Origin of the sequence: Methylocapsa sp. S129, assembly GCF_009765995.1 — a bacterium.
Classification (GTDB): Bacteria; Pseudomonadota; Alphaproteobacteria; order Rhizobiales; family Beijerinckiaceae; genus Roseiarcus.
The window spans coordinates 239,779-282,435 of record NZ_LMUI01000042.1 but is presented as its reverse complement, the minus strand read 5'-3'; the positions used below and the strand labels follow the sequence as shown (position 1 = coordinate 282,435).

Here is a 42,657-nt window from a genome sequence, read left to right as displayed (position 1 = left end):
TGCGGCTTGGCGTTCCCGCCACGATTTTCGTGCCGGCCGTCAGCTCTTCGGCCAAACTGGAGCGCATTCGCGGCTACGGCGCCAAACTCACTGTCGGCGGCGATCGTTACGCCGACGCGCTCGCCGCCAGCGAGCTGTTCGCCAGGGAAACCGGCGCGCTGACGATTCACGCCTTCGACCAAGTCGAAACGCTGGTCGGCCAGGGCACGCTCGGGCTTGAGATCGAAGCCGACCTCCCCGAAATCGATACGCTGTTCGTGGCGGTCGGCGGCGGCGGGCTGATCGGCGGCATCGCCGCCTGGTTCTCGGGCCGGATCAAGATCGTCGCGGTCGAGCCTGAAGCGGCTCCCACGCTCTATAAAGCCCTCGAGGCGGGCCATCCGGTCGATGCGGAAGCCGGCGGCGTCGCCGCCGATTCGCTGGCGCCCAAACGCGTCGGCGAACTGATGTTTCCGATCGCCCAATCCTTCGTCGACCGGTCCATCCTCGTCTCCGACGACGACATTAAAGCAGCGCAACGCGCGCTCTGGGAGAACGTTCAGATCGTTGCGGAACCGGGCGGCGCCGCCGCTTTCGCGGCTTTGCTGTCAGGCAAATATTCCCCCGCGCCCGATGAGCGAATCGCCGTCTTGATCTGCGGAGGCAATACCACGGCGGTCCGGTTCGATTGACCGATCGCGGGAAAAGCCGAGAGTGAAGCGGTATTCCCGATGTGGTCGGGAACATCGCGCCTGCCGTCGGCCGCTTAGCGTTCAGGCGCGGGCAAACCCCTCCTCGGCGAGCGCCTGTGCGACGGAGGGCACGCTCTTCATCCGCGCTGAATAGGCGCCGAGCCGCTCCGGCACGGCGATCCCCATCATGGCCGCCCACGCCAGCATGACGAACAGATAGGCGTCGGCAATCGTCATCTGCGCGCCGATCAGAAACGTCTTGTCGCCAAGCTGCTCGGCGATCGTGCCGAAGCGCATGACCAGCATCATGCCGGCCTTTTCCTTCTCCGCCTGGGTCGCGTCGGGAAAAAAGAAGGGCCTGAAGTTGCTGTGGATCTCGGTCGTCATGAAGGCCGTAGCTTCCAGCGCGCGCCAGTGATCAAGGCCATCCCTGGCCAGCAACTTGCCCGACTTGTCGGCGATGTAAGCGAGAATGACGAGGTTTTCGGTCAGGATCGTACCATCGTCAAGCTCCAGCGCAGGGGTGTAACCCTTGGGGTTGATTGTCTTGAAATCGCGTCCGTCATCAGTTTGCTTGTCCCGCCCTACTTTCACGAGTCGGTAGGACATCCCCGCCTCGATAAGAGCGATGTGGCAAGCTTGGCTGCAAGCGCCGGGAGCGTAGTACAGGATCATGATATTCTCCGTCATGGTGAGCGGGTAGTCGTCGTTCGCAACTGCGGACGATGTCGGAACAGCGTTCGGCGGCTCGCGGAAGAATGTTCAAGAATCGGCTGGCTTCCGCTCGGCTTTCTGCGTGATTGCAGAAATCAGGCGGCACCGGCGAGCGTCGTGACCAGACGGGCGCGATCGAATGCCGCGTCGATGACCGCCAAGATCGCGCGGCTTGCCGAGCCGCTCGTGTTCGGTGCTGGTATCGATATGAAACAGGTTCAAGGTCAGCTCGGTCTGGATTGTTGACCAGCACCAAATATGTGACTAAAGGCTGCGCGCCAAGAACGCATATTTTTAGGACCAGGTCATATGGATGTGCCCACGCCGCTCGACGCGCCCGCCGATTGCCGCAGCGTCAGCGAGGTCCTCAGCCGGGTCGGGGACAAATGGACGATGCAGGTGGTGGTGACGCTTCGCGACCAGCCGCGGCGCTTCAACGACATCAAGCGCCAAGTTGGCGGCATTTCGCAGCAGATGCTGACACGGACTCTCAAGACGCTCGAGCGCGACGGCATGGTCACGCGCACGGTCTGCGCCACCACGCCGCCACAGGTAGAATATGCGCTGACCGCGCTCGGACGATCGCTGTCCGAGCCCGTGCGGGAGCTGGCGCAATGGGCGCGCGCCCATCTCGCAACCATTCACGACAACCGTTCGCAATACGACGCCGACCGTTGAGGCCGGCCGAGCAAACGGGCGAGGCGTCCTTACGCAAACCACGGTATCAGCGTTGGCTTTGCGCGGGCGGAAGCAAGGTCTTGACTGTCCGATGAGGGGGCCGGGGGTTCGTTTAGTCCGCTTTCCCGGATTTCGCCTCCAAAAGCCGCCATTCTGCTCTTCGGCCAGCGCCGCAAATTCAAACCGACCCGCTGCCGAAAGGCCGTCGGTCTTGCCGGTTTTTTGCGGTGATCTCAGTCGATTCGATGCGTTGTACGCGCGCTATCTCCATCTTCGCCCAAGCAGCTCCAAGCGAACCCTGGGCGTCGATCGCCCGGCAGGCGTCCTCAATGACGAAGGTTTCGAAACCTCGGGAGCGCGCGTCGAGCGCCGACCAGGCGACGCAATAATCGGTGGCGAGGCCGCAGGCGAAGACGCGGCGGATGTTCTTTTCTCTCAGGAAGCCGGCAAGGCCGGTCGGCGTCTCGCCGTCGGCTTCGGCGAAGGCCGAATAGGAATCGATGGCGACATTGTAGCCTTTGCGCAGGATGAGGATCGCGTGGTCGATCGTCAGGCCCTTGTGAAGCGCGGCGCCGGGGCTGCCCAGCACGCAATGATCGGGCCAAAGCGTCTGGTCGCCATAGGCCACGCCAATTGTCTCGAACGGCCTGGCGCCTCCATGCGACGAAGCGAAGGAGATGTGGCCAGGCGGATGCCAGTCCTGGGTCAACACGACATTGGCGAAGTTTTGGGCGAGGCGATTGACGAGCGGGACGATCGAATCGCCGCCCGCGACCGCCAGCGCGCCGCCGGGCATAAAATCGTTCTGCATGTCGATGACGAGAAGGACGTCCCGCTCGTCAATGGCGATTGTCGCAGGCATGTCCTCTCACACTTTGGCGCGAATGATTTCGGTGATCCGCTGACGCTCGAACAGCACGACGACGACCAGCGCGAAGATCAACGGAATAATCAGATAGAGCAGCCGGAACACCAGCAGCGCCGCCACCAGATCGGCGCGCTGCGTATCCGGCATCGCCTTGACGAAGGCGAATTCGAGCACGCCGAGGCCGCCCGGCGCATGACTGATCAACGCGATCGAGAACGAGGCGAGAAATATGCCGAGCACGATGAAGAACCCTGGATTTCCCGCTGCCGGCAACGCGAAATAAATAATGCCCGCCGCGCCGAGCAGTTCAAGCGGCGCGGCGCAAAGCTGGCGCGCCGCGATCGGCGGGCGTGGATAAACGAGTTCAAACTTGCCGATCTTGAGGGGGCGAAAATGGAACATCGAGCCGGCCGCATAGAGCGCGACCGCGCCCAGCATGGCGAGGCCGATCAGCCTGCCGGCCCAATCGGGCAGATCGGCCCAACGCTCGATGATCTGCGGGTCCAATGTCAGCACAAAGCCGCCCAGCAACACCGAGCCGAGAAAGAAAGTGAACGAGCAGAACGCGACGAGAAGGCCGACTTCGGCCATACCGAGGCCCTTGGTGGAATAGGCGCGATAACGCACCACGGCGCCGGAGAAAACCGAGGCGCCGATATTATGCGACAGCGCATAAGTCGTGAACGAAGTGAGCGAAATGAACGGCCAGGACAGGCGGCGCCCCAGATGGGCGAGGCCGATCCGGTCATACCAGGCGAGCGCGCCATAGGCGACCAGAGTCGATAGAACAGCGAGCGCCCAATGATGAATAGGGATGGCAGCAAGGCTCGCGGCGACATCGTTAAAGGAAATGCCGCGCAATTCCTTGAACAGCAGCCAGGACGAGAACGCCACCGCGCCGAGCCCGATCGCCGGCCAAGCGAAATCCATCACACGCTTCATTGTTTCAGCCGGTTCTCGCGTTCTTTTCCCGCCTTCCCTGCACGAGCGGGCCGCCAAGAGCAAGCCCGGTCCGAATGGCCCGTCCTGAAACCGCCTTGCCGCGCGTCGCCAGCGCGGTCATTGTCGGCCGCGCAGCGGCTCAGGAATCCGAAAGGCCAAGGGAACGATGGAAGGCAAAGAGGAAAGCGGCGGGACGCAGGATTACGTCGGCGACCCGCGCAACGATACGGTCCTCATCAGCGTCAATGGCTTTCTGACGCCGCGTGAGGAGGCCAAGGTTTCGGTGTTCGATTCCGGCTTCGTGCTGGGTGACGGCGTCTGGGAGGGCCTGCGCCTGATCAACGGGCGGATCGCTTTTCTCGACCGGCATTTCGACCGCCTGTGGGATGGCGCGAAAATGCTGCGCATCGACATCGGTCTTTCGCGCGAAGCGCTCACCCAACGCCTTTATGACGTGATCGACGCCAATGACATGAAGGACGGCGTGCATATCCGGCTGATGGTCACGCGCGGCAAGAAACGCTCGCCCTATCAGGATCCGCGCCTGACGATAGGCGGCGCAACGATCGTCATCATCCCCGAATGGAAATTGCCGCGCCCCGAAATGCTCGCCAGGGGCTTAAGGCTGTTCACCGTCCATATCCGCCGCACCGGCCCGGCCGAGCAGGACCAGAAGCTCAATTCGCATAGCAAGCTCAATTGCATCCTCGCCTGCATCCAGGCGATGGAGGCGGGCGCCGATGAGGCGCTGATGCTCGATGATCGCGGCTTCGTCGCCACCTGCAATTCGACGCATTTCTTCATTGTCAGGAAGGGCGAGCTTTGGACGTCAGGCGGCGGCTATTGCCTGGCCGGCATCACGCGCGACGCTGTTCTGCGCGCGGCGCGGCGCGCCGGCATTCCCGCCCATGAGCGCGACTTCTCGCTATTCGACGTCTATGGCGCGGATGAGGTCTTCGTCACCGGCACGTTCGCCGGACTGACGCCGGTCGTCAGCGTCGATGGGCGCACGATCGGCGAAGCGACGGCGCGCGATCCCGTCGACGCCTCAGGGCCGATGACCCGGCGCCTGCGCGCGCTCTATAAGGCGCTGGAGGCCGAAGAAGCGCAGGGGCGCGCGCCGTGAACGCGCCCATCCGTATCGCCATGTGGTCCGGCCCGCGCAATATCTCGACCGCGATGATGCGCGCCTTCGGCAATCGCAAGGATTGCGCTGTGAGCGACGAGCCCTTCTACGGCGCCTATCTCCACGCCACCGGTCTCGACCACCCGATGCGCGAAGAGGTGATCGCCTCGCAGCCCAAAGACTGGCGCGCCGTGGTCACGCATCTGACGGGGCCGGCGCCGGCCGGACGGGCGGTCTGGTACCAGAAGCATATGACCCATCACATGATCGAGGGGTTCGGACGCGACTGGACCGACGGATTCGTCAACGCCTTCCTGATCCGCGCGCCCGAGGCGGTGCTCGCTTCTTATGCGCGCAAGCGCCAGGATTTCACGCTTGCAGAGATCGGCCTGCCCGCTCAGGTCGCGCTGTTCGAGCGCGCCGCGCAAAGGCTGGGGCATGCGCCGCCCGTCATCGAGGGCGCCGACGTGCTCGCCGACCCGCGCTCCGCCCTGACCGCTTTATGCGAAGCCTGCGGCGCGCCTTTCGACGAAGCGATGTTGTCCTGGCCGCCGGGCCCGCGCGCCAGCGACGGGGTATGGGCGCCGGCCTGGTATGAGGCGGTGGAGGAATCGACGGGCTTCGAGCCGCCGCGCCCCGAAGCGCGTTTGGCCGATCTACCCGATGGGCTCAAGCGGATCGCGGAAGCGGGACGGCCGCTTTATGAGCGGCTCGCGCGCTATCGGCTCAAGGCGAAGGCGGCCGAGACCGCGCCGTCGATGCGATCGCCCGCGCCATCATGAAAAGTGCATTGGGGCTAAAGTTGTGCGCCCGGACGCAAGCGTTGACCGCGCTTCGCGACCGGATAATCTCGTGACGAATCCGAGGCTAGATATGACGCCGTTTGAAACCTATGAATCGCGCCTTCCAAGCGCGCAGAACGCCGTCGACGCCATTGACGGATGGGTGGGCCGGTTTCCTCCCGAATACGCGCTCAAGGCTGGCGACGCCGCGCTATTCGACGATCCACGCGTGCGTTTCGCGCTTGATCGTTTTGGACCGGTCGCCGGTCGCGACGTTCTTGAAATCGGTCCGCTCGAAGCCGCCCATACCCGCACCCTCGCAGAAGCGGGCGCAATCGTCGACGCGATAGAGGCCAACAAAAAGGCCTATCTGCGCTGCCTTGTCGCCAAGGAAATCATGCGTTTTTCCGCCAATTTTTATCTGGGAGACGCGGTCAAATGGCTTGAGGAAACGCCTAAGCGTTATGATCTGATCTTCGCTTGCGGCGTGCTCTATCATATGCCCGATCCGCTTCGCCTGCTTGAGGCGATCGGCGCGCGGACCGACGCCGTTTGTCTATGGACGCATTTTGTCGACGTCGACTCGCTCCCTATCGGCGACGCGCGACGAAAGGACTGGAACGCGACATTGGAGACCCAGCGTTTCCGCGGCGCCGACATTCGCCTTTATCGGCGCAGCTACGTCCGCGCGAACGAGCACGCGACCTTTTGCGGCGGCATTTTTGACGAACATCGATGGATGGACAGGAACGGTCTTCTCAAGGCGCTCGCGGCGCTTGGAATGACCGAGATCGTCGTGGACGGCGAAAATCACACCGACAGCCCACACGGGCCGTTTCTATCCGTGTTTGCCAGAAGGCCGTAGCGGAGCGCCGGCTCTCCATCCCGGGCTGGACATTATTCCCTCACGGTTTCGGCGCGTCCTCGCGTTCGGCCGCCGCCGCGCGGCGGAAGGCGGCGGCAAAGGCGTCGAGTTCGGCGGGGGGCAAATCGGACACGGCCGCATAGAGCCGTCCGGCATCGTCCCATTCAATGAGGGAATAGCCGTCGCGCGTGGCCCGGCGCGGCTCGCTCGCAGCGCCCGCGCCGGGCATTTCGCTGAGGGCGATCTGATGCTCGCGCCGCTGATAGACGAGCGTCGGAACGGGGTTCTTGCCGACCACGTCGATGCGCCCGCCCACCAGTGGGAACCCGTCCGCCTTGAGATCGACGACCGTCGTCGCGCCGGCGATCTTGCCCGCGAGCCATGGCTTGACCGTGTGGCGGTCCGATGTCGCGACATCGACGGGCTGGCCCGACAGACGGCCCCTGACAAAGCCAGCGACGATGGCGCGCTGGACATCATCGTCGGCGGGCGGCGCGAGCAGCCCATAGACGCCCGCGCCGAGCACGATTCCCAGCGCCAGCGAGGCGGCGAGCGACGCATAGCGTGCATCGAACCGCCACGCGCGGCGGGGCGCGGCCGGCTTGGCGGGGCTCGGCGCCTGCGCCATCGCAATGACGCGCGCGCGTAGCGAATCGGGAGCGCTCGTCCGCGGAAGGCGCGCCCTGATGGCGTCGCGCAAGGCGGCGAGCCGCGCATATTCAGCCGCCAAAGCAGGATCAGCGGCGAGCCTTCGCTCAACCGCGATCATGCCGGCGGCGTCGAGTTCGCCGTCAAGCGCGGCGTGGAGAAGCAGCGTCGGATCGTCGGATGGCGACGTCATGCCCGGCTCCCAAGTTTGTCGACGAGCAGCGCGCGCCCCCGCGCAAGCCGCGACATCACGGTTCCCTGCGGCGCGCCGATCGCCGCGGCGACTTCGCGATAGCTGAGGCCCTGGATGTCGCGCATGACGATCACTTCCCTGAACAGATGCGGCAGCCCCTGGATCGCCGATTCCAGTGCGGCCTCGTCGGCGGCGGCGATCAGGCTTTCCTCCGCATTGGGCGTCGCGGCGCCGGGCTCTTTGGCGGCCGCCGACTCAAGGAGCTGCGCATCGTCGGTTAGCACAAGGGTTTTGGGCCGGTTCTTAGCAAGCCATGTGAACGCGGTGTTGCGAACGATCATCAGCACCCATGCGCGAGGGCGTTCGACGATCGCCGCGTCGAGCGAAGCCAGCGCCCGCATGCAGGCATCCTGCACGACATCCTCGGCGTCGGCCCGGTTGCCGGTAAGCCAGCGCGCCAGGCCATAGGCGTCGTCGAGATGGGGCAGCACCATCTCGTTGAAACGCCTGCGCGCCAATTCGCTCGTCACGGCTCCCCCGGCGCTCATGGCGCGACGATGATCTTGCCTTTCATATGCGGATGCAGGCCGCAGAAATAGGCATATTCGCCGGGCTTGTCGAAGGCGATGCTGAATTTGTCGTTGGTGTCGAGCGCCTTCGAGCGATATTTGCCGTCCACTGCGACGACAAGATGGGGAATATCGTCGTGGTTTTCGAAAGTGACGGTCGCGCCCGGCTTGACCGTCAGCACCGCCGGCGCGAAGGCGAAATTGTCGATACTGATATTAGCGTCGTCAGCCTGAGCAAGCAGCATCTGGCAGAAAAATAGCGCAAGCGCCGCGCCTATGGCGAGCGCGCCCATCCGCGCCCGGCGCCAGCGCTTGTCGAAACTCCTGATCATGGCGATCCCTTTCATGGTGCGAGAGAAATGTCGGTGACGGCGAGGTCTTTGACCCCTTGCTGGAAGGTGACGCTCCTGACGCCGAGCAGTCCGCGCAGATCGCCTGCCGGAACGAGCATCGGCCCGGGCGCGGGCGCCGTGCCCGGGGCGGGCTGCGGAAAGGCGGTCGAGCGCGCGGTGTGGAAGGTCACATTGCCCTCCACCTTCTGCATCAACTGGTGGATATGCCCGTTGAGCACCGTAACCGAGCCAAAGCGCGCGAGAAGCGCGAGCGCTTGGGCTGAATCTTCAGTGCCCCAGCCCCATTCGGGCGCGATCGTCCAGAGCGGGATGTGGGCGAAGACGACGATGGGCGTCGACGCGCTCTTGCCCTTGAGGTCGTCGGCGAGCCAGGCAAGCTGGTCGGCGCCCAGATTGCCCATGCCGCCCGCTTTGAGATCGACGACATTGACGAGGCCGATGAAATGGACGCCGGCCTGGTCGAACGCGTACCAGCCTGCGCCCTTGGCGTTCTTACCATAGCGGTCGAGATAGGCTTTGCCCTGCGTCTCGTCGATGATGTCGTGCTCGCCCGGCACGTAATGAACGTCGAGCCGCGCCTGGCCGATAACCTGATCGGCGTCGTCGAATTGCTTGGGCTTCGACAGATGCGTGATGTCGCCGGTATGGATCATGAAGGCGGGCTTGGCGGGCATTGCCACGATCTTGCCGATCGCCTCCTGCAACGTGCCGAGCGCATTGGGATTGGCGGGCTTGTCGAAGCCGACATGGCTGTCGGAAATCTGCAGGAAGCTGAAGCCGGTCTCGGCCGCCTGCGCCGATCCCAGCAGCGCGGATTTCGGCACGCCGCCTGCGAGCGTCCACAGCACGCCTGTGCCTGCCCAGATCATGCATTCGAGCGCGTGGCGGCGGTCGATGCCTTTGTTCTCGTCTTGCGCCATAGCGCTTCTCCTCGCCCGGCTTCATGCCGGTCGAGGAGGAGACTCGGGCGCGCGGCGGATTATTCCCGCCTCGAAAAGAATTTTGATGCCAATCGCGTTCTGACTTTGGCGCGATCAATCGATGGAGGCGATGGAGGCGCCTTTAGACGCGATCGCTGACCGCGTCCCGTTCCGCTCTCACCGTGTGTGGGTGAGAAGCGCGGTTACGCCCGCGCGCTCATCTCGACGCTGCGCTCGGCGGCTTTCTCGCGTCCGTCCAGCGTTTCGAATTTCTGCAGTTCGGCCTGCGCTTCTTCCTGCGCGGCTTTCGCTTCCTCGATCTGACCGGCAAGCTCGGCGATCGAACTCTTGAGGTTTTCGCGGCGCGTCATCGCCGCGCGCGCATAGGTGGGATAGGCGAAATGGCTGGGGTCGCTGATCCCCGCGCGCTTTTCCTCGACGCCGATCTCGCGGTCGAGATCAAGCGTCATACGCGAGAACTCGGCCATCATGGTTTCGATCTGGCGCACGCGCCGACGCTTTTCCTCGACCTGAAAGCGCTTCAATCGAATAAGCGTGTCTCGCGACTTCATCAATGTGCACTCCGCAACGCAAAAGCAACATGTGCCAAGGGGTTTGGGCCCCTCCAATCCTTGACCGCGAGACATCGTCACGATGCCTCACGAAAGTTGCTCCTTTCTTACGGCGGCGAAGGCGCGGCTTCTTTTCTGACGAAAAGATGGGGCCGGCGCAAAAAGTGATCATTCGCGCGCTCGCGTTAGCAGTTCGTTTACCCGGATCGTTAACACTCCCTACCAAGTCGACAACGAGGCGGCGGCGGAAGCCGTGCGATCGGCGCGGCAAGATTGAGTCCTATGAATCGCTTAGCGAAGTGAATTAATGTAATTCATGAGGTCGACGAGGCGATATTAATACAACAAATTCAGATAATTGATGGTTTTTTTGGATTTAACGTTATTGGGCTTGCAGGCATGAATCAAGATTTGTTAACCATTCGCTTGCATGGTTGCGTCTCGAATCGGCCGATTACGCCTTCGGCCGCGCGCCGGCTTCTTCGTGGCGCGATCTGGGCGAACTTAACCGCGGTCTCGCACCGATGGACAAGGCTGGGGACCTGACATGCGCGTTTTACTGATCGAGGACGACAGCGCTACCGCTCAGAGCATTGAATTGATGCTCAAATCCGAGAATTTCAACGTCTATGTGACCGACCTCGGCGAGGAAGGCATAGATCTTGGCAAGCTCTATGATTACGACATCATCCTTCTCGACCTCAATCTGCCCGACATGTCGGGCTACGAGGTCTTGCGGTCGCTGCGCGTCACCAAGGTCAAGACCCCCATTCTCATCCTCTCCGGCATGGCCGGCATCGAGGATAAGGTCAAAGGGCTCGGCCACGGCGCCGACGACTATCTGACCAAGCCGTTCCATAAGGACGAACTGGTCGCGCGCATCCATGCGATCGTGCGCCGCTCGAAGGGCCACGCCCAGTCGGTCATCATCACCGGCGACCTGCTCGTCAATCTCGACCAGAAAACCGTTGAGGTCGACGGCGCCCGCGTGCATCTGACCGGCAAGGAATATCAGATGCTCGAACTGCTCTCGCTGCGCAAGGGCACGACGCTGACGAAGGAAATGTTCCTCAACCATCTCTATGGCGGGATGGACGAGCCGGAACTCAAGATCATCGACGTGTTCATCTGCAAGCTGCGCAAGAAACTCGCGATGGCCTCGCGCGGCCGCAATTACATCGAAACCGTCTGGGGCCGCGGCTATGTGCTGCGCGAGCCGACCGCGGCGGACGATAGGATCACGGCGTAAGGCAAAACGATCCCTTCTCCCGCTTCGCGGGAGAAGGGGAGCGCATGCAGCGCCGCTCTACCTCGGCAGCACCGTCGCGCCCATCAGCGCCTTATCGATCGCGGAGGCGCATTGGCGCCCTTCCCGGATCGCCCACACGACCAGCGACTGCCCGCGCCGCATATCGCCGCAGGCGTAGACCTTGCCCAGCGACGACGCATAGTTCACGACATTGGCCTCGACATTGCCGCGCTTGTCGAGGTTCAGCCCGAGATCGCTCAGCATGCCCTCGTGCTTGGGCGCAACGAAGCCCATCGCGAGCAGGACGAGATCGGCCTTGAGCTGGAACTCGCTGCCCTCGACCGGCTTGAACTTTGAATCGACGCGCACGCAATTCAAAGCCGTCACCGCGCCGTTCTCGCCCTCGAACGAATTCGTCACCACCGCGAAATCGCGCTCGGCACCCTCTTCATGGCTCGAGGAAGTGCGCAGCTTGAGCGGCCAATTGGGCCATGTCGACATCTTGTCTTCGGCCTTGGGCGGCATCGGCATGATTTCGAGCTGGGTCACCTTGACCGCGCCCTGACGGATCGACGTCCCGATGCAATCCGAGCCAGTGTCGCCGCCCCCGATCACCACGACATGCTTGCCGGTGGCGCTGATCGGCTCATTCGAACCGATCGGCTCGCCGCCGACGCGGCGATTCTGCTGTGGCAGGAAATCCATCGCAAAATGCACGCCCGCCAGATCGCGCCCGGGCGCGGGCAGATCGCGCGGCGCTTCCGCGCCGCCGGCCAGAGCGACGGCGTCGTAATCGTCGACGAGCGATTTGGCGGCGACATCGCGCCCGACCAGGGTGTTGCAGTGAAAGATAACGCCCTCGCCCTTCATCTGCGTGATGCGCCGGTCGATATGGCGCTTCTCCATCTTGAAATCGGGAATGCCGTAGCGCAGCAGGCCGCCTGGCTTGGCGTTTTTCTCGAACAGATGAACCTCGTGGCCGACGCGCGCGAGTTGCTGGGCGCAGGCGAGGCCAGCCGGGCCCGAGCCGACGACGGCGATCCGCTTGCCGGTTTTATGCGCGGCCGGCTCCGGCTTGATCCAGCCCTCGGCCCAGGCGCGGTCGACGATCGCGCATTCGATCGTCTTGATCGTCACCGAACTGTCCTGAAGATTGAGCGTGCAGGACGCCTCGCAAGGCGCGGGGCAGACGCGGCCGGTGAATTCAGGAAAATTATTGGTGGTGTGAAGATTGCGCGCGGCCTCTTCCCAATCGCCGCGATAGACGAGATCGTTCCAGTCGGGGATCTGGTTGTTCACCGGACAACCGGTGTGGCAATAGGGAATGCCGCAATTCATGCAGCGCGCCGCCTGGTTGCGCGTCGTCTCCTCCGACAACGGCAGCATGAATTCGCGATAATGGCGAATGCGATCGGAAGCCTGCGCATAGCGCCGGTCCGCACGATCGATCTCAAGAAACCCCGTAACCTTGCCCATGATTGCGCTCTTCACTTCAATTTGTTCAACGCCGAGCGGCTCGGCGCCTAGGAAAGTCTCAAATCCTGTTCGCAGCGCGCGATCCAGGCGCGCACCGATTTTCTCGGCATCAGGTCAAACCCGCCTTCATGCGCGAGCCGGGTGTACGGCAACAGCGAAATATCCGCGACGCTGAGGCGATCGCCGACAAAATATTGTCGGCCGGTCAGCAGCCGCTCCATCAAGTCGAGCGCCTTGTCGCCGCGTTCGACCAGCCGCGCTTCCCGCTCCGCCTCCGATTTCCCGAGATAGACCATCTGGAAACGCGCCACGGCGACATAGGGCTCGTGGCTATATTGCTCCCAAAACATCAGTTCATCGGCCTTGGCCAGCTCGAAGTCGTCTTCGGGAATGAGGGTGCTGTCGCGCGCAAGGAACCGCACAATGGCGTTCGATTGCGCGAGATGGCGCCCATCGGCGAATTCGACCACCGGAATCTGGCCGAATGGATTTCGTGCAAGAAACGCCGACGTCCGCGTCTCCCCCTTCATCGTATCGACGGCGATCCACTCATACGGTAGGCGCAGATAGTCCGCCGTCAGTTTGACCTTCTGACAATTGCCAGATCCGAGGTCGCCGAAAATGCGCATAGCGTCGATCCGCATGGCCGCCCCGTCTATTCCCCCGCCGCCAGCATAGGCTCGCCGCCCTTCTGCGCCGCCAGTTCCGCCAGAGCGCGCCGGTATTCAACCGGCATCACCTTGCGGAACTTCGGCAGATAGGCGTCCCAGTTCTCCAGGATATCGCGCGCCCGGCCTGAGCCGGTATAGCGCGCGTGATTGACGATCAATTGACGCAGGCGTTCGGAATCATGGCGGTTCATATCGTCCATGATGTCGACGCGCCCGTGTCCCTCGAGATCGCCGCCCGAATGATGAAGGCGCTGCATCAGCTCCTCCTCCGCTGCGACGGGTTCGAGCTCGACCATCGACAGGTTGCAACGCTTGGCGAAATCGCCCGCTTCATCGAGCACATAGGCGATGCCGCCCGACATGCCCGCCGCGAAATTGCGGCCCGTTTCGCCGATCACCACGACGACGCCCCCTGTCATATATTCGCAACCGTGATCGCCCGTCCCCTCGACGACGGCGATGGCGCCGGAATTGCGTACGCCGAACCGCTCGCCCGCGACGCCGCGGAAATAGCATTCACCCGCGATCGCGCCGTAAAGCGCGGTATTGCCGACAATGATCGAGCGCTCAGGGATTATTTTCGTCGCTTCCTTGGGCGGATAGACGACGACGCGGCCGCCCGACAGGCCCTTGCCGACATAGTCGTTCGCCTCGCCCTCCAGTTCGAGCGTCACGCCATTGGCGAGGAACGCGCCAAAGCTCTGGCCCGCCGAGCCCTTCAGCTTGATGTGAATGGCCTCGTTGCGCAGGCCCGCATGGCCATAGCGGCGCGCGATTTCCCCCGAAAGCATCGCGCCGGCGGAGCGATCGGAATTGCGGATCGCCATTTCGAGCCGGACATGCTTGGCGTGCTCGATCGCCTCGCCGGCTTCGGCGATGAATTTGCGGTCGAGGACGTTTTCGAGGCCGTGATCCTGGGCGACGCTCCGATAGATGGTGTCGCCGGGCGACGGCTCAGGCTTATGGAAGAGATCGGTGAAGTCGAGACCCCTCGCCTTCCAGTGCTCGATCAGCTTGGCCTTGTCGAGCATCTGCCGCTGGCCGATCATTTCATTGAAATTGCGGTAGCCCAATGCCGCCATCAATTCGCGCACTTCCTCGGCGACGAAGAAGAAGAAATTGATGACATGTTCGGGCAGGCCGACGAACCGCTTGCGCAAGACCGGATCCTGCGTCGCAACGCCGACCGGACACGTGTTGAGATGGCACTTGCGCATCATGATGCAGCCGGCGGCGATGAGCGGCGCCGTCGCAAAGCCGAATTCATCGGCGCCAAGCAACGCGGCGACAATGACGTCGCGTCCCGTTCGCAAGCCGCCGTCCGCCTGCACGACGATGCGCGAGCGCAAGCCATTGAGCACCAGCGTCTGATGCGTCTCGGCAAGGCCGACTTCCCACGGCGAGCCCGCATGCTTGATCGAGGTGAGCGGCGAAGCGCCGGTGCCGCCTTCGAAGCCCGAAATGGTGACATGATCGGCCTTGCACTTGGCGACACCCGCCGCGACCGTGCCGACGCCGCATTCGGAGACGAGCTTGACCGACACCGCCGCTTGCGGATTGACGTTCTTGAGGTCGAAGACGAGCTGCTTGAGGTCCTCGATCGAATAGATGTCATGGTGCGGGGGCGGCGAAATGAGGCCGACGCCCTGCGTCGAATGGCGCACCTTGGCGATGATCGCATCGACCTTGTGGCCGGGCAATTGGCCGCCTTCGCCGGGCTTGGCGCCCTGCGCCATCTTGATCTGCATCATGTCGGAATTGACGAGATATTCCGCCGTCACGCCAAAGCGCCCCGAAGCGACCTGCTTGATCGCCGAGCGCATTGAATCGCCATTGGCCATGCGCTTGTAGCGGTCCGATTCCTCACCGCCCTCGCCGGTATTCGACTTGCCGCCGATCCGGTTCATCGCAATGGCGAGCGTGGTATGCGCCTCGCGCGAGATCGAGCCATAGGACATGGCGCCGGTGGCGAAACGCTTGACAATGTCCTTGGCCGCTTCCACCTCTTCGATCGGAACCGGCTGACGGCCGTCTTCGCTCGCCTCCTTGATGCGGAACAGGCCGCGAATGGTCAGGAGATGCTCCTCCTGCTCGTTCAGCAATTTGGCGTAGGCGCTGTACTTCTCCTTGGCGTTGCCGCGCACGGCGTGCTGCAGCAGCGAAACCGATTCCGGCGTCCACGAATGGGCTTCGCCGCGAAGACGGAACGCGTAGTCGCCGCCGACTTCCAGGGCGTTGCGCAGCACCGGCGATGCGCCAAACGCGTCGGCGTGGCGAAGGGCGGTCTCTTCCGCGATCTCAGCCAAGCCGGCGCCTTCGATCATCGTCGCAGTGCCGAAGAAGAAGCGGTCGATGAACGAGCGCGTCAGGCCGATCGCGTCGAAAATCTGCGCGCCGCAATAGGATTGATAGGTCGAAATGCCCATCTTCGACATCACCTTCAGCAGGCCCTTGTCGATCGACTTGATAAAGCGCTTGACGACTTCATAAGCGCTGACCTCCTCGGGCAATCCGCTCGCCATCGCGGTCAGCGTCTCGAAGGCGAGATAGGGATTGATCGCCTCGGCGCCGTAACCGGCCAGACAGGCGAAATGATGGATTTCGCGCGCCTCGCCCGTCTCGACGACAAGGCCGACGGACGTACGCAGGCCCTTGCGGATCAGGTGATGATGCACGGCGGCGGTGGCGAGCAAGGCCGGGATCGGGATGCGGTCGGGCCCCAGCATCCGGTCGGACAGGATGATGATGTTGTAGCCGCCGTGAACCGCCGTCTCCGCGCGCTCGCACAGGCGCAACAGCGCCTCTTCCATACCGCTGGCGCCTTTGTCGACGTCATAGGTGATGTCGAGCGTCTTGGTGTCGAACGAATCCTCGAAATGACCGATGCAGCGGATCTTCTCCAGATCCTCATTGGTGAGGATCGGCTGGCGCACTTCGAGACGCTTCTTCTTGGAATTGCCGGCAGGGTCGAACAGGTTCGGACGCGGCCCGATGAAGGACACGAGGCTCATGACGAGCTCCTCGCGGATCGGGTCGATCGGCGGGTTGGTCACCTGCGCGAAGTTCTGCTTGAAATAGGTGTAAAGCAGCTTCGAGCGATCGGACAAAGCGGAGATCGGCGTGTCGGTGCCCATCGAGCCCACCGCCTCCTGGCCGGTCGAGGCCATGGGCGCGAGCAGGATCGCCAGATCCTCCTGCGTATAGCCGAAGGCCTGCTGGCGATCGAGCAACGAAACATCGGTGCGCGAGGCGCGCGGCTCGACGGGCTTGAGATCCTCGAGCACGATCTGCGTGTCTTCCAGCCAGCCGCGATAGGGATTGGCGCGCGACAGCGTCTGCTTGATCTCGCTGTCGGAAACGATGCGGTGCTCGATCAGATCGACGAGCAGCATCTTGCCTGGCTGCAGGCGCCACTTGGCGACGATCTTTTCCTCGGGAACGGGCAGCACCCCCATTTCCGACGCCATGACGACGAGATCGTCGTCGGTGACGAAATAGCGCGCGGGGCGCAAGCCGTTGCGATCGAGCGTCGCGCCGATCTGGCGCCCGTCCGTAAAGGCGACGGCCGCGGGCCCGTCCCACGGCTCCATCATCGAAGCGTGATATTCATAGAAATCGCGCCGCTCCTCGTCCATCAGCGGATTGCCCGCCCATGCCTCGGGGATCAGCATCATCATCGCATGGGTCAGCGAATAGCCGCCCTGCACGAGAAACTCGAGCGCATTGTCGAAACAGGCGGTGTCCGATTGCCCTTCGTAGGAAATCGGCCAGAGCTTGGAAATATTGGCGCCGAACAGCTTCGAGGACACGCTCGCCTGACGCGCCGCCATCCAGTTGACGTTGCCGCGCAGCGTGTTGATCTCGCCATTATGGGCGACCATCCGGTAGGGATGGGCGAGGCGCCAGGACGGGAATGTGTTGGTGGCGAAACGCTGGTGAACGAGCGCGAGCGCCGTCTCGAAGCGCGGATCCCGCAAATCGGCGTAATAGGCCGCGAGCTGGGGCGAAAGCACCATGCCCTTGTAGACGACGGTCCGGCAGGACATCGACACAGGATAATATTCGGCGAAGCTGGACGAACCCGCCGCATAGATTCGGTTCGAGACGACCTTGCGCAGAACGAACAGCTTGCGCTCGAAATCATCCTCGTCGACGACATCGGGGCCGCGGCCGACGAACAACTGACGGTGGGCCGGCTCGACCGCCTTCACCCTCTCGCCAAGATCGCTATTGTCGACGGGAACGTCGCGCCAGCCGATGAGGACCTGGCCCTCGCCGGCGACGACTTCCTCGATGATCTTCTCGACAAGCGCGCGCGCCGACCTGTCGCGCGGCATGAAGAACTGGCCGATCGCATAATGGCCCGCAGCGGGCAAAGTCATGCCGAGCGCGGCGCATTCGGGCGCGAAAAACCCGTGCGGGATCTGGGCGAGCACGCCGCAGCCGTCGCCGAGCTTCGCGTCCGCGCCGGTCGCCCCGCGATGATCGAGGTTGACGAGGATCTGCAGGCCCTTTTGCAGGATGTCGTGCGACTTGCGGTTGCGCAGGTCGGCGACAAACCCAACGCCGCACGAATCATGCTCGTTGGCGGGATTGTAGAGGCCCTGGGCGCGCGGCAGGAACGGATCGGTCACGACAGGTCCGCGCGAAAAAGGCGATTCCTGCACGGAAGCGACGCCGGCGGCTGTTTTGCCGTCCTTCGCGCGGGCCGGAGAAAGCTCGCCTGGGGCTTGAGCCTTGCCATTCATTTTCCGCTCCCCTTCGCGGCCGCGATCTTCCCGGCCGATTGTCGTCAAATTGTGCTGGCGTAGTCTGGACGTGGACGGCTGCGGCGCGCGCAGCCAAAAAGGCTTCACGCGGCGTGTTTTTTTCGATCTTTTTTGACCGTCAATCTCGTCATCGCCGTCGCCTGGTTTGCGCCGATCCCCAAATGCGCGCTGGCAGAATTTCGCCTGCAACAAACGCGCCAGAAAATGGTCAGCACAACTGTCCTATCTCGGCTGACCTTGACAGATTTAGAACCGTTCCACAAGTCGCCGCGCGCCGTCAAAGCACATTTTTTGAGACCGCGATAATTTGTCGCCGCTTGTCGGCCGCGCTTGCGCAGAAAGAAGATTGCGACAATAGCTCCTGATGGAATTATTGGAGCGCAGCGGATGAATTTTGCAAGCGACAACGCCTCCGGCGCAGCGCCTACCATTCTGGAAGCGATCGTCTCGGCCAATTCGGGAACCGCCGCGGCGTATGGCGCCGATTCCTTCACGCAGCGCGCTGAGGCCGCTTTGAGCGACATATTCGAGCGCCCGGTCGCATCGTTTCTGGTGACCACCGGCACCGCCGCCAACGCGCTCGCCCTTGGCGCCCTGACGCCGCCATGGAGCGCCGTCTTCTGCCATGAGGAAGCCCATATCCATGACGACGAATGCGGCGCGCCCGAATTGTTCACCGCTGGCGCCAAGCTCGTCGGCATCGAAGGCGAGGGCGGCAAAATCACACCGCAAGCCTTGCGCGACACCCTGAGCCGCTTTCCGCGCGGCCCGGTCAGAGGGGTTCAACCCGGCGCCCTGTCGCTTTCGCAAGCGACCGAGGCCGGAACGATCTATTCGCCGGGCGAAATCGAGGCCCTGTCGGGGATCGCCCATGAAGCGGGCGTCGTCGTCCATATGGATGGCGCGCGTTTCGCCAATGCGCTGGTCGCGCTTGGCTGCTCGCCCGCACAAATGTCTTGGCGAGCCGGCGTTGACGCCCTGTCCTTCGGCGCCACAAAAAACGGGGCGATGGGCTGCGAAGCCGTCGTCTTCTTCAACCCGGAACAGGCGGCGAACTTCGCCTTTCAACGCAAGCGCGGCGCCCATACTTTATCCAAGGGCCGCTTCCTTGGCGCTCAAATGGCGGCCTATCTCGACAATGGGCTTTGGCTGACGCTCGCCAGGCGCGCCAATGACGCGGCAGGCAGAATAGAGAAAGGCCTGGCCGATATTCCGGGCGTGCGCTTGGCCTGGCCGCGGCGCGTCAATGAAATATTTCCGATCGCGCCGCGTTCCCTCGTCGCCGCGCTGCGGGCGGAAGGCGTCGGGTTCTACGAATGGAGCTCGCGCGCCGTGGCGCCGGCGCTGGCCGTCCGCCCGGACGAGGCCTTCCTGCGGCTCGTCTGTTCCTTCGAGACCAGCGACGCCGAAGTGGATCGGTTTCTGGCGATCGTCAGGGCCCATTGCGCTTCGACACCCGGCGCACGGTCGTAATCGGCCGGAATTGGTCGCCAATCCGTAAATCCTCGGTCGCAAGCTTGCCGCAATTATTGGGGAAGCATAGAGGAACGGGTTCCAGAACCCGACGGAGTCGCGTCTGATGAACATTCGATCGAACCAGCTTTTTTCGCGACCGCGCATCGCCGCGCTCGCTCTGGCCGTCTCGCTGCTGTCGATGGGAGCGACGGGCGCCCATGCGCAATGGCTGAGTTGGGACAGCGCGCTGTCGCCGATGCAAGTCGAGCGCATGATCCAGGCAAGCGGATATCGCCTGACCGGCCCTGTCCTGCGCAACGGCCCGGTCTATCTCGCCAATGTGCTCGGCCGGGAGGATGATCGCGAACGGCTCGTCATCGACGCGAGGGACGGACGTTTGCTGCAACGTTACGCAAGCGTCGCGCCGCGAGATTGGTCGAACCCGCCCCGCCCGCAGGCCTCCATGTTCGATCGCTTTTTCGACGGGCAGGACGATGCTCCGCCGCCGCGCCCGCCGGCTTACGTTTATAGTGACGCCGGGGCCGGGACGCTCCGCATCCCCGCCGCCCCGCAGATTCAAGCCGCGCCAGGCGGCCAGGTCGCGCGCGCCGACCAAGGCGCCAGCCCTTCCGACCCCTACGTTATTCTTGCGCCGCCCGCCGCCGGTCATGCGCCCGCGCTTGAGAAGCCCAAGCCGAAGCCGCAAGTCAAACGCACGAAGCCCGAACCGACGCCGGTCGCCCAACCCGCAGCGAATCCGCAAGTCCCAGCCAATCCGCAAGCCGAGATAAGCCCCGCCGCCGCGACGCCGGCGACCGCCCATGTCGCGATGCCGGCGCGGCCGGCTACGACGAGCCACCCGGCCCCCTCCGCGCCCCGCGTCGCGGACACCAAGGCGGTCGCCGCGCCCACGCCGGAAATCGTCCCGGCCGCGCCAGCCCCGGCCGCGCCCGTCGTCGCCTCGGCGCCTCAACCCGCCGCCGCTCCACCCAAACGGGCGCTCAATGACGTGCCGGTCGCGCCGCTCGAATAGAAACGAAAAGGGCGCCCCGGAGGGCGCCCTTTAACAAAGTGCGAGGATTAGCCCGCGTTCAGGCGGCCTGTTTGGCGATCGGCTGAACGACGCTGTCGAGCGTCTTGCCGACCTTATTGATCTCCAGGGTGCGGGGCTTGGCCGCTTCGGGAACCTCCCGCACGAGATCGATATGGAGAAGCCCGTTCTGGGTTGTCGCTCCCGTGGCCGAGACATGATCGGCGAGCTGGAATCGGCGCTCGAAGGCGCGCGCGGCGATGCCCTGGTAGAGAACTTCGCGCTTCTCGCCCTCGCCCTTCGGGGTCTCCTTGGAGCCCCGCACGGTCAGGGTGTTTTCCCGGGTTTCGATTGACAATTCATGATCGGCGAAACCCGCGACCGCGACCGTGATCCGATAGGCGTTTTCGCCGGTGCGCTCGATATTATAGGGAGGATAGGTCGGCGCGGCGCTCTCGATGCCGGAATGCTGGTCGAGAAGCGAAAACAGCCGATCGAAGCCAATGGTCGAACGATAGAGAGGAGACAAATCATAGTTACGCATAGACACATCCTCCTGATGAAGCGATATGAAAAACCAGCGCCCCTGAAGTGGCTGCGCCGGCCGCTGACGCGTCCTGATGGACCGCGACAAAATCCATGTGGTGAGGGGGCGAGCGGGGCGCAAGGGCCGGCGTCGACGCGCCTGAAAGAATCTCGCCGCCCGGCGCTTAAACAGGCGATTGCCTGCCGCCACGCCGCTCGCTATATCGCTCGGGGTAAAAGAGTACTTCGCGTAACGTGGGCGTCGATTCGCGCCGAAGAGAACCTGCCAAACCTGGACCGAAGCCGGTTCTCTTTTCACCGCGAAGGAAAGGGGGGCGCCATTCGCCAGACCCATAATGCCACTGCCCGGAGGACCCTGATGAACAACAATTTTTTGCGCGCCGCCGTAGCCCTGTTCGCCGCGACATGCGCGACATTCGCGCTCGCCCAGATGCGCCAGCCAGGCGATGACGTGATCAAGCCGCTCCCGCCCCAGCAAAAGAACTTTCCGCTCGACCAAACCTGGTCGCTGCGCGACATCAACGACAAGCCGATTCCCGCCGGCCTTGACGCCAGCCTGAAAATCGACGGCAATCTGCGCGGCTCCGGCTATACCGGCTGCAATTCCTGGTCGGCGACGCTGTATCCCGTCAAGGATCAGCATTTGCTGCTTGGCCCCTACGCCTTGACCAAGAAGCAATGCGCCAAGGACATTATGGCGGTGGAATTCTCGTTCCTCTCGGCGCTCACGGGCAGCCCGACCTGGGATCTCGTGAATGGCGATCTTGTCATCAAGGGGCCGAAGGGGACGCTGCGCCTCGCCCGCTCGCTGTAGGCGGACGGCCCCCCAAAAGGCCCCGAGTGCCCGCTACCCCTCCGCGGTGGCCGCTTGCACCGTGGCCGGGCCGTCCGTTTGCGGCTGCATTTCGATGCGCCGCTTGTGGAAGGCCGAGAGGGTCGCGCTATGGCCGATCGAGACGAGCGTCGTCCCGGGCAGCTTCTGCGCGATGGCGCGGTAGATCTGGGCTTCGCTCGCCTCGTCCAGCGCCGAGGTCGCTTCATCGAGGAACAACCAATCGGGCGCTGCGAGCAAGGCGCGGGCGATAGCCAGGCGCTGCTGTTCGCCGCCCGACAGGCGCATCTGCCAATTGTCCGTCTCGTCGAGCTGGTTCGCGAGCGGCGCAAGTCCTGCAGCCTCCAAGGCTTCGCGCATCGCGGCCTCGGCGAATTTGTCGACGGGCGCGGGATAGGCGATGGCGGCGCGCAAGGAGCCGATCGGAATATAGGGGCGCTGGGGCAGCAGCATCAGGCTGGCGTCGGGTTCGGCGATCTTGCCTTGGCCGAAAGGCCAGATGCCGGCGATGGCGCGGAACAGCGTCGATTTGCCTGAACCCGACCGGCCGACAAGCAAGGTCGGCTCATGGGCGGCGAGCGTGATATTTTCCACGTGGACCAGGGCGCGACCGTCGGGAAGAGCCAGCGACAGGGCATCGATCTTGCGGTCGCTCGTAGCCGACCGCGGGAAGTCGATGCGCGGATCCCGCGTACCCAGCGCCTGCGCGCGCGCAATCGCGTCGTCGAATGAAGTCAGACGATTGAGCGTCGCTTTAAAATCGGTGAGCCCGACATAATAGGTGACGAAGAAATTCATCGATTCGTTGACGCTGTTGAAGGCCGCGCCAACCTGATTCAGCGCCCCCAGGGTCAATTTGCCGGCGAAATAGAAAGGAGCGGCGACGACATAAGGGATGAACACCGAGGCCTGAAGGTAAAACCGAGTCAGCGCGGTGAGTCGTTTCCGCACGGCGACGATGCGCATATAATTGTCGAAAATGTCATGGAACTTGCCGTTCGCCGCGCGCGCTTCGTTTTCTTCGCCATGGAGCAGCGCGATCTGCTCGCTGTATTCGCGCGCGCGGGCGAGGCCGAAGCGAAAATTCGCTTCGAAGCGCTGTTGCGTGAAATATAAATTCGTCAAGGAATGGCCGACCCAATGGGTGATCAGGGTGCCGGCGCCCGTATAGGCGAGCGCAACCCAAAAAAGCACGCCGGGAATGACGATCGCGAGGCCCGGCAAGGTGAACCCGGTCGACAAGGTCCAGAGCACGATCGCGTAGGACACAAGCGACGTTAGGTTTTGCAACGCCGTTATCGAATAGCCGTATATGCCCGAGCCCGCGCCGCCGCCGTCGATGAAAGCGTAGATGTCCTGCGAAATGCGCTGGTCCGGGTTGTCGGTCGGCGATCCCGCAAGAAGCATTTTATAATGCGTGCCCTGGCTCATCCAGCGACCGGTGTAATGGGCGGTCAGCCAGCGACGCCAGCGAATGACGAAGGTCGAGGTCACGACATATTCGATCGTATAGGCAGCGACGAGCACCACGACGACCGGCAGGAACACCAGGAACAACTGACGCCAGAACTCTGCTTGATCCAAGTTCTTCAAGGCGTTGGTGAAATCGGCGCGGAAATAGGACAGCCGCACATCCAGCGCCACTTCGGCCTGGTTGACCACAATCAGGAACACGAGGCTCGCCGCCGCGAGCTTGTTCTGCCCGACGACAAAGGCGGGGAACGGCCAGATTTTCGCGCTCGTCGGCGTCGCGGCCTCGAAATAGGGATCGGCGATGCCGATCATCTTGCGCACGACCGGGATGAAGGAAATCGCATAGATGAAAACGCCGAACAGCGCGACCGCGAAGGGAAGGCTGTCGGGGAGGGTGTAGTTCTCGTAAGCCTTTGGCCACCGGCCGAGCTCGTCGACGAGAAACGCCAGCCCGAAGATGATCGTCTCGACGGCGAAAGTCGCCTCGAATATCTTCAGGAACGCCGACAGGCGCTGCGACAGGAACGTGGTGATCGCGCAGGCCAGCGCCGCGCCCGCCAATAGGAACACCATCGTATCCGGCGTATGAAGCCCGACCAGAAATGTCGCCACGGCGAAGACGCCGACGGCAAAGCTAAGAAGTCTCATCGGATGGGGCCTCTAATAAGGTGGGAGCGGCCTGGCGGCGCTGGGAAGGCGCACTATTACAGACCCTTCCGCCTGAAAGAAGGGCGGCGCGCCGCTATTGCGCGTGAAATATTTGTCATCTTTGGCGGCGGCGCACCGTCAGCCGAGCCGCTCCCTGACGGTCGCCGCCATGACGCGGCCAAGTCTGGCGTGCTGGTCGGCCTCGAAATGAATGCCGTCGAGCGGCGAACAATGGATATGCTCGCCCGCATCGACAAAGCCGACGCCATGCAGCTTGGCGACGGCGCGATAGCGCGCGCCCAGCTCGCGCGACTTTTCGCGCGCGCCTTCGAACATATCGGCGAAAGCGGTCAGCTCCACCACCGGCGGAGGCGCGGCCAGAATAATGTCGGGCGGACCGCCGTTGCGGCCAACGGGGAACGATTTTGCGGTCAGCACAAGCCGCTCGACGCCCTGGGCGATATCGCTGGCCGACAGCCAGAAGCGCCGCTTGAGATCGTTGCAGCCTAAAGAAATGATGATGAGGTCGAGCGGCGCGTGGCTGAGCAGGCAGGGCGGCAAATAGGCCAAGCCGTTGCGATAAGGCTCGATCGGATCGTCGAACACCGTCGTGCGCCCGTTCAAGCCTTCTTCGATCACTTTGAACGACGCGCCGAGTTCGCTCTGCATGATTCCGGTCCAGCGCACGCCGGGCGCAAAGCGCGCGCCGGCCGCCGGGTCATAGCCCCAGGTGTTGGAATCGCCATAGGCGACGATGACGGACATGAATGCTTCCTCGTCGATTTTACGCCTCGCCGCACAGGCGCGGCGGTCGTCCTCGGATCGCCGATTTCATAACAGAGATTTTGGCGGCAGGAGCAAAAGGCCGCCCGCGACAAGGATCAATCCGGGCCTCCGTTTTCCCTGTTGACCCATATAGCTGGACGGTTATAGATAGACCCATAGCCAACGAGTTATCAATTGCGATGCCACAGCCCCATGACATCCTTTTCAGAACGCTCGCCGATCCGACGCGCCGGGCCATCTTCGAGCGGCTGTGTCGCGATGGCGACCAGACGGTCGGGGCCCTGACGGCTCAGGCCGGGGTCTCGCAACCGGCCGTCTCAAAGCATCTCGGAATCCTGAAGCAGGCCGGGCTGGTGCACGACCGCCGCCAAGGCCGCCAGACACATTATAGCGCGCAGCTTGGCGCCTTGGCTCCACTGACCGACTGGACAGGCCAAATGGCCAGCTTCTGGCAAAACCGGTTCGACCAACTCGAAGATCTCCTCAATAGGATGGACCAATGACCGATAGCGCAACCGAAACCCTCTCCGTCATTGTCGAACGGGAGATCGCTCATCCGCCGGAAAAGATCTGGCGCGCGCTCACGCAACCCCACCTGATCCAGGAATGGCTGATGAAGAACGACTTCAAGCCTGTCGTAGGCCACAGCTTCAATCTTCGAGCGGACCCGCAACCGAACTGGAATGGAATCATCGACTGCGAAGTCCTCGCCGTCGAGCCGAACAAGGCGTTGTCTTACACATGGGGTTCGTTGGGTGTGAAATCGGTTGTCATCTTGACCCTCACCCCGACGCCCACGGGAACCCTTCTACGCATGGAGCAGTCCGGCTTCCGGCCGGATCAGCCGCAGAACTATCAGGGCGCCAAATACGGGTGGCGGCAGTTCCTAGCAAAGCTGGAGCAGGTCCTGGCGCGGGTAGATTGACATCTGCAGCGTTGCGCTTCGGCTCGTTTTCAAAGGAGGCTCCGTTGAATTGGAACATTTGGGTTCGCCAGATCCACCGCTGGCTGTCGATTGCCTTTACTGTGGCCGTCATCGTCAACATCGTCGCCTTAGTACAGCAGGAACAAGCCGTCTGGGTTGGCCTCTTGGCGCTGCTCCCGCTCGCCTTGCTCCTGCTCACTGGCCTGTACTTGTTTGTTCTGCCCTATGCCGCCAAGTGGCGCAGCGGGTGACGCGCCGGCGGATACGAGTGAACATAAGGACCGGCAAGACATCCAGGATGTTGGCGTAGGTTGCAAAGAAGACCGCCGTCAAGGGGCGCCGCCGGGGCGGCCAAGCCGCGCAAGTAAGGGGCGAGCGACGACAACCATGAAGAAAGCGACAAATATCATGAAGAAGAGCGGCTCGACGGAAGAAAAAGCCGGAGACTCTCCCTCCCGGCTGATCGATGCGAGAATCAAGGAGCTGAGTGATTGGCGGGGCGAGACGCTTGCTCGGGTCCGAAGCCTCATCAAACAGGCCGACCCTGAGGTGGTCGAGACGTGGAAGTGGCGAGGCGTTCCGGTGTGGGAGCACGATGGAATCCTCTGCACCGGCGAAACGTATAAGAGCGCCGTGAAGCTGACTTTCGCCAAGGGCGCCGCGCTCGAGGATCCTTCAGGACTGTTCAACTCGAGCCTTGAAGGCAATACCCGGCGCGCTATCGATCTGCATGAGGGCGACGAAATAGACGAGGACGCCTTCAAGACGCTCATCCGCGCCGCCGTTACCCTGAACAGGTCATCGGCCCGATAGTCGAATCCGGCGCCTCATGAGCTGGCGTGTTGCAAATATCTTGGGTGCTGTTGAAAAGCTTCGAAACAGGATGCCGCAAAAATCGGACTGTACGACGCGCGCTTGGCCTGTGCGACCGGAACTCGACGCCGTTGCAAGAACAAAGTATGTCGCGTGGCGGCTAAAGCACGGTATTGCTCCGGCTTCGGCGCGCTCACCCACCGGACGGAAGAAACGCCATGCCTCGCGTCAACGCGAATGGGATTGTTCTCGAATACGACGCCTTCGGCTCCGACGATCACGAACCCATTCTGCTGATTTCCGGCCTCGGCGTTCAGATGATCCGTTGGACGGTCCCGTTTTGCGAGACCTTGGCATCGCAAGGCTACCGCGTTATCCGGTTCGACAACCGCGATGTTGGCCTTTCGACCTATTTTGATAGTGCGGTCCCGGATCTGGCTGTGGTGGCTCGCGCCGCTGCGCGCGGCGAGCCGCCGCAAATTCCTTACACGCTTTATGACATGGCGGACGATGCAATTGGCCTTTTGGACGCGCTTCAGATCGACCGGGCGCACGTCGTCGGCCGATCAATGGGAGGGATGATCGCTCAGATCGTGGCCAGCGAGCATCCACTCCGCACCCGATCATTGACCTCGATTATGTCGAGCACCGGCAATCCCGATCTGCCGCAGGCCACGCCCGAAGCGATGGCCGTGCTGACCCAACCTGCGCCCCATCCTTCCGAGGACGAGGAAGCCTTCCTTGTTCATAACGTTCGCGTGGCCCGTGTAATCGGAAGCCCCGGCTATCCCTTCGACGAAGGCGCTCATCGCGCACAGATCGTGGCCGAGTACAGGCGAGCGTACAACCCCGCCGGGTTCGGCCGACAGATCGCCGCCATGGTCGCCACGGGTGACCGCCGCACGCGGCTGAACGCGATCGTTGCTCCGACCTTAATCGTACATGGAGCCGCCGACCCGTTAATCCCGCTGACTGGGGGGCAGGATACCGCGGCCAACATCAGCGGCGCCGAGCTTCTGGCGATCGAGGGAATGGGCCACGACTTACCGCCGGAACTATACCAGACCGTGGCTTTGGCCATCGCGAGAAACGCGCAACGCGCCGACAATGGGGCACGGCGCTAGCGGCGGCCGTTGCGCGCATAAATCGAGTGGCCGAGTTCGCCTCCTATGAGACGATCGACTGGGGCGGAATTGCCCATTGTTTGCATGGCGGAGCGGCGCTGCGACCAGCGCTCATCTCCAATTGAATCCGAACCCATCACTGATGGATAGGATGCAACGCATCATTCAGCGATCGAGGCGTTAAAGTCTCGACAATAAATTAGCATTGACTAATGTATTAGCTCACGCTAATGTATCGGCATGAATGAACCCGCCGCTATCAGCGCTGTCCTGCGCACGCTTGCCGATCCCACGCGGCGCGCCTTGTTCGAACGGGTCGTCGGGGCCGATGAGATGACCGTGGCCGAGCTGACGCGCGGCAGCGGCGTGACGCAGGGCGCGATCTCCCAACATCTCAAGTCATTGAAGCAGGCCGGCCTGGTCGCCGAGCGCCCCGAAGGCCGCAATGTCTATTATCGCGCTGAGCCCGAGGGCCTCGGGCCGCTCGTCGATTGGATGAGCCATTACGGCGTGTTCTGGCGCGACCGGTTCGCCAATCTCAGAACCCTCCTGAAGGAGATCGACCCATGAACGACGCCGCGTTGAAGTCCGACACGCAAGACATCGTGGTCGACGAAATCTTCCCCCATGCGCCGGAGACGATCTGGAAAACGCTGACATCAGGCGAACTGATCGCCCGCTGGCTGATGGCGCCGACCGGGTTCGAACCCGTGGAAGGCAGGCGCTTCACGTTCCAGACGACGCCGGCCGGCGAATGGGACGGAATCATCCACTGCCAGGTGTTGGAGGCGGCGCCAAACGAACGGCTCGTCTATGCCTGGAAGGGCGGACACGAGGCAAACGCTGGCTACGGCTCGCGCCTCGACACGGTCGTGACGTGGACCCTCTCAAGGGTCGCCAATGGAACGCGCCTTCGCCTTGTCCATTCCGGCTTTGTGCTGCCGAACAACGAGACGGCTTTCAAGAAAATGGGCGAAGGCTGGAAGAAGGTTGTCCCCAGCATCGGCGCGATCGCCGCGGAACAGGCGTCTTCGAAAAAACTGCACTGACCGCGCGTCGCTGCGGCGGAGTCCGGTTCGAGCGCGAGCGCCTTGCAATAGGAGGCGCGCACCGCTTCGAGCCGCTGCATTCAGGCCCTCGAAGCATTGATGGCCCACGACAATTTCATAGAAGGGAAGACAAATGAGCGAGGCTTACACCGGCGGATGCGCTTGCGGCGCGATTCGTTATGAGATCTCTGACGAACCGATGGCGCAAAACGACTGCCAGTGTCGCGATTGTCAGCGCAAGAGCGGCACCGGTCACGGGTCCTATCTGACCTTCCCGGACAAGAGGCGCGTGAGGCTCGAAGGCGAAGCGACATATTGGGACATCACCGGCGACAGCGGCAACGTCAAGACGCGCGCCTTCTGCCCCATCTGCGGATCGCCGGTGTCTCTGACGTTCAAGGCCGCGCCGGACCTGTTCACCATCCATGCCGCGAGCCTCGACGACCCCAGCCGATACAAGCCGCAGGCGGTGACCTACGCCATACGCGGTTACGCCTGGGACCATCTCGATCCCACCCTGCCGAAATTCGACAAGATGCCGCCGAGGTGAAACGCGGACTGACTTGGCGCGTGTGAAGCGTGAGCGATCGGGCGGGCTTTGCCTTGCCTGCGCCATGCTCGGCTGCTCGACGCCTACCAGTCCTGGGTCATGGGGTTACGGTGCGTCATCGCCAAAAGCCCCCCAAACCGGCATGACGCTGAGCGACCGCGCAAATCAGGTGCAAAATTGCATTTGAAAGACAATATTCTCAACGCCATAAGTTATATCGCGTCGCCATTCGTATTCAATCTCGAATATTAAAACCATTACAATCTGTATTCATCGATATAGTTTTGAATGATTCAAAATATATACATTAGAACATTTCCATATATTGCCGTTTCTATTGACTTGCTTTCCCGAGATGCTTAATTCGACGCATGGGGGAGACAGGACGACATGATGCTTGATAGTCCCGACGCCAAGGCCGGTCCGGGCGCGGAAAGGGCGCCGCGCGACGCCGAGCTTCTCAATGCGCAGCTCCTGGGCCTGTTGGAGCGGCGCCGATCCGTCACGCCGCTGCGGCTTGCGGAACCCGGACCGAGCGCTGACGAAATTGCGCGGTTGCTGACCATCGCCATGCGCGTGCCCGATCACGGCGCGCTGGAGCCCTGGCGCATCATTCTTGTGCAAGGATCGACGCGGGAAGAGCTGGGCGGCAGGCTGGCGAACGCGTTTCTCGAGGCCAATGCGCCGCGAGAGCCCGCGGCCGCCGATCTCGCGGTCCGCAAAATCAAGGCCGTGTTCGCCGCGGCGCCTCTCGTCGTCATCGTGGTGAGTTGCGCCGACGCCGCGGCGCGCATTCCCGAATGGGAGCAAGTCCTGTCCGCCGGCGCTGTCTGCATGAACCTCATGACGGCGGCGTCTGCGCTGGGCTATGGCGCGACCTGGCTCAGCGGATGGGCCTCCTATGATCCCGCCGCCTTGAGGCTTCTCAGCGTTCGGCCAGGCGAGAAGGTCGCGGGCATTATTCCGATCGGCACGATCGTCGAGCGGCCACAGGAACGCGCCCGTCCTTCCCTCGAAAAGCGCGTCACGACATGGGGGGCTGCGTGAGTGACGTCAGCCCGTCCCCCCGCACGGGATCCATCGGCGCTCTTTCGCAACTCGATGTCGGGGAGCGCCTCTTCATCTGGGGCTTCCGGGCGATGGCGCAGCATCACAAGCTCGGTCGGCCGAGCATCGCTGAATTGCGGCAGGTGTTTGGACATTTCGGCGTCGGCGACGCCGTCTTTTCGCTCGAGGCCTTGCTCGATGCTTTCGCGCGCGCCGCCCATTCGCCCGTCGAGGTTCATGGCATGGGTTGCCCATGCGTCTCGACAAGCGAAACATTCCTGTTGCGCGCGGTCGCCGCGACGCAGTCCGGCGCGCTCGAGGTCGCGCGTCGCGAGTTCGCGCGTTGGCTGCCGTGTCCAGCCGCCGACTGGGTGTTGATCCCCGTGGCCGCGATGGGGCGGCTATTTCAGAGGGCCGGCCTGACGATGCTGCTGCGCGAGGCCGAGCCGGCGCCGATGCCCGATACGATGGCCATGCGGACCTGGCCGGTCGGATCGCGCACGCTGCACTGAAGGTGCGCGTCATGCGGATGCAAGGGACGTTGACCGCAGCCGAGGAAGTCTTCCTCGACGACGTTACGCCGCCGAAATTTTCGCGTGCCGGGAGCGAAGTTCGAACGCCCTCGCATCGCGACGAAATGCAGCCGGACAAATTCGCCGCCCTGTTTCTCTCGCTGGTGCGATTTATCGGAGCGGGCTACGCCCATGGCGACGCCGAGTGCTGGGAAGCGGCGCATCGCTGCGCGGAGGAAGCCGTCGGCCCTATCGACGGGCCGTTGTTTGTCGCCCGTGCGGCCGGCCTTGTCCGCGCCGTCCGTCGCCGTCGCGACCCTGATCTTGCCTATTTGCCGTGGTCCTGCCTTCGCCTGTCGAGCGACGAAGCAAAGCTGATGCTTTTGATCGGGGCCGCGCGCGCAACGGACATGCGCGCACTGGAGCGCGCGGCTTCCGATCTTCTTGGCGGCGGCCGCGGCGCGGAAACCATCCAAGCCGCCAACGAACTAGCCAATCTGTGCCGCAGGCCGGCGGCGCGGTAGGCTGCTCACTCAGGCGTCGTAACGCCCGCCGCCTCCAGCCGGACGCTGCCGCCAAGCCAGCAGCCCAGCACCCGGCCCGCAGCGTCAAGCCGGAACCGCAGCGCGATCTCCGACGGCCGGCCCATCGCCCGGCCCTGCCGCACCCGAATCGGTCGGTCGTCAGCCTCGACAAGGCCGTTTTCCAGCAAGCCGAAGGCGAGCGCCGCCGCGGCAATGCCGGTCGCCGCGTCCTCCGGGTAGCCCGACGATTTGGGAAACTGGCGCGCGTCGAACACCCGAGCCTCAAGGTCGGCCGGCGCGTAGGGATAAAGACCGGTCGAGCCGATACGCTCGCAGAGCTTCTCCACGCGCTGGAAGTCAGGCCACAACCCGTCCAGCACGGCCGCGCTTTTGAGCGGAACCAGGGTCTTCACCCGGCTCGTCGAGGCGTTCTGGATGGGGAGAGGCGCCAGTTCGTTCGACGCAATGCCCAACACGGAAAGAATTTCCGCCTCCATGTCCCCGCCATCTGGCAATCTTGCGACCTTGCCTTGGGGCTGCGTGATCTCGACCCGCGCATCCCCGCGCTGCCCATCCACATGGGCGTCCACGCGCCCGCTGCGGGTCCAGATCGAGACCCGGTCGCGGGGCAGCCTGCCGAGCTGAAGGAGCAGCCATACCGCGCCGACCGTCGCGTGACCGCACATCTCCATCTCGTGGTTGGGCACCCAAAAGCGGACGGCGAAATCGCAGCCCGAGTCTGCCGGCGCCGGCAACACGAAGCCGCTCTCGTGTCCATAGAAGCGAGCGACGTCTTGCATGTCCGCGTCTGACATGCCCGAGGCGTCCGCCACGATCGGAGCCGGATTGCCGCCGTGCGGACCTGCGGCGAAGACGCTGACGAGTTGAACTTGTGGGGTCATGAAGCTGGACTCAGTTCGAGAGCGCGCTGCGATTGATCCGACATGAACATTCCTCGGAGGCTCACCCAATGAACGTGTCTCACTTTATGGGCGCAGTCCAGCAGCGGCGCCGTCTCGTCAGTCTCGTCGTCAAAGCCTCGCGACGCGCAGCCGCAGGGCGTTTCCGATGACGCTGACGGAGGACAAAGCCATGGCGGCGGCCGCTATGATCGGCGACAACAGGATTCCGAAGACAGGATAGAGAACGCCCGCCGCGATCGGCACGCCGGCGGCGTTGTAGACGAAGGCGAAGAACAGGTTCTGGCGGATGTTCGCCATCGTCGCCTGGGACAAACGCCTTGCGCGCACAATCCCCATCAAATCGCCTTTGACCAAGGTCACGCCCGCGCTTTCGATCGCAACGTCCGTCCCCGTCCCCATCGCAATGCCGACGTCCGCCGCCGCCAGCGCCGGCGCGTCATTAACGCCGTCGCCCGCCATCGCGACCACCCTGCCCTCGCACTTGAATTTATCGACGATTGCGCTCTTGCACTCGGGCGGGACATCCGCCTCGATATCGACGATGCCGAGGCGCCGCGCGACCGCTTCCGCCGTGGCGCGGTTGTCGCCGGTGAGCATCACCACGCGAATCCCGGCCTCGCGCAGCGCCGCAAGCGCGGCGGATGTCGTCGCCTTGACGGGATCGGCGATGGCGAGGACGCCGGCAAGCTTGCCGTCGACAGCCGCGAAGATCGCCGTCGCGCCGTCCTGGCGTAGAGCGTCAGCCCGGTCGGCAAGCAGAGCGGCGTCGACGCCTTCTTGCTTCAAATAGGCTGCATTGCCGAGCACGATGGGACGCCCTTCGACATTACCCCGCGCGCCTTTGCCGGTCGGCGCGTCGAAGTCTTGCGCCGTCGGGATCACGAGCCCCTTCGCCTCCGCCGCCGCCACGATCGCGCGCGCAAGCGGGTGTTCGGAAGCGCGCTCGATGCCGGCCGCGAGACGCAGCAATTCATCCTCGGCGAAGCCTTCAGCCGCCACGACGGCGGTCACGGAGGGTCGCCCTTCGGTGAGCGTGCCGGTTTTGTCGACGAGCAATGTGTCGACTTTTTCAAGACGCTCCAGCGCCTCGGCGTTGCGGATCAGCACGCCAAGCCCGGCGCCGCGTCCGACGCCGACCATGATCGACATCGGCGTCGCCAGGCCGAGCGCGCAGGGACACGCGATGATCAGCACCGCGACCGCGGCGACGAGCCCATAGGCGAAGCGCGGCTCCGGCCCGAACGTCGCCCAGGCGGTAAAAGCGATTAGCGCCGCCGCGATCACCGCCGGCACGAACCAGCCGGCGACGCGGTCGGCGAGGCGCTGGATCGGCGCGCGCGAACGCTGGGCTTCCGAAACCATCTGGACGATGCGCGCCAGTATCGTGTCGCGCCCGACCTTGTCGGCGCGCATGATGAGAGCGCCGGTCTGGTTCAGCGTGCCGCCGATGACGATGTCGCCGGCAGCTTTCATGACGGGTATGGACTCGCCGGTCACCATCGCCTCGTCGAGCGCCGAGCGGCCCTCCAGCACGGTTCCGTCGACGGGCGCCTTCTCGCCCGGGCGGATGCGCAGACGGTCGCCCGCCTTGATGAGATCGAGCGCCACCTCATCCTCGCCGCCGTCGGGATTCAGCCGTCGCGCGGTTTTGGGCGCAAGATCGAGCAGCGCGCGGATCGCGCCGGAGGTTTGGTCGCGCGCGCGCAATTCGAGAACCTGACCAAGCAGCACGAGCACGGTAATGACTGACGCCGCTTCGAAATAGACGGCGACGCTATCGTCCATGCCGCGGAACGCCAAGGGAAACACGCCCGGCGCCAAGGTCGCCACGACGCTGTAAGCCCAGGCGATTCCGGTCCCCATCGCGATCAGCGTGAACATGTTCAGGTTGCGCGTGACGAGCGAGCGCCAGCCGCGCTCGAAGAACGGCCAGCCAGCCCACAGCACCACCGGCGTCGCCAGTGCCAGTTGAATCCAGGCCGACGCGGCGGCCGGAAGGACGCGATGAATCGGCGGAAACAGATGGCCGCCCATTTCCAGCAGGAACACGGGAACGGACAAAGCGAGCCCGATCCAGAAGCGTCGCGTCATGTCGGCGAGTTCCGGATTGGGACCGGCCGCCGCCGCGACATCCAACGGCTCGAGCGCCATGCCGCAGATGGGGCACGATCCCGGGCCAACCTGACGGATTTCGGGATGCATCGGGCAGGTGAAAATGGCGCCTTCGGGCGCCGCCTTTACCGTTTTCTCGCCAGCGTCGACGAGGTAACGGGCGGGATCGGCCTCGAATTTCGTCCGGCAGCCGTTGCAGCAGAAATGGAACGTCTTGCCGTCGTAATCGGCGCGATGTTTCGAAGCAGCGGGATCGACGCTCATGCCGCAGACGGGATCCCTGACGATTTCAGCGCTCCCTTCTCGATGGCCGCCATCGGCAGGACCGTGCGCATGATGATGGTGGGCGTGGTCCGTCATGCCAATCTCCGTATCCAATACCCCTGATGGGTATGTGAGGGGCCTTGTGTAATATACCCCCATGAGGTATATGGCAAGCATGCAGCCAAACGCCAAAACCGCCTGCCTCAAGCGCCTCAACCGCATCGAGGGACAAGTGCGCGGCCTCGCCCGCATGGTCGAAGACGATCGCTATTGCATCGACGTGATCACGCAGGTCTCGGCGGTGCGCGCGGCGCTGAAGCGCGTCGAGGACGAGGTTCTCAAGGATCACGTCGCCCATTGCGTAGAGCACGCCATTTCCGCCGGCGATCGCGACGAGCAGCGTCAGAAAATTGCGGAACTCATGCATGTGCTCGGCAAGATGTGACGCGAGCATTGGCGCCGAACGACATCGAAACGGAGAATTGCTATGCCTATGCGCTTGATCCCTCTCGCCGCTTTCCTGCTCGCTGCGCCCAGCCTCGCGCTGGCGCAGGACGCCCAGCCCGACGCGATGAAAGGCATGGCGATGAAGGGGGCGGCGAGCCCTGCCGATAAAGCTTTCACGGATTCCATGCAGACGATGATGAAGAATATGATGGTTAAGCCCACAGGCAGGCCCGACCGAGACTTCGTCCTGATGATGATGCCCCACCACCAGGGCGCCATCGACATGGCGAAAGTCGAGTTGCAATACGGCAAGGATCCGCAATTGCTCAAACTGGCGGCCGACATTGTCGCGGCGCAGGAAAAAGAAATCGCCGAAATGAAGGACTGGCTCGCCAGGAATGGCCAATAGCTCTCGGGGTTCGGCTCTTGAGGGCCACGTTTGCCGATCCGCGCAAACGTTAACGTGATCGCGCACATTTCAAAGACCGCGCTGGACTTTGATGGAAATCGTCTATCGATTTCCGTCGGGGTGCCGAATCCGGTTTGCAGAAGTCAACGAGGCGCGGATGTCGCATATCGGCGGTTTGGGTCACAGCGCGATTCTCTTTCCCGCTTCGCTGGCTTTGTTCGGTTTTCTTCTCTGGCTTGGCCGGCGCGCCGACGCCCTCGCCTTCGTCGCGGCTCTCACCGTCTGTCTCGTTGCGACGCTCGTCGCTAAGCTTGCTTTTCATGCTTGTGAATCGAACGTCGCCGCGTTCGGCGTTGAAAGTCCAAGCGGGCACGCCAGTTTCAGCGCCGTTTTCTATGGATGCGCGGCGCTTGTCATCGCTGGCGGCCGGCCGCCTTGGGCAAGAATGGGTGTTTACGCCGTCGCGGCTTTGTTCGTGTTTCTCATCGGCGTCAGCCGCGTCGTCGTCGGGGCGCATACATTTCCAGATGTCGTGGTCGGCCTGGGCATCGGCATGATTTCGATTCTGGTGTTCCACGCGCTGCGCGGGCCGCCGCGTCCCCTGGCCATATCGTTGCGCGCGGTCGCATGGGGAATTCCCACGGGCGCCGTCCTGCTGACGATCATCCTTTATTTCGCCAGACGCTGGACGGCGGAGCCGCTCATCGAAGCGGTGGCGTTGCGGCTCAATCTATTGCTGAACCTGTGCGGGCCGGTTTCGTAGAACTTGAGCGAATGACTGGCGAATCCGGCCGGAATCGGATTTTATGGACGGCGGACGCGCCCAAAGGCTAATAAGCGCGACGATAAGAAGCTTAACAAACGAGGAAACGCATGAGCGGCAACGTCAAGGGACCGGCGATTTTTCTGGCGCAATTCGCGGGAGACGTGGCGCCGTTCAATTCCTTCAACGCGATCTGCAAATGGGCGGCCTCGCTCGGCTACAAGGGCGTTCAGATCCCGACGTGGGACGCCAGGCTGTTCGATCTAGCCAAAGCCGCGCAATCCAAGACCTATTGCGAGGAGATCGCCGGCATCGCGGAAAGCCATGGCCTCGCGATCACCGAACTTTCGACCCATCTGCAAGGCCAGCTTGTCGCGGTCAATCCGGCGTTCGACGAGGCGTTCGACGCTTTTGCGCCCGCCGAAGTGCATGGGCGCCCGCGCGAGCGCCAGAAATGGGCGGTCGATCAGGTCCTGATGGCGGGCAAGGCGTCGCAGCATCTCGGCCTGACGGCGAGCGTCAGCTTCACCGGCGCGCTGGCCTGGCCCTATGTCTATCCCTGGCCGCAGCGCGCGCCCGGCCTGATCGAGACCGCCTTCGAGGAGCTCGCGCGCCGCTGGAAGCCGATTCTCAACGCTTATGACGAGGCCGGCGTCGACATCGCCTATGAAATCCATCCGGGCGAAGACGTATTCGACGGCGCCACGTTCGAGCGTTTTCTCGAGGCGCTGAAAGGCCATAAGCGCTGCACGATCAACTACGACCCCTCGCATTTCCTGCTGCAGCAGCTCGACTACCTCGCCTTCATCGACATCTACCACGAACGCATCAGCGCCTTTCACGTCAAGGACGCCGAGTTCAACCCGACCGGCCGCCAGGGCGTCTATTCCGGCTACGCCTCCTGGATCGAGCGCGCCGGCCGCTTCCGCTCGCTCGGCGACGGACAGGTCGATTTTGGCGGCATTTTCTCAAAACTTGCGCAATACGGCTATTCCTCCTGGGCGGTGCTGGAATGGGAATGCTGCCTCAAGCATCCCGAAGACGGCGCCCGGGAAGGCGCTGAATTCATCAGGCATCATCTCATCCGCGTCACCGACAAGGCGTTCGACGATTTCGCCGGCGGCGGCGTCGACAAGAAGCTGATCAAACGCGCGCTCGGGCTGCGCTGAACAAAGATCGAGGGAAAACGACCATGGCTATTGAAGGACGCAGCGATGCGGGCAAGGGCGGCAGGATTCGCCTTGGCATGATTGGCGGAGGCGAAGGCGCCTTCATCGGCGCGGTGCACCGCGTCGCCGCGCGGATGGACGATCATTACGAACTCGTCGCGGGCGCGCTCTCTTCCACGGCGGAGAAGGCGCAACGCTCGGGCGCCGCGCTCGGCCTGCCGGCCGACCGGATCTATGACGATTTCGAAGCGATGGCCAAGGCGGAAGCCCAGCGCAAGGACGGTATCGAGGCGGTCGCCATCGTCACGCCCAACCACATGCACGCCGGGCCGGCTTACGCCTTCCTGAAAGCCGGCATTCATGTGATCTGCGACAAGCCGCTGACGACATCGCTCGCCGAGGCGAAGAAACTCAAGGCCGCCGCCGACAAATCGGGCCTCATTTTCGCGGTGACGCATAATTACACCGGCTATCCCCTGGTGCGGCGCGCGCGCGAAATGGTCAAGGCGGGCGATCTTGGCGACATCCGCCTGATCCAGGTCGAATATCCGCAGGATTGGATGACCGAAGCGACCGAGAAGACCGGCAACAAACAGGCCGCCTGGCGCGTCGACCCCAAGCGCTCGGGCGCCGGCGGCGCGATCGGCGATATCGGCACCCATGCCTATAATCTGGCCGATTACATCGGCGGCATCGACGTCGTCGAACTCAGCGCCGAGCTCACCTCATTCGGCGCCGGGCGCGCGCTCGACGACAACGTCCAGATCATGCTGCGCTACGCCAATGGCGCGCGCGGCGCGCTCTGGGCGAGCCAGGTGGCGCCCGGCAATGAGAACGGCCTGCGCATCCGCATCTACGGGACCAAGGGCGGCCTCAGTTGGGTGCAGACCGAGCCCAACCATATGCTGTGGTCGCCGTTCGGCCAGTCGACCCGCATCGTGACGCGCGGCGGCCCGGATTCAGGCGTCGCGGCGGCGCGCGTCACGCGCATTCCGCCGGGCCATCCCGAGGGCTATCTCGAAGGCTTCGCCAATATCTACAGCGAAATCGCCGAGGCGATCAAAGCCGCGCGTTCCGGCAAGAAGCCGCCCAAAGGCGTCCATTTCCCGACCATCGACGACGGCGTCAAAGGCCTCGCCTTCATCGAAGCCGCGGTGAAATCGTCCAAAGCCAACGGCAAGTGGACGAAGTTATAGCCGCAGCGCCCCTTCGCCCCGCGCAGCGGGGAGAAGGTGGCATGCGAAGCATGCCTGCGGACGAACGCTACGCGTTCGCCTTGGGATGAGGGGCGGCGCAACCCTCGCCCCTCTTGCAAAACCCTTGCAACGCTCGACTCAAGCATCGCCGCAAAAAAATATCCCAATGATATCAACGTCCCTTCTATCCCCCTGCAAATTTTTTTCTGGTCACATCGTTTGATATCAAGGGCTTGCAAGAGAAAAACCCGATTTTTTTTGTCGCTGCTCCCCGCTTCCACCGTTCGGTTCGCCGCGATCCCTTGCGCCCTGCCTGCGCGCAAGGCGACAGGCCATCTGGCCTAGCCACCCGGACGAACCGCCCGCAATCATATATCTGAAAAAAGCAATTTTCAAATAAATTATTCTCTAAATCAGAATATCCAACCCGCCAGCCCGCCCCTCCCCGGCCGGTTCGAGCGCCCTGCTGCCGGGTTGAGGCGCGCTGGGGAGGGGCCACGCCGCCGAGTCGCCGTCAAGTGGCCAAGCGGCCGCTTCTCCACTTCGTTACGGCCCCTTCGGGGTGACTGCGCCTCGTCGGCGCGACAAGTGGCATCCATGCTATTTTGGTGCGCGAGAGCGGCCTTTTGAGGCCGCTTCGCTCACCAAAACAGCATGGTCAGCCAAACGCCATCGGCGCGCGGAGGGGTCAAGTCCGGCGAATGCGAAGCATTCGCCTTGAGCGAAGCGACCGCGAAGCGGCTTGACCTTGACGCCGAGCACGACGATGGCATCCGCGACGCCTAAGCCCTTGAGCGAGCGAACACCGTATCGCTGGGCTTACCCGCCCATTTCGCCTAGATTGCCGCCGCGGCCCGCGTCCTGGGAGGAGAGAGAGCCATGCACAGCGTCGACCGGTTCCTGACGACCCATACCGGTAGTCTGCCCCGGCCCGACGATCTCATCGAAATGGTCATCGCCACCCAGCGCGGTGACGAGGTCGACCCCGCCGCGCTCGAGGCGCGCATCACGTCGGCGGTGTCCGAATCGGTCAGCCGGCAGGTCGAGGCGGGCGTCGATATCGTCAATGACGGCGAAATGTCCAAGCCGAGCTACGCCACCTATGTCTTGCAACGGCTCACCGGCTTTGGCGGCTCCTCCAATAGCTTCCCCTTCGCCGACCTCAAGGAATTCCCCCGCATCGCGGCCCGGGTGACGGGCGATCCCGGCCGCAAATACCGCAAGACGCCCGGCTGCAACGCCCCGATCGCCGTCTCGGATTTCGACGCCGCCAAGCGCGACATGGATCGTCTGAGCGCCGCCGCCAAAGCCGCCGGGGCGAAGGAGATGTTCACCGCCGCCGCCTCGCCCGGCGTCATCTCCTTCTTCTTCAAGAACGAATATTACCCGACCCACGAGGCCTATGTCTTCGCCATCGCCGACGCGATGAGCCACGAATATGAAGCCATCGCCGCGTCGGGCGCTTATGTCCAGCTCGATTGCCCCGATCTCGCGATGGGCCGCCACGTCCATTATCAGGACGCGAGCCTCGCCGATTTTCGCAAGGTGTTCCAGATTCACATCGAGGCGCTGAACCATTCCGTCCGCAACATCCCGGCGGAGAAAATCCGCATGCACATGTGCTGGGGCAATTATCCCGGCCCGCACCATTGCGACGTGCCGCTCGCCGATGTCATCGACCTGATGTGGAAGGCCAAGCCCCATGCCTATCTCATCGAGGCGGCCAACCCCCGCCACGCGCATGAATGGAAGCTGTTCGAGGAGGTGAAGCTGCCCGAAGGCAAGGTGCTGGTGCCCGGCGTCATCGAGTGCCAGTCGAACTATATCGAGCACCCCGAAGTCGTGGCCCAGCGCATCGACCGCTACGCTAACCTCTGCGGCCGCGAGAATATCGTCGCCGGCGTCGATTGCGGCTTTTCCATCCACGTCGGCATGGGCGGCGTCGACCCCGACGTCGCGTACGCCAAGCTCAAAGCCATGGCCGAAGGCGCCCGCCTCGCGTCGAAGAAATACTGGCCGAAGGCGGGGTAGCGGTCCGGGTTAGCCAGATTGAAGGCGCGCGCGCTTCCCTTCTCCCGCTTCGCGGGAGAAGGTGGCCTTCGCGTCAGCGAAGGTCGGATGAGGGCCTCAAAGCTGGGCGCCACGCAAAAGCGCGGCGGTTCAAGACCCCATTTCAATCATAGGACTCGCATGCCAACGCGCTATCCAGAACAACAACGGGATCAGGCGTGACAATCGGGCGCGCGGCGGCGAAGCGAGGCCGCGCTCTACGACGAGCGCCCTCATCCGACCCGACTTCGTCGGGCCACCTTCTCCCACCAAAGGCGGGAGAAGGGCTCCGCGCGCCTTCCCTTCTCCCGCTTCGCGGGAGAAGGTGGCCTTCGCGTCAGCGAAGGCCGGATGAGGGCCTCAAAGCTGGGCGCCACGCAAAAGCGCGGCGGTTCAAGACCCCGTTTCAATCATAGGACTCGCATGCCAACGCGCTGTCCAGAACAACAACGGGATCAAGCGCGACAATCGGGCGCCCGGCGGCGAAGCGAGGCCGCGCTCTACGGCGAGCGCCCTCATCCGACCCGACTTCGTCGGGCCACCTTCTCCCACCAAAGGCGGGAGAAGGGCTCCGCGCGCCTTCCCTTCTCCCGCTTCGCGGGAGAAGGTGGCCTTCGCGTCAGCGAAGGTCGGATGAGGGCCTCAAAGCTGGGCGCCGACCAAAATAGCGGCGCCATTTCGGCGTCAGGCCAGAGCTTCCGCCAGTCGCGCCCAACGACCGGATGCTACCACTGGATTTTCTGATTTCTCGCCCTCAGGTTCCATCGAACATACAATCAGAAATCTTTAACTCTGCCTCGATGCAGTGGCGGGCAAGTACCTGCATGATGCGGGCCGCCACATATAGCCGCCGCAACTCGCTTGCATCATCAGGATCAGATTTGGAATCCTTGCCCGCGTGCGCGACCGCAATCCGGCAGGATTTGTATATGTACTCATGCGGTTCGGTCGCGCCGCGCAGCTTGTCAAAGTCATTCAATGGCCGTTTCAAATACTCAAAACTGCGAGCATAATCGAAATTATCTCGAAACCAGTTCCTCGTCGCGCCCCGGTCCCGCTGCGTTAATTCGATGATCTTGTAGTAATTGAGAACGGCGTAGCTAATGAGCGCGTTATGCTCCGCGTTCAGTGCCTCACGGTACAGCGCGAGCGCACGACGCGCTTCCGGCGTCGAAGGCATTTTGCGATCAAAGATGTAATGCGGCGTGGTCCGGAATGCGAGTTCAGGCTTTGCAACTGGCACCGGCACCGGGTTGCCGGACCATCCGAAACCGAGCGTGGCAAAATTGTCGTCGCACCACGCGATGACGCTGAGAAAGCGGCGTATCACAGTCGTGGCGCCGCTATCGTCGAGCCGGTTTCCCGTAAGGTCCATATGAACGGATTGAACTTTATCCCGTGTGCGCGGCATCAGCACGAAATGATAGCCATCAAACCTCACCAAGGTGGGTTCACGTGGCCAGGTTACGTGATTGTCGGCGGCCATGTTCAAAAACCGCGAGTGCGGCGTCACGCCTAGTTTCTTCCAAAGCGCTTGCTTAGTTTCCTCCTCTTCATATTCTGAACCATCGCTGGTGGGCTCGCCCGGATGACAGGCTGCAATCTCCATCGCGCTGGCAACACGCACGAAGAATGGTTGTCCGAAGCTCATCTCTCGGCTCGCAGGCGAGAAAAGCTGCCTTTCAAAATCAAATGATGATTCAGCTCCTTCTCGCATGAGGGAGACTGCCATGCGCGGCATGAAGAACGCCTGCTTCCGCGCGCCCTCACGCTCATACGTGAACACGGCTCCGCCGGTGCTATTTACTCCTGTTTCGCCCACGACGACGCGTACGGCAATCAAACTCTCCCGCGCGCCGGCATCCATAAGTAATAGCGTCATCGCCTCGATAAGCGACTTCGTGTTGTGGAAGCCGCCCTTGGGACCGCCAACAGGCGAAAGTGT

The 42,657-nt window shown here is 63.1% G+C and carries 44 protein-coding genes; 27 read left to right on the top strand and 17 right to left on the bottom strand.

Annotated elements, in window-relative coordinates; all coding sequences use genetic code 11:
• The coding region (locus GSQ90_RS21940; RefSeq protein ID WP_158817016.1) for a pyridoxal-phosphate dependent enzyme at positions 1-671 on the top strand (671 nt) is incomplete at its 5' end.
• A gap of 81 nt (positions 672-752) precedes the next feature.
• On the opposite strand, the gene GSQ90_RS21935 is transcribed toward GSQ90_RS21940, so the two are convergent.
• Positions 753-1,346: a glutathione S-transferase N-terminal domain-containing protein gene (locus tag GSQ90_RS21935; RefSeq protein WP_158817015.1), complete on the bottom strand. Its 594-nt coding sequence runs from the start codon at positions 1,344-1,346 to the stop codon at positions 753-755.
• Positions 1,347-1,694: 348 nt separating this feature from the next.
• On the opposite strand from GSQ90_RS21935, the gene GSQ90_RS21930 reads away from it, so the two are divergent.
• Positions 1,695-2,063 (top strand): helix-turn-helix domain-containing protein, encoded by a 369-nt coding sequence (locus GSQ90_RS21930; RefSeq protein WP_158817014.1) that lies wholly within the window; start codon positions 1,695-1,697, stop codon positions 2,061-2,063.
• A gap of 178 nt (positions 2,064-2,241) precedes the next feature.
• Here GSQ90_RS21930 and pncA read toward each other — a convergent pair whose 3' ends face one another.
• Positions 2,242-2,925 carry a bifunctional nicotinamidase/pyrazinamidase gene (pncA, locus tag GSQ90_RS21925; RefSeq protein ID WP_158817013.1) on the bottom strand — a complete coding sequence of 228 codons (684 nt, stop codon included), beginning with the start codon at positions 2,923-2,925 and terminating at the stop codon, positions 2,242-2,244.
• 6 nt (positions 2,926-2,931) lie between these two features.
• Positions 2,932-3,873 carry a lysylphosphatidylglycerol synthase domain-containing protein gene (locus GSQ90_RS21920; RefSeq protein ID WP_158817012.1) on the bottom strand — a complete coding sequence of 314 codons (942 nt, stop codon included), beginning with the start codon at positions 3,871-3,873 and terminating at the stop codon, positions 2,932-2,934.
• A 166-nt stretch (positions 3,874-4,039) separates the two neighbouring features.
• On the opposite strand from GSQ90_RS21920, the gene GSQ90_RS21915 reads away from it, so the two are divergent.
• The 3 genes from GSQ90_RS21915 to GSQ90_RS21905 all read left to right on the top strand — a co-directional run bounded on the left by GSQ90_RS21915 (position 4,040) and on the right by GSQ90_RS21905 (position 6,646).
• On the top strand, positions 4,040-4,999 hold the full coding sequence (locus GSQ90_RS21915) for an aminotransferase class IV (protein WP_158817011.1): 960 nt from the start codon (positions 4,040-4,042) through the stop codon (positions 4,997-4,999).
• Complete coding sequence (locus GSQ90_RS21910; protein WP_158817010.1) at positions 4,996-5,781, top strand: HAD family hydrolase; 786 nt, start codon at positions 4,996-4,998, stop codon at positions 5,779-5,781. The genes GSQ90_RS21915 and GSQ90_RS21910 overlap by 4 nt, the downstream gene beginning before the upstream one ends.
• Before the next feature lie 91 nt (positions 5,782-5,872).
• Positions 5,873-6,646, top strand: coding sequence for a bifunctional 2-polyprenyl-6-hydroxyphenol methylase/3-demethylubiquinol 3-O-methyltransferase UbiG (locus GSQ90_RS21905; RefSeq protein ID WP_158817009.1), 774 nt, complete (start codon positions 5,873-5,875; stop codon positions 6,644-6,646).
• 40 nt (positions 6,647-6,686) lie between these two features.
• On the opposite strand, the gene GSQ90_RS21900 is transcribed toward GSQ90_RS21905, so the two are convergent.
• From GSQ90_RS21900 to GSQ90_RS21880, 5 genes are all read right to left on the bottom strand, one after another.
• The gene (locus GSQ90_RS21900; protein WP_158817008.1) at positions 6,687-7,487 is read right to left on the bottom strand and encodes an anti-sigma factor; all 801 of its coding nucleotides are present in this window, start codon (positions 7,485-7,487) and stop codon (positions 6,687-6,689) included.
• Positions 7,484-8,035: a sigma-70 family RNA polymerase sigma factor gene (locus tag GSQ90_RS21895; protein ID WP_158817007.1), complete on the bottom strand. Its 552-nt coding sequence runs from the start codon at positions 8,033-8,035 to the stop codon at positions 7,484-7,486. Before GSQ90_RS21895 ends, GSQ90_RS21900 begins: the two co-directional genes overlap by 4 nt.
• Positions 8,032-8,388, bottom strand: coding sequence for a cupredoxin family copper-binding protein (locus GSQ90_RS21890; RefSeq protein WP_371418427.1), 357 nt, complete (start codon positions 8,386-8,388; stop codon positions 8,032-8,034). The genes GSQ90_RS21895 and GSQ90_RS21890 overlap by 4 nt, the downstream gene beginning before the upstream one ends.
• A gap of 11 nt (positions 8,389-8,399) precedes the next feature.
• A complete protein-coding gene (locus GSQ90_RS21885) occupies positions 8,400-9,329 on the bottom strand; it encodes a metallophosphoesterase (protein WP_158817006.1) in 930 nt (309 codons plus the stop codon).
• Between the two features lie 203 nt (positions 9,330-9,532).
• Positions 9,533-9,901 (bottom strand): flagellar export protein FliJ, encoded by a 369-nt coding sequence (locus GSQ90_RS21880; protein WP_158817005.1) that lies wholly within the window; start codon positions 9,899-9,901, stop codon positions 9,533-9,535.
• Between the two features lie 547 nt (positions 9,902-10,448).
• Between GSQ90_RS21880 and ctrA the strand changes: the two genes are divergently transcribed.
• The gene (ctrA, locus tag GSQ90_RS21875; protein ID WP_158817004.1) at positions 10,449-11,150 is read left to right on the top strand and encodes a response regulator transcription factor CtrA; all 702 of its coding nucleotides are present in this window, start codon (positions 10,449-10,451) and stop codon (positions 11,148-11,150) included.
• Between the two features lie 57 nt (positions 11,151-11,207).
• Here the strand turns inward: ctrA and GSQ90_RS21870 are convergent, their stop codons facing one another.
• Genes GSQ90_RS21870 through gltB form a run of 3 tightly spaced genes read right to left on the bottom strand, consistent with a single transcriptional unit; the run spans position 11,208 to position 18,045 of the window.
• Positions 11,208-12,626 (bottom strand): glutamate synthase subunit beta, encoded by a 1,419-nt coding sequence (locus GSQ90_RS21870; protein ID WP_158817003.1) that lies wholly within the window; start codon positions 12,624-12,626, stop codon positions 11,208-11,210.
• A 47-nt stretch (positions 12,627-12,673) separates the two neighbouring features.
• Positions 12,674-13,255, bottom strand: coding sequence for a glutathione S-transferase family protein (locus GSQ90_RS21865; RefSeq protein WP_158817351.1), 582 nt, complete (start codon positions 13,253-13,255; stop codon positions 12,674-12,676).
• 26 nt (positions 13,256-13,281) lie between these two features.
• Positions 13,282-18,045, bottom strand: coding sequence for a glutamate synthase large subunit (gene gltB / locus GSQ90_RS21860; RefSeq protein WP_158817002.1), 4,764 nt, complete (start codon positions 18,043-18,045; stop codon positions 13,282-13,284).
• Positions 18,046-18,177: 132 nt separating this feature from the next.
• On the opposite strand from gltB, the gene GSQ90_RS21855 reads away from it, so the two are divergent.
• From GSQ90_RS21855 to GSQ90_RS21845, 3 genes are all read left to right on the top strand, one after another.
• Entirely contained in the window at positions 18,178-18,372 is a 195-nt protein-coding gene (locus GSQ90_RS21855) for a hypothetical protein (protein WP_158817001.1), read from the top strand.
• A gap of 81 nt (positions 18,373-18,453) precedes the next feature.
• The gene (locus tag GSQ90_RS21850) at positions 18,454-19,539 is read left to right on the top strand and encodes a low specificity L-threonine aldolase (protein WP_158817000.1); all 1,086 of its coding nucleotides are present in this window, start codon (positions 18,454-18,456) and stop codon (positions 19,537-19,539) included.
• A gap of 106 nt (positions 19,540-19,645) precedes the next feature.
• Positions 19,646-20,554: a hypothetical protein gene (locus tag GSQ90_RS21845; protein WP_158816999.1), complete on the top strand. Its 909-nt coding sequence runs from the start codon at positions 19,646-19,648 to the stop codon at positions 20,552-20,554.
• A gap of 58 nt (positions 20,555-20,612) precedes the next feature.
• Here the strand turns inward: GSQ90_RS21845 and GSQ90_RS21840 are convergent, their stop codons facing one another.
• A complete protein-coding gene (locus tag GSQ90_RS21840) occupies positions 20,613-21,095 on the bottom strand; it encodes an Hsp20 family protein (RefSeq protein WP_158816998.1) in 483 nt (160 codons plus the stop codon).
• A 360-nt stretch (positions 21,096-21,455) separates the two neighbouring features.
• On the opposite strand from GSQ90_RS21840, the gene GSQ90_RS21835 reads away from it, so the two are divergent.
• Complete coding sequence (locus tag GSQ90_RS21835; RefSeq protein ID WP_158816997.1) at positions 21,456-21,911, top strand: META domain-containing protein; 456 nt, start codon at positions 21,456-21,458, stop codon at positions 21,909-21,911.
• A 33-nt stretch (positions 21,912-21,944) separates the two neighbouring features.
• On the opposite strand, the gene GSQ90_RS21830 is transcribed toward GSQ90_RS21835, so the two are convergent.
• Entirely contained in the window at positions 21,945-24,050 is a 2,106-nt protein-coding gene (locus GSQ90_RS21830; protein ID WP_158816996.1) for an ABC transporter ATP-binding protein/permease, read from the bottom strand.
• A 138-nt stretch (positions 24,051-24,188) separates the two neighbouring features.
• Positions 24,189-24,815 (bottom strand): SGNH/GDSL hydrolase family protein, encoded by a 627-nt coding sequence (locus GSQ90_RS21825; RefSeq protein WP_158816995.1) that lies wholly within the window; start codon positions 24,813-24,815, stop codon positions 24,189-24,191.
• Between the two features lie 200 nt (positions 24,816-25,015).
• On the opposite strand from GSQ90_RS21825, the gene GSQ90_RS21820 reads away from it, so the two are divergent.
• The 11 genes from GSQ90_RS21820 (at position 25,016) to GSQ90_RS21770 (ending at position 31,380) form a co-directional block, all read left to right on the top strand.
• Positions 25,016-25,339 (top strand): helix-turn-helix transcriptional regulator, encoded by a 324-nt coding sequence (locus tag GSQ90_RS21820; protein ID WP_158816994.1) that lies wholly within the window; start codon positions 25,016-25,018, stop codon positions 25,337-25,339.
• Positions 25,336-25,761: an SRPBCC domain-containing protein gene (locus GSQ90_RS21815; protein WP_158816993.1), complete on the top strand. Its 426-nt coding sequence runs from the start codon at positions 25,336-25,338 to the stop codon at positions 25,759-25,761. Before GSQ90_RS21820 ends, GSQ90_RS21815 begins: the two co-directional genes overlap by 4 nt.
• A 44-nt stretch (positions 25,762-25,805) precedes the next feature.
• Entirely contained in the window at positions 25,806-26,012 is a 207-nt protein-coding gene (locus tag GSQ90_RS21810) for a hypothetical protein (RefSeq protein ID WP_158816992.1), read from the top strand.
• A 136-nt stretch (positions 26,013-26,148) separates the two neighbouring features.
• Positions 26,149-26,574 (top strand): DUF1801 domain-containing protein, encoded by a 426-nt coding sequence (locus GSQ90_RS21805; RefSeq protein ID WP_158816991.1) that lies wholly within the window; start codon positions 26,149-26,151, stop codon positions 26,572-26,574.
• Between the two features lie 218 nt (positions 26,575-26,792).
• Complete coding sequence (locus GSQ90_RS21800) at positions 26,793-27,698, top strand: alpha/beta fold hydrolase (RefSeq protein WP_158816990.1); 906 nt, start codon at positions 26,793-26,795, stop codon at positions 27,696-27,698.
• 240 nt (positions 27,699-27,938) lie between these two features.
• Entirely contained in the window at positions 27,939-28,268 is a 330-nt protein-coding gene (locus GSQ90_RS21795; protein ID WP_158816989.1) for a helix-turn-helix transcriptional regulator, read from the top strand.
• Positions 28,265-28,747 (top strand): SRPBCC domain-containing protein, encoded by a 483-nt coding sequence (locus GSQ90_RS21790; protein ID WP_158816988.1) that lies wholly within the window; start codon positions 28,265-28,267, stop codon positions 28,745-28,747. Before GSQ90_RS21795 ends, GSQ90_RS21790 begins: the two co-directional genes overlap by 4 nt.
• Before the next feature lie 133 nt (positions 28,748-28,880).
• Positions 28,881-29,297: a GFA family protein gene (locus GSQ90_RS21785; RefSeq protein ID WP_158816987.1), complete on the top strand. Its 417-nt coding sequence runs from the start codon at positions 28,881-28,883 to the stop codon at positions 29,295-29,297.
• 390 nt (positions 29,298-29,687) lie between these two features.
• On the top strand, positions 29,688-30,344 hold the full coding sequence (locus GSQ90_RS21780; RefSeq protein WP_246731712.1) for a nitroreductase: 657 nt from the start codon (positions 29,688-29,690) through the stop codon (positions 30,342-30,344).
• Positions 30,341-30,856, top strand: a complete 516-nt coding sequence (locus tag GSQ90_RS21775) for a hypothetical protein (RefSeq protein ID WP_158816986.1) — start codon at positions 30,341-30,343, stop codon at positions 30,854-30,856. The genes GSQ90_RS21780 and GSQ90_RS21775 overlap by 4 nt, the downstream gene beginning before the upstream one ends.
• A 29-nt stretch (positions 30,857-30,885) precedes the next feature.
• Positions 30,886-31,380 (top strand): hypothetical protein, encoded by a 495-nt coding sequence (locus GSQ90_RS21770; RefSeq protein ID WP_158816985.1) that lies wholly within the window; start codon positions 30,886-30,888, stop codon positions 31,378-31,380.
• A gap of 5 nt (positions 31,381-31,385) precedes the next feature.
• Here the strand turns inward: GSQ90_RS21770 and GSQ90_RS21765 are convergent, their stop codons facing one another.
• Complete coding sequence (locus GSQ90_RS21765; RefSeq protein ID WP_158816984.1) at positions 31,386-32,282, bottom strand: PhzF family phenazine biosynthesis protein; 897 nt, start codon at positions 32,280-32,282, stop codon at positions 31,386-31,388.
• A 129-nt stretch (positions 32,283-32,411) separates the two neighbouring features.
• Entirely contained in the window at positions 32,412-34,775 is a 2,364-nt protein-coding gene (locus GSQ90_RS21760) for a heavy metal translocating P-type ATPase (RefSeq protein ID WP_158816983.1), read from the bottom strand.
• A 70-nt stretch (positions 34,776-34,845) separates the two neighbouring features.
• Between GSQ90_RS21760 and GSQ90_RS21755 the strand changes: the two genes are divergently transcribed.
• From GSQ90_RS21755 to GSQ90_RS21730, 6 genes are all read left to right on the top strand, one after another.
• On the top strand, positions 34,846-35,124 hold the full coding sequence (locus GSQ90_RS21755; RefSeq protein ID WP_371418436.1) for a metal-sensitive transcriptional regulator: 279 nt from the start codon (positions 34,846-34,848) through the stop codon (positions 35,122-35,124).
• Between the two features lie 42 nt (positions 35,125-35,166).
• The gene (locus GSQ90_RS21750; protein ID WP_158816982.1) at positions 35,167-35,535 is read left to right on the top strand and encodes a DUF305 domain-containing protein; all 369 of its coding nucleotides are present in this window, start codon (positions 35,167-35,169) and stop codon (positions 35,533-35,535) included.
• 157 nt (positions 35,536-35,692) lie between these two features.
• The gene (locus GSQ90_RS21745) at positions 35,693-36,298 is read left to right on the top strand and encodes a phosphatase PAP2 family protein (protein ID WP_158816981.1); all 606 of its coding nucleotides are present in this window, start codon (positions 35,693-35,695) and stop codon (positions 36,296-36,298) included.
• A 110-nt stretch (positions 36,299-36,408) separates the two neighbouring features.
• Positions 36,409-37,467: a sugar phosphate isomerase/epimerase gene (locus GSQ90_RS21740; protein ID WP_158816980.1), complete on the top strand. Its 1,059-nt coding sequence runs from the start codon at positions 36,409-36,411 to the stop codon at positions 37,465-37,467.
• A 23-nt stretch (positions 37,468-37,490) separates the two neighbouring features.
• Positions 37,491-38,663 (top strand): Gfo/Idh/MocA family protein, encoded by a 1,173-nt coding sequence (locus GSQ90_RS21735; protein WP_158816979.1) that lies wholly within the window; start codon positions 37,491-37,493, stop codon positions 38,661-38,663.
• 879 nt (positions 38,664-39,542) lie between these two features.
• Positions 39,543-40,694 (top strand): cobalamin-independent methionine synthase II family protein, encoded by a 1,152-nt coding sequence (locus tag GSQ90_RS21730; protein WP_158816978.1) that lies wholly within the window; start codon positions 39,543-39,545, stop codon positions 40,692-40,694.
• 772 nt (positions 40,695-41,466) lie between these two features.
• On the opposite strand, the gene mauJ is transcribed toward GSQ90_RS21730, so the two are convergent.
• On the bottom strand, positions 41,467-42,657 hold a 1,191-nt coding region (mauJ, locus tag GSQ90_RS21725), incomplete at its 5' end, for a methylamine utilization protein MauJ (protein WP_210254943.1).

Bases quoted from the DNA above. Each gene is read 5' to 3' on its own strand.
- GSQ90_RS21935 (WP_158817015.1), bottom strand. From the start codon at position 1,346: ATGATCCTGTACTACGCTCCCGGCGCTTGCAGCCAAGCTTGCCACATC.
- GSQ90_RS21930 (WP_158817014.1), top strand. From the start codon at position 1,695: ATGGATGTGCCCACGCCGCTCGACGCGCCCGCCGATTGCCGCAGCGTC.
- pncA (WP_158817013.1), bottom strand. From the start codon at position 2,925: ATGCCTGCGACAATCGCCATTGACGAGCGGGACGTCCTTCTCGTCATC.
- GSQ90_RS21920 (WP_158817012.1), bottom strand. From the start codon at position 3,873: ATGAAGCGTGTGATGGATTTCGCTTGGCCGGCGATCGGGCTCGGCGCG.
- GSQ90_RS21915 (WP_158817011.1), top strand. From the start codon at position 4,040: ATGGAAGGCAAAGAGGAAAGCGGCGGGACGCAGGATTACGTCGGCGAC.
- GSQ90_RS21905 (WP_158817009.1), top strand. From the start codon at position 5,873: ATGACGCCGTTTGAAACCTATGAATCGCGCCTTCCAAGCGCGCAGAAC.
- GSQ90_RS21900 (WP_158817008.1), bottom strand. From the start codon at position 7,487: ATGACGTCGCCATCCGACGATCCGACGCTGCTTCTCCACGCCGCGCTT.
- GSQ90_RS21895 (WP_158817007.1), bottom strand. From the start codon at position 8,035: ATGAGCGCCGGGGGAGCCGTGACGAGCGAATTGGCGCGCAGGCGTTTC.
- GSQ90_RS21890 (WP_371418427.1), bottom strand. From the start codon at position 8,388: ATGATCAGGAGTTTCGACAAGCGCTGGCGCCGGGCGCGGATGGGCGCG.
- GSQ90_RS21885 (WP_158817006.1), bottom strand. From the start codon at position 9,329: ATGGCGCAAGACGAGAACAAAGGCATCGACCGCCGCCACGCGCTCGAA.
- GSQ90_RS21880 (WP_158817005.1), bottom strand. From the start codon at position 9,901: ATGAAGTCGCGAGACACGCTTATTCGATTGAAGCGCTTTCAGGTCGAG.
- ctrA (WP_158817004.1), top strand. From the start codon at position 10,449: ATGCGCGTTTTACTGATCGAGGACGACAGCGCTACCGCTCAGAGCATT.
- GSQ90_RS21870 (WP_158817003.1), bottom strand. From the start codon at position 12,626: ATGGGCAAGGTTACGGGGTTTCTTGAGATCGATCGTGCGGACCGGCGC.
- GSQ90_RS21865 (WP_158817351.1), bottom strand. From the start codon at position 13,255: ATGCGCATTTTCGGCGACCTCGGATCTGGCAATTGTCAGAAGGTCAAA.
- gltB (WP_158817002.1), bottom strand. From the start codon at position 18,045: ATGAATGGCAAGGCTCAAGCCCCAGGCGAGCTTTCTCCGGCCCGCGCG.
- GSQ90_RS21850 (WP_158817000.1), top strand. From the start codon at position 18,454: ATGAATTTTGCAAGCGACAACGCCTCCGGCGCAGCGCCTACCATTCTG.
- GSQ90_RS21845 (WP_158816999.1), top strand. From the start codon at position 19,646: ATGAACATTCGATCGAACCAGCTTTTTTCGCGACCGCGCATCGCCGCG.
- GSQ90_RS21840 (WP_158816998.1), bottom strand. From the start codon at position 21,095: ATGCGTAACTATGATTTGTCTCCTCTCTATCGTTCGACCATTGGCTTC.
- GSQ90_RS21835 (WP_158816997.1), top strand. From the start codon at position 21,456: ATGAACAACAATTTTTTGCGCGCCGCCGTAGCCCTGTTCGCCGCGACA.
- GSQ90_RS21830 (WP_158816996.1), bottom strand. From the start codon at position 24,050: ATGAGACTTCTTAGCTTTGCCGTCGGCGTCTTCGCCGTGGCGACATTT.
- GSQ90_RS21825 (WP_158816995.1), bottom strand. From the start codon at position 24,815: ATGTCCGTCATCGTCGCCTATGGCGATTCCAACACCTGGGGCTATGAC.
- GSQ90_RS21820 (WP_158816994.1), top strand. From the start codon at position 25,016: ATGCCACAGCCCCATGACATCCTTTTCAGAACGCTCGCCGATCCGACG.
- GSQ90_RS21815 (WP_158816993.1), top strand. From the start codon at position 25,336: ATGACCGATAGCGCAACCGAAACCCTCTCCGTCATTGTCGAACGGGAG.
- GSQ90_RS21805 (WP_158816991.1), top strand. From the start codon at position 26,149: ATGAAGAAAGCGACAAATATCATGAAGAAGAGCGGCTCGACGGAAGAA.
- GSQ90_RS21800 (WP_158816990.1), top strand. From the start codon at position 26,793: ATGCCTCGCGTCAACGCGAATGGGATTGTTCTCGAATACGACGCCTTC.
- GSQ90_RS21795 (WP_158816989.1), top strand. From the start codon at position 27,939: ATGAATGAACCCGCCGCTATCAGCGCTGTCCTGCGCACGCTTGCCGAT.
- GSQ90_RS21790 (WP_158816988.1), top strand. From the start codon at position 28,265: ATGAACGACGCCGCGTTGAAGTCCGACACGCAAGACATCGTGGTCGAC.
- GSQ90_RS21785 (WP_158816987.1), top strand. From the start codon at position 28,881: ATGAGCGAGGCTTACACCGGCGGATGCGCTTGCGGCGCGATTCGTTAT.
- GSQ90_RS21780 (WP_246731712.1), top strand. From the start codon at position 29,688: ATGATGCTTGATAGTCCCGACGCCAAGGCCGGTCCGGGCGCGGAAAGG.
- GSQ90_RS21765 (WP_158816984.1), bottom strand. From the start codon at position 32,282: ATGACCCCACAAGTTCAACTCGTCAGCGTCTTCGCCGCAGGTCCGCAC.
- GSQ90_RS21760 (WP_158816983.1), bottom strand. From the start codon at position 34,775: ATGACGGACCACGCCCACCATCATCATGCGCACGGTCCTGCCGATGGC.
- GSQ90_RS21755 (WP_371418436.1), top strand. From the start codon at position 34,846: ATGGCAAGCATGCAGCCAAACGCCAAAACCGCCTGCCTCAAGCGCCTC.
- GSQ90_RS21750 (WP_158816982.1), top strand. From the start codon at position 35,167: ATGCCTATGCGCTTGATCCCTCTCGCCGCTTTCCTGCTCGCTGCGCCC.
- GSQ90_RS21745 (WP_158816981.1), top strand. From the start codon at position 35,693: ATGTCGCATATCGGCGGTTTGGGTCACAGCGCGATTCTCTTTCCCGCT.
- GSQ90_RS21740 (WP_158816980.1), top strand. From the start codon at position 36,409: ATGAGCGGCAACGTCAAGGGACCGGCGATTTTTCTGGCGCAATTCGCG.
- GSQ90_RS21735 (WP_158816979.1), top strand. From the start codon at position 37,491: ATGGCTATTGAAGGACGCAGCGATGCGGGCAAGGGCGGCAGGATTCGC.
- GSQ90_RS21730 (WP_158816978.1), top strand. From the start codon at position 39,543: ATGCACAGCGTCGACCGGTTCCTGACGACCCATACCGGTAGTCTGCCC.